This is a genomic window from Allorhizobium sp. DMC15, from assembly GCF_056314065.1.
On record NZ_JBQUZB010000007.1, the window covers coordinates 1 to 57,671 of the forward strand.

The window sequence follows — 57,671 nt, forward strand, 5'->3', positions numbered from 1 at the left end:
CGCGAGGATCCCAACGGAGACCATGCCCCACACCATCATCTTGCCGACGATGTCGGCAGACTTGGGGTCGTTTACTTCCACCAGGTAGGTGTTCTGATTACCGTCCTGCATGACACTTTAGCGATCACGGTCGTCCCGATTACGCTCCCTCTGTTCAACCTGTTCACGCTCCAACTCCTCGAGACGAGGAATGTGCTGTTGCGCGGGATCAGTCCGAGTGGTCTCGCCGCCCCGCTGGGCCGCTTCCCTGTCTCTGTTTACACTTTTCTGCTGCCTCTGAGTAGCGTCCACCGTCTCGGCGAGCTGGTGAGCCTCACGCTCCGCTTGCCCGATCGGACGTTCTTCTTCCAGATCCACCCTGAGATCGCGTTGGCGATCGTCGGCAGTATCCGCAGTTACCGACTGCTTGTTTGACTTATTTTCGTCCCCACGCTCTTCATTGCGTTCAATGGTCGCGATCTCCGCGCGCAGTTCCGGATCCTCGTTGGCAACATCCCGGAGATAGCCGTTTCCGGAAGCGGCGAGTTGAGCTGCATGATGTAGCGAGTCCTTAAGGCCCTTCTCATACTGCTCTCGGTTTTCGTCTCCGAGCTCGCCGGTTTCGATATCGGCGAGGCCGGAGCGATAGTGTTCCACATTTGCCATCGCATCGCGACCTACCTCAACGACAGCCTCTGCATGCTTGGCAACAGCTGCCTCCCACTGGTGGTTTGCATTCGTCTGCTCTTGCACCTCAGATGCCGTTCTTTCCGGCGCGCCACCACTTTCTTTGGAGACGTCGCCAGCAGCGTTTCGCCCATCCTGCTCATCAAGCCCACGCTCCTTCATTTCGAGCATCTGCCTGCGCAGATCGACGATCTCGCGAGCGAGGGAGGAAACTTCTTCGAAGCCTGACCGTTCCTCTGGACCAGCGCTGCGCTGAAGGTTGAACAGAGCCGTTTCAACCGTCTTTTCGTACGCTTCGAACTCTGGGCGTGTCTGCTCGCGCATGTCCTTTGCCTCCGACAACATGTCTCTGATTGCTACCATATTGGAGCGGTAATCACCGCCGAAATCTGCATGAATGACTGCACCAGCAGGCGATTGATCCCCTTGGGTAACGCCGCTTTCGAGATAGGAGCGATGCTGTGCGGCGTAGGCCGCAACCACTGTGTCGCCGGCGTTGACTGCAATCTTCTGCCAGGTCTCCTGAGCTTTTAGAATGTACTGGCGGCTCCTCTGGCTCGTCGCCACCACGCGCCGATCAGCACGCTTTGCGTCATATCGCGCCTGCGCCGGCTCGCTGGTGCCTACATGCTCGGTACGACCGTTATGTTTGACGGCGCGAACCTGATTACGCGTGAAGGCTGGCGGCGTAGCGAACTCGCGGCGATCGGTCATTTCCATATTGATGCCGTGGTCACGCGCCTTCTCGGCCATCACCTCCCGCCATTGCCGGAAAGTGGCCGGAGTCGTCTCGATCCGATCGCCCGATTCCGATCGCATCGTCACGATGGCATGGGCATGAACATGCGGCCGCTTGCCCCCCTCCCCTGCCTCTTTCGGATCGTTCTCCGGATCGTGCATCGCGAATACGTACCGATGGCCCGCAAACTGCTCAGCCAGGAAGTCGCGAACAGCTCCTTCAAACGCGACTGCATCCGTGCCGGCACGCGCCGACATGATCACGTGCATCACGTCACGGCTCTTGCGGCTGTGCAGCTCATCCCGCCATTCCTTTTGCACCAGGTCGCCCGCAGCCTTGTCATCGGCAATCGAGCGACCCTGATCGTCCCGAACGTCGTTATGCTGCGCGATCAGGTCTCGCAACTTGGCAGCGCCGTATTCCACGCCGTTGCCATAGCCTTTGAACGAGAAAGCCGCAGGGGCCTCCTTTGCAACGGCGCTGGCGTTAAAACGCTCCTGAACGATGTCGGCCGCCTTCGCGTCCGCCGTCAGTCGCTCGCCCTGCCCGCTGCGCAACACAACGTAGCCCTCAATCGTGAGCGATCCGTCATTCTGGGTTTCGACAGAGTAAGCATAGCGCCGATCACCAAAGCCACTGCTGAGAATGTCCCGCACCTGCTCATGCGGGTTCGAGCCGCCGGACAAGCTCACCTCGACGCTGAACGCGCCGATGTCGCGGCTCTCGGTCCTGTTCTGGAAAAGGTGATCCCAATCACCACGGAGACGCGCCAGCTCCTCACGGCCACGCAACGTCTCGCCGTTCTCATTTTCAACCTTCAGCTCCCCGCCTCTGGAAACATAGTTGAGCATCGAACCGACACGGGCGCCACCACCGTAGGACGCCAGTTTAACCACGGCTGGCTGGCTCCCTTTGGCAACGCTCGCAAGACGAACGTCCATCGATCGCGCAGCACCCGAACCGGCAGCCACCGACCTCGAAGGGGATGACGCGTTGAATGCCGAAGTCCTTCCGCCTCCCCTGGCTCCGGATCCGCCTTTTGACATTCCAACCTGGTGCTGGAGATTTTTCAGTCTCTTCTCAAGCTCTTCTTCTACGGCGCTCCCACGGCCGCCAAGCGTCATTTCGTGCAATAGCGCCGCGCGTCTCTGCTCCCACTCGCTTGTGAAAGTGCCAAAGAAGAACTCCACGGCCTACACCTCCCCTCGGCGCTCATGGCCGGCGCGGCGCGAAAGTGTCCGGAGCTCGCTCATGACTGCCGCCTGAATCCGTTGGACGTTGCCAAGATTGATGTCCAGCTCTGAGGGATGGACACCCTTTCCTGCATTCAGGGAGCGCGCGACCTGGTTCAAATTGATGCCGATCATCCGCATGTCTTCGAGCAGTGCGCCCATGATCAACCTGTCTTCCGCAGTCAGAATTGGGCGAACACCAGCACCCTCGAGGAGCAGCGAACGGAAAAAAGCAGACACACTCATACCGGCCGACTTGGCCGCATCTTCGATAGCCGAATGCTCAGCATCGCTGACGCGGACGTTGATGAGACGCCCCTTGCGTTGCTTGGCTGACGGTACTTCGATCGTGTCTTCACTCATCAATCAATCAAGCCTTTTCGGAGCCTAGCGACCCTCATCGTGGGCACGTCCCACGATCGCGACGCAAAATGTAAAACATTTTTGCGTATCCTGCCACTCTTAACCTAAAGCACTATTCCCCAATTTCAATCAACTTCCACCTCTTGACTGGCTCCGCTACGCTTCGCGTTATTTCCGTTGGAACGCTCACCAGGGTTCACCGCCAAAACCGCTTCTGAAGGCCTTTGTCTGTCCCTCGTACTCGAGGTGACAAGGGACGCTTCGCTCTTCGCCCTTGGCACCCTCCGTGCGAGCGCCAAGTGAGGCCTTACGCGGCTCCGGGGTTCACCACTCGAGAAGAGCACTCGACTAAACCACACGACTAACTCGTGTGGTTTAGTGACGGCATATTACCGTGTGTTCACACGGAGGTTTTGATCTTAACCTGCGTGCATTCACATGTTAGTTTCGCATCGATGTTATGATCTTAACGACGATATGGCTTTTCCGATTGAGCACTCGTTGGACTGCTAGGGGGCGGGGTGCACTGTTAGACTGGGAGTGGATCGTGAAATGGCAATCTGCATATCGCTGGTAAGCGGCAAGGGCGGCGCGGGGAAGACAACCGCCGTTATCCTGATCGCTGGGGAATATGCGCTTCATGGTAAGCAAGTGCTTTTGATTGATGCGGACGGACGACAAAACCTGAATGAGTGGTGGTCCCGCTCCGAGGCGAAAGACAACAGGCCAGACGGCATTGAGCTTCGCACGGCGGTAACCAACGCATCACTGCAGCATATTCTGGAGAACGAAACCGCCGGGTTTGACGTCGTGTTAATCGACTCACCCGGTCAAGACACAGTGCTACGAGACACGATCATCGCCGGCTCGCACATCGTTATGACGCCAATCCAACCAAATCAGGACGAGATCCTTGCGGCTGGCCAGGCCGCAATGGACGTAGCTGACGCCTGCGATCGGACCGGACGAAACATTCCTCACCTCAACTTCAGGACCCGGATCACTCTCCCCGGCCGTTCACTGGAAGCTTACCGCCTGATCCGCCCCTTCATCGCAAACCTGCAGCAGCAGGGATATGATTCACACCTCCTCGACACCGAGCTTTATGAGCGAAACCCGTATCGCGACATCAGACTTGGATATGGGACACTGCAAATGCTGGAGCTCAGCGACTCTGTCAAAAAGGCCCGGAGTGAGGTTATGGCCATGATGCAAGAAATTGAACGGTTCCTGCCAAACGAGCAAAAGAGGGCGCAAAATGGCTAAAGGGACTTCAAGTATATCTGATTTTCCCGTTGCACCGCGACGGTCGCGGGGGAATGTGCCCAATCCAATGTCGCAACCGGCCATAGACCATCAAGCAGAAAATGTGGTGCCCAGCGATCATCTGGACCAAGTCGCTTTAGGAGAAGCTCCCGCTAAGGTCCCTGACGTTCAGGTGCCACCAAGGTCGAGTTTGATCCTGCCATCACCGGAGGCTCGCCGGGAGAGAGCGACGAACAAATCGTTGGAGCGTGAGGCGTCCAGAATACGACTGCAGGAGCTGAAGCAGAACAAAGCGCGGGAGAGCAAACACTTCGTCAACTGCCCCCTTGATTACGACACCAAGAAGCGTCTGGAGCGAGCAGCCTCTGACAACGACTTGAAAATGACGGTAATCGTCAAGGCCGCGATCGACCAGTTCCTGAAGGATAATGGTTATTGATCCTCGACCTTCGATTCCTGGCCGGGATAGCGGTAGGCACACCCCTTGGATTTTTGATCAACCCTGAAGCGGCAGAGAAGGTCGGGATCGATATTCATGCCATAAAGAGAACTTTACCCAGTTTCGGCGCCGCTCCACCGGAGCCTTTCAAGCAAACAGACTGGCCAACGGACGATCGCGCCAAACGTGAGCTGTTCCGGTTTGCAATGTGGGACTTCGAGGCATACGGACCAAGGTCTGAGATCCGGATCACAAGATGCATCAGCATCGACCAGCTCTCCCTGGCATGCGAAATGCGCGTGAAGTTGAGTTGGGTCACGGAAGAGAGGACCCTCGAAGGCGTCTTTCAATCCAATGCCCACGGCTGGAATCTGATTGCTGCGAAAGCGGTGAACAGGAATACGCGCGGTCAATCTTAAGCCTGACGGACAACGCGCCTCTGGGTTGCGCATTTCGCATCCAAGAGATCCATGCCGACGTCATTCCCCCAATTTTGTGAGGGTTTTGTAACTGGTGCGAAGGATGACAGTGCCTTAATGGCACGATATGGTGCGTGATATCTGCGACAGGCGGATTTGGGGACTGAGGGAATGCCTACGGTGCGGAATCTATCCGACTATATCAAATCGAGGGAACTGGTTGAGACCACAGATCCAGATTTCCAGAGACCCCTGTACCGCAAGGAGGGATTCGACGGCATAGTCAGCTTCGGCGAGATTGACGCAAAACTTTCCGCATTCCTCTTGGACGAACGCGCGAAAACTGGTCTGACCCAGAGCGATTTCGCGACCCTGGCTGGTCTCGCTCGAGTGGTCTATAGCCGCTACGAACTGAATATTTCGCGACTGACCGTTTCGCGAATGATCCACCTTTCCGAGCTCCTCGGGTTCCTGCCGATGCAGATGATTCATGCCGCTGCACCTCATCTCTACGGTAAAAATCCTGAAGAGGCCGATGATCGGGTTGAACTCTTCAGACTCATTCATGACCTCCCGCACGACACCATACGCAGTTTGATCGGTATAGTTGGCCAACTGACGCCTAAGGATGTCCTTGAAGCTCGGCAGAAAGCGGAAGCGGAGGCCGAAGCACAAGCGGAGGCTGAACGCCAACGACTAGCTAGAAAAGCGGCGAGAGTCAGCAGGAAAGGCCGTCCCCCTGGCCGGCCACCAGGTCGTAAATCATCCAAGGTCAAAACCAAGACAGACGATTGAAGAACGGAAAACGACCGTCAAGTGATGGCCATTTAGGAACGCGCCATCCCTCTTCCCTGTGGGCTATTCGATCGAGGCCACGACCCGGTGCGTCGGCACTACCCCTCACCCCGTTTTCCGGTCGCTGGTCGCATTTGCACGCATCAGCGACATCAGCATTGGTCCCAGCCCGAACTCCCCTACCCTCGCTCGGCGCGTGAGATCGCGGAGATATCCACCTGCCGAGGTGATATGCCCTGCCCTCTCCAAGATTGCGGCCATAGCAACCGCGGCATTCTCAGGACCCATAACCTCGCAAGCCTCCTGGTAGGCCGACGGGCTGACGCCAAGCATTGATCGAACCACCACCGCGGCCGCCATCAGCTCGCGCCAATGGGAGATCGTGCCCCCGGGCCCGTAGTCCGAAATCTGCGGGCAGGCTTTCAGGACCATCGACAGCGGGAACGCCTTCATCTGTTCCGGCTTTGCCAACGGCTGAGCAACCGCTTTGGGTGCTACTTCCAGCTCGACGGCTCCGCCCTGCTCTTTTCCAGAGCTAGGTTCAAGTTCATAGATGGATTCGGGTTTTGAATTCTGTATGTGGCATCCGTTTTGGATAGCATTGCCATCCATATTTTGAGAATTCAGCTGATTTTCCAGAAGGTTGAGGATTTCGGTACGCAAAAGCTGCATCTCGTCGAGGATTACCTCCACCTGGTGACGGTCAGAATTGCGGGGAAGTCGGCTGACAATGCCGACATACATGTCTTCGATGGCTTCCCAGTCGCCGTCGGCCCCCTCCTCCATCGCTGCAGAAATCAGCTTGCGCACATCACGCCGGCAGATAGTCAGTGCCTCCTTGGCTCGCCTGAACTGCAGGCGTTCGGCAGCGACTTCCTGTGCCAGGATTGCAAGTTCTGCAGCACGAGCCAAAAGTGGAGAAAGATCGAACCCAAAGGCTTGCTCGATATCGCCACCCTTGTCCCGGTGAGCGTAGCGCTTGCCGTTCGGACTATCTTTGCGCTGGATGAGTCCCGCTTCGACCAGGGCAGCCAAATGGCGCCGCAAAGTCGTTCCAGTGATGCCGTGCGCTCTGACCGAGAGTTGGGCATTGGATGGGAAGACGACCAACCCATTCTCGCTGTTGAGTTCGTTCTCCGGATAGAACGTCAGCAGGGCGTCGAGTACAGTCAGTGCCCTGTCCTGGAGGCCGAGGCGTTCACGGGCCTCGCAGGCGTCGCGAAACACCTTCCATTTTTCGACCGGGCGGCTTGGTTTCCTCTCGGACGTCTGGAGCTGCCGCTTTACAAGAGCAAGCACAACCGGCCGCCGCCCAAAGGGCGTCGTTACATTTTCACTCTGCATCTTCCTTCACCTTTCTTCAGGCAAAAGAAATCCGCTCACCAAAACGATGCCAAAGACTCTTGACTGGGATTCATGGACATGCGATTCTCGATCTTGCTAGGAATTGAGAGAGGCTTCCATGACGGAAACGTTTTGGGGGCCTTTTTCTTTTGTCGCGGTCTCTCCTCTTGACCAATTAACGAGTGTCTCGATCACACCTCTTGGTGAGTGGGATCGGAACGATTGTTGTATTCGGTCAGAAGATCAGGCATTCGGTCCGCCAGCCAGCGCGCGAAAGCGCGTTCCTGCTTCGGGATTGAGACCGTAGTTCCAGCCGAATTACTCTTCATGCGGCCAAAAACTCGGTCACCCACGGCGAAGTCAACAATCTCTTCAGCTGGTTCCGTAGTCACTTTGTCGGCCGCAGAACTTGCAGCTCGTATCGCTTGGGCAATACGGCTGGAGCTGTCAGCGCCCCGAAACTCGACCGTATCGAGTATCTTGCGAACACGCGCTGCGCTGCTCGGATCTTTCAGCAACTCGGCAAATGCGGTCCATTTCGGTCGACCAACTCCTTTTGCTCTACCGATCGCAAGAATGATGTCTTCGGGAACCGCCTCCGTCACTCGAAAGAGATGCGATATTGCCGCTTCTGAAGCTCCCAAGATTGGGCACATGGCACGATGGGAAAGGCCAGCGCTCTTGAGCTGTACTGCCCACATTGCCTGCTCGATCCAGGTCAGGTTTTCCCGAACACCATTCTCAAGCGATTGCTCTTCAATCAATTGCCGATCGGAAAGCTCTCGAACATACGCTCGAATCTTTATCGTCTCCGGGCGATCCGCTTCTGCCATTATGGCCTTGATCGCCGCCCATCGACGGTAACCATAGGCAAGCTGGTAATGATCCGGTTTCGTCGGATGCGGCCGAACGAGAACCGGAATTTTTTGGCCCTCGCTTGCGATAGAAACTTTAAGCGCCTCGAGCTCTTTGGCCGCATCTTCGTCGTTGCCAAAGCGATCTCTATAGGGGGAGCGGTCGATACGGTCAGGATCGAGTGAAATGACACTATCTTCTGTGAGCTGTGTCAGTGCTCGACCCACATTGGAAATGACAGGTGAAGAGTGCCGCCGCGCCAGCGAGGGCTTGTCAGACGCGTCCGACACCACAGTAGTTTCTGTCCGACTTTCGGCGGCCGCCATTCGCTGAAGGATGCTTTTCTTCATGTGCTACGCCCCCAAACTTTGTGAACGAGGTCGAGGATTTCGGAGTTAACTCGATCAGCGCTCTCAATTGCGCGCTTCAACGCTTCACGACCGACCTCGCCCGACTCGAGCTCGTATAAGGTCTTCTTCGCTACCGCTGCACCGGCGATTGCCGTCGATTCGAGCGCCTCCGCAACGAGTACATCATCACCAAACAATCGGCGCATGACTCCAGACATGTACTTCTGAGGCCCGTCATTCGGGTTCACGCGGGTGAGCAGGAAACGGAAAAAGTCATGCTCAAATTTCGCTCCAAACTGCCCCAGCACCTCCGAGAGATCGGAGATCATGATCAGGAACTGATTGCACGATGCAACGTCGAGCATCGCCGGGTGAACGGTAATGATTAAGGATGTGGCTGCGTAAAGAGCGGCTAGCGTCGAGTACCCAAGGGATGGTGGGGTGTCGATGATAACGATATCGTATCGATCATCGACGCGGGCCAGGGCACTGCTTAACCGCTCGAAGAACAAACCCAAGTCATCTCTGGTTTTCGAGGTCAGATAGGACGGGGTATCAAACTCAAAATCCATTAGCTCCAGATTGCCAGGAACTAGATCGACACCTGGGAAATAGGTTGGCCTGATCACTTCAGCAAGCGGCCGTCTCTCATTGTCATATCGAATGGCTGCATAGGCTGTCTGGTTCTCGCCGAGATCGAACTCGGGCTGAATACCAAATAGCGCAGTCATTGATGCTTGCGGATCAAGATCCAGACACAGGACCCGATAACCCTGAAGCCCTAGAAAATGTGCGAGATGAATAGAAGTGGTTGTCTTGGAACTACCACCTTTAAAATTCGCCGTAGCAATTACCTGAAGCTTTTCCCCTTTGCGACGATGCGGAAGCAGCTCGCCAGCTTCGTCCGGGCGAAGTTCGGCCAAGAATGCCCTCAGTTCCTTGACCTGTTCTATCGTGTAGGTTCGCCTATTGTTTTCTGCACGCTCGGGCAATGGCCCCTTCCCTTCCAGCGTCAACTGGCGAAGAGTACTTTCCGGAACCTTGAGTAGCCTCACTAGGTCAAGGGTTGAGAATGTCCGGCCAAATGTTTTTTGCGCAGAGGGTGGATAGACAGCTTCACGCATATCGTTCAGCTCCGCAGAGAGTTTCGAGGTGTAAACCCCGATCTTCGACGCAGTGTCTCTGACGGCCTGAGAAGCTGGCTGCAACATTCAATCCTCTTGACGGTTCCGACCACTTTACGAGATCATTTCCGTCAGGGATGCCAGACTGACTCCGATTCTTCAAGGCGTTTTTCGTTAACAAGAAGTTAACGCATCAAGGATGCCCGACTTTACAGTTGTAAAGTTTTGGGTCGATGCGCATGAGACCCGGTCGGTATGCTGGGGCCTCTACCCTGTAGTAGAGCTGAACTGTCGGAGATAGTCAGCGACTGCCTGAGCCTTCGCGGCGGCAGTGATGACTGCACGTGAATCCTGCTTCAGCACCTTGAGCCAGCTTTCAACGTAAGTCGCGGTGTTGTCTCGCGGATCATGCTCGATGCCAAGATCGGCGCAGACGAACGCGGCTGAGATCTCGGCAACAAGCTCCTCCATGGCGTAGGCCTCACTGCCGAACCGCCCACTCAGGTCACGGCCCAAACGTGCCTTTGCACCACTCCAATGAGAAATTTCATGAAGAACCGTGCTGTAAAGGTGAACCTCGCTGAGGAACCGGCTTCGATCCGGCATCAGAATGTCATCAGGGCCAGGGCGATAGCAAGCCTGCTTGCCGCCGTAAGTGATCTTCGCGCCAGTGCGTTTTATGAAGGATTCGACGTGTTCGAGAACCGGAACCGGATCCTTTGGCACATCCTCGACCGGGCTCTTGAAGCGGTCAGATAGGTTGTCGATCTGCTCGACGTTGAAGACGGTGTAGCCCTTGAGATAGGGGATTGCACGATCGTCAGCCTCCTGCTCCTTCGGCGTGAAGGTGCCATACTTGACGACGAGGGTCCCTTGTTCGCCCTTGCGGACTTGAGCGCCAAGCTCTTGAGCCTGCCGGTAAGTCATCCACGTGTTTTCGTCGTAGCCTGCGAGTTGCCCGGAAAGCCACAGCATGACCACGTTGATGCCGCGATAGCTTTCGCCGGAGGCGCGCAGCGGCATAACCGACCTGCGACTGTTGCCGCGCCACGGCCGGATCCAAGGCTTGGTGCCGGCCTCGAGCTGCTGCATGATGGTGTCGGTGATCCGCTGGTAGGTGTCCTTTACGCTCTGCATTGCCGTCTCCTGTTCGTTGGTTGACGGCAAAGATTCGAAGATAGCGAAACGAGCCCATGCACCCGTAGGGCCGCAACGGAGTGTAGGACCGCGCAAGCGGTTGAATGGGTGAGGGGCTATCGTAGTTTGTCCGTCAAACCGTCCAACGGACAGGAGAGGGCCCTGAGCGTTGGCACCCCGGCCGACGACACGGGCCTCACTGCAGCGACATGGCCCAGATCAGCGCTCTCGGTCGTCGTGGTCGCGGTTTCGCTGGCGATCGGCAAGCTGCTGCGCTTCAATAGCCTTAAGCTCGGCATTGATGTGCTGCGACTGAGGCTCTTGGGCCTTTTGCTGACCTGGCTGCGAATGGGCATCTTGGACCTGTTCCGGCCGACCCAGAGTCTTGAAATCAGATCTTGCGGTGAACTTAACCTCCTCGTCGTCAGGAGGCATCCGCTCGGGAAGGTCAGCGCGGTCAACGGCCACAATCCCTCTGTCGGTCACGAGGCTCGCCACGCGATTGTCATGCCCGAGAACCTGCCCTTCAATCACTTCGCCCGGGCGGGCCGTGCGGATGTTGTGCTCGAACGGTTTCTCGCCAGCCTGCTCAAGATCTGACATGGCACTGCGGATCGCCTCGCGGCGGTTAGGCTCCATCGCATCCTGGATGAGGTGCTTCATCGCCGGACTGGACGGATCGTTCGTGGTCTCAATGGATGCCTCGATCATGCGAGGCTTGGTGATGACGGTAAGATCAATGTCATGACCGTAGGTGCGGCCCAATGAGACCACCAGCGCTTCGTTTGCCCTTCCGTTGCCTTCACGAAAGGCATGAACGTAGTTCAGCTCAGATAGGACGTGAGCGGCCTTCTCGGCGAATTGCTCAGGTGTGGTGGCTCGCAAGCCCTGAACGTCTTTGGTGGGCCGCAGTGCCTCGTTGAGCCCCATTTCGATCCGCGATCCGGGCAGGAAGGTCGTGTCACCCTTCGAAAGCCCCCCTACCGGCTCTACCCGCTGTCCATCGACGACAGGACTTTCGTTGCGCGTATGTCCTGCCCATTCATAGACATCTTGGAAGATGTAGCCGTGCAGAGCCTTCAGATGCGCTGCATCGTGATTACCGACTGGGCCTTTTCCCTCGGCCAGCTCCGTTTGCCTCAAAGCTGTGAATGCGTATTCGGCTTCACGCAGCGCAGATTGGCTCCTGATATCAAGCTTGTTCTTCAGAACATCCTTGAAATCCTTATCCTCTGACGTGTTGGGATAGGTGTAGGAGCCTTTGGCTTCATCATCGCGCGCCAAGCAAAACCTCATGCAAAAAGCCGCCTGAGATCACAGGCGGCCGCTACAAATCTCTAGGCGATGATCAAGCCCGCTTAAAGCGGGCCAGAAGCTCTTGGCGCATTTCGTCGGAAGTGATGTCTCCGGCAACGTAACGGCTGTTTGCTTCTTCCAAAACCGGATCGCCGGTGTAACCCTGCCGCATGTTGGCGGCACGAGCCTGATCGACGGCTTTCTTTCGGGCAGCAACAGCTTCCGGAGAGCGATCGGGGCGGGGGGCATGAACGTTCATTGGCAGAGCCTCCAGTTACTATTCAACGTAGCACAAAAGGAGCCAAATATCCAGCGAATGCGGGGTAGTCGGCTCTTTTATGGTGGGAGCCCGCTCAGAGATCGGGCCTCCCAGAGTGATCAATCGCGGGGTTCCCATTCAATGATGGCCTGCAGCGCCAGGTCATCTTGGCCGGGGTAGCGGCCCAAGTTGGCGTTGAAACCGAGGCGTTTGATGGAGAGCGTGTAGTACGGCTTCCCTTCTCCGCTGGTCTTTTTCCAGATGCCGCCAACTTCGATGTCGTGGCCGCGAGGCGACTTGGCATAGACGCGATGCGTCGGAGCCTTTTCGTTGGCGGAGTCGAACGGTGTGACCTTGATGTCCAGGTCCCGGTCGATGGTGGAGATGAGGCCGGTTCCCTTGGCGTTGTCGATGTCGTCTTTGTCGAACTGGATGAAGTTGGTCATGCTCATGTTAATCACTCCTCTATGGTGGTTGCGATGATCGTTCATAGGGCACGGGGATAAGCGGTGCGCACCGTAGGCCGGAGCGCAGCAAAGGAGGCTGGACGGGGACAAATTTTGCTTCGCGAGGAAGCCGAAGGCGGGGAAAATTTGGAGACGAACAGCTTTGCGCCAACCGCGTCGCCGTGCGAACGGGCATCAAGAGCAACCACTTTGGAGGTGTGGGGCCTGAGCGCTTGCAGCAATACGTCACCTCGACAAATGAGACATCGGCACAGGTCAAGGGCGCGATCGTGCGGAATGCAACCGAACCGACACCCCGGAACAAGTGGCTGGGGTAACCGAGAGTTCCGCAAAACGTGAGATCTCGCCATCTGTTGATCACAGAGTGCCGCCAGTCGTTCAGTTGCCGGAATGGCTGCGGCGATAGGAGGAGGGCGGTTCAACCTCGGCTCCCCACAAGCCTTGGCGAGCTGTCGGGCTCGATTCTCGGCGCGGCGGTACTTGCTCAGGTCGATTGGGTGGGATCTCGGTAGCTAGCGCAACAAGAGGGTGGCTTGGCCCGCCTTCACCATCTCGAGGCCAATATCCGAGTTCTCTACGAAGCACTGGCTGACAAGGCGTTTATACTGGTCTCGATCGACTTCAATGCAGCGGACATGCTTGCCATCGATCATGCGGGCGAGGAAGCGACGTGCCTTAATCCCGCAATTCCATATCACACCGTTTTTGGAGCCGGTCTGGTCCCGCTCACAGGCGTCAATGGCCGCGATACGGATCCTCTGTTGACGAATGCTGAAGGTGTCACCGTCGATCGCTCGCGCTCGGCCTGAATAGTCGGCCGCTGCAGAAGACGGGGTGAACAGAAGCGCGGCCAGCGCGGCTCCAACCAAGCGATTTTCTATCACGAGTGTGCCTCCATTGAGTTGCGGGCTGCCAGCCCAAATACCGAGCGGTTTAGATGAAGCTCTCCCCTCGCGGCACGGTCTGTCATGGCTCGCAAATAGCCGCCCGGCGAGCTGATTTCGGCGCGCGTGTATTTCTCAAAGGTGAGAGCGATCGCAACGGCGGCCGCCTGGTGGCCCATTCGGTCCACGGCGCGCTGGCGCGCATCCTCGGACACGCCGGCGATGCGGCAAAGTTTGGGAACGATCCGGCCCAGGTCCGCCCAACTGCGCGGGGCTTGGTAGCCATATTCGGCAAGGCTTGGCGTAGCCCGCCACACATCCTCCAGCGCCACAAGTGAAGGCCGCACTTGCAATTGCTTATTGCTTTGGCGCGAACGGCTGCCCAGGCTTTTCTCAAAAGCCCTTTTGTTGGCGGAGCCAGCTCCTCGTGAACCGACTTGTTCGGCATTAGCCGAACGCCGTTCATCATTACGAGGTCCAAAAGGTTTCGGGGTTGTAATCTGTATGTGCATGTCGTTCTCGACATCCGTGCATGTCATATTTGTATCTATGTCGGACCCTTGGGGTGACCGATTCACGTTGCGCAGGCGGTCTGCAAGCCACTCCAAAAGCATTGTTGCCTTCCGGAGGACGTGGCCCGATGCGTGCCTGGCTGATCCAATGAAGGCTGCGACCCTTTCAACACGGGACGTGATCCGTCTCCGAATGGCTGCCCCTTGATCGATTGAAGACACGAGAGCATACCTTGCAGCACGCAGAGCGTCCCGGAAGCGACGAGCCGCCTGGTCCCGGACTCGTATCTCTTCCCGCTTCTGGCGTACAATTTGATCAAGCTCTCGGTGCCGGGCAATCAGGACACGCAGATCAATGCCGCAGGCGTCGGCAATATCTCCTTCGCCATCGCGGATCGGATAACGCTTGAAATTCGCACTGTCCTGCATGGTGACAAGGCCGAGGTCGTACAATCGGGAGAGGATCCGGCTTACGCGCCCAGGTGACTTGTTGATGTCATACCCCAGCTGTCGGTTCGACTTGTAGACAATCGGGCGCCCACCTTTGTCAAAGGCATCGGACTTGGCGGTCGTTATGATAGCCTCGAGCAACGCATATTCTGAGGTCGTGATCATTCCGATCGTCATCAGATTCTTAGCGAGCACCGCAAGCTGGCCACGCGTCACCGCTCCGATTTCCGTTGACTGCGCCAGTCGCCGAAATTCGGATCGCTCCTTCGTCATTCTGCGACCAGTCGGTCGCTTGTATTGTGTGGGTTCCCCCATCGTCCGTCTCCTGTCAGAGGCCAGACAAAGCTCCGCCGTTCACCGAAAAGGTGTTTTGATTATTGACATCGGAGGGGAGGTCTGCGAGAATGATGGTGCTTTTATATTTTCGAACTGCAGACCGCTTCCGGATTTTTCGGGAGCGGTTTTTCTTTTCTAGGCCGGGTGCTATCTCCAAAAACTGTTAGAATGTGTGAGTCGGAATCGGTTGTGGTTCCGCTCATTGCGATTTGTAGCCTGAGATACCAATTTGATGCAAGTTGTCACATTTCCGCGCCGCTGCGTCGGTTCAGGTGGCATTTAAAAAGCGCCATTATTCCAATATTTTAGAGCAGTACTCTGCGTCGCACCTCGCTTCACGTTCAAGACTGGAACGTTTCCAGACGATGACATACCCCCGTTATTGTTGGATAAACTCAACGGGTGGGGAGGAGAGTTTGAGAGGAGGGGGCGCGGGCCTCCTCTCAAAAAGCGGCCTGATCTGCCGTCCCCCGTACGTTTCTGCCTCCCAGGCACCTGCGAAAGCGCCCGCATTGGCTCGATGCCAAGGCGGGCGCTAAGGTGCGATCTTGAAGCAAGCTCAGCCGCGCTGAGTAGCACCCTCAAGGTAGGTCAGCGGTAGATCGAACGCCTTCAGCGCTGTATCGAGGGCTTATTGCACATCATCCTAATCAACATGCTCCGGATCGCTTAAGGTAGGCGTTGATTAGCTGGCAGCAGCTTTTGGCGGCAAGGGTCGGATCAGAGGCGGAATCAAGCATGGCTTACCCTCTGTAAAAAGGGGAACCGGTCACGCTGGAGGACGTGACCGGGGACAAACAGCGGCTGGTTATTCCGCTGCCATCGGGAACGAGTGCTCGTCCTTTTCCTCTGAGGTTTCAGTCTCACCCTCTGCGTTGGGGTCTGACGCGATCCGAACGTGAGGCGGAAGCCAACCGCCGTCCTTAATGGACTTGGCGGCATACTCCGCAGCCTCGCCCTTCTTCATGTTGCCGACACCAGCGGCGAAATCCTCGCCGCGCACCTCGGCAACAACGGCTTGGATGGTTGGTCTGTTGACGTGGCTGAAATAGCTTTCCGCCGTGGTCTCGAACCAATCCCGCATATCGACATTCAATGCGCGGCCCATCTGGTCGGCATGTGCCAGCGCATGGCTCCGACTGCTGAACTTCTTCTCAACTGCATTGACGGAATGGGCGGCGGCATAGGCCAGAAGCTGCAACAACTCGCTCTGCGATTGATCCATCAGCCATTCCCAAAGGTCAGCAGGATCGCCGGGAAGCCGGTCCCCGTAGTTTTCCTCAAGGCTTCCCCACGCCTCAAGGGCCTTGTTCTCGGCGGGACGCTTCATCGAACCGTCGAGCACTTCATGAGTGACAGAGATTTCAAGCGCGCTCTGGTGGCCGGGAATGCCCCATGCCGTGCGGTATTGCACTTTGAGCAACATCGCGTGGACAACCGCCACAAGCGCAATGTCGGGATTGTTCGCCAACTCGACACGAAGCGCCGCCGTCTTCTGAGCGGTCAGGTCCTCGATCAAAGCCGCTGAATGGGTCAGCGCCGTAGATTTCGAAGCGCCGTCAGCTTCCTCGGTCGCCCCGCCTTGCTTCCCTTCTGTGGCCTCTGCCTTCTTCTTGTCCTCGTCGCGGACAAGGCCTCTCAGCACCGACAACTTGCCCCAATGGTCGATTGTGACGATTGCCCCTGCCATTGCGAGGTCTTCGCTCCGATAGGCTTCTTCGCGCTTCTGCAGGACGGCGATTTCCTGCTCGACGGCGGACAACGCGGCCTCTGCACCTTCATGCTCCTGATCCGCGTCAATCTGCGCCGCCAGTTCGTCATAACGCTCAGTCAGTGCTTCAAGCTTGGCTTGATCCTCGTCGCTGAGGTCCACGCGCTGCGGGTAAACCCGGGCCATCTGATAGATATTATCCGGCTGCTGAGTGCACCACTCGACCCATTTCCAGCCTTCGGCCTTCACGGCTTCCGCCTCGACCTCCAACTTCTCGGCAACCAGCTTTTCCAGCAAGCCGCTATCGCATGCGAACCCGCCTCCCTGCTCGACAAACAGGTCGCGACGCACAGGACCGCCAGCCGCTTCATAGGCTTCTAAACCTCCGATCAGCGCCAACCGTTTGTCGCTTGCGGGGACTTCTTCTGCTGCGAGACGGCGCTTGATTGTGTTGGCGCTGCGATCCCATGAGGGGAGAACATTCCAAACCTCTTCCTGTCGAGCGTGATCGTCGGTGATGGTGAAGGCGGCAAGCTGCTCGAAGGTCATATCCTCGGCGCGGAACGCCGCGAACAGGACAGGGGAAACCTTCGCCAGCGCAAGACGGCGGTTGACGATGATTTCGGTTGTCCCGAACCGGGCGGCGATGTCTTTGATGGACTTGCCCTCATCGAACAACGCCTTGAATGCCTCGAACTGGTCGGCGGGGTGCATGGCCTCGCGCATCATGTTCTCGGTCAGGCTTAACTCCGTTGCGTCACCCGCATCCCGGACAATGACGTTCACGGCGTAGTCGGCCCCGATCTCGCCCCGTTCGGCGAGAAGATTGAGGGCTGCGAGGCGGCGACCGCCGGCCGTCACGAGGTATCGGCCCTTGGGAGCTTTGCGCACCACAAGGTTTTGAATAACGCCATTGGCGAGAATGGACGCCGACAGGCTCTCGATGCTCTCCTTGGTGTAGGTCTTGCGGACGTTCTTGGGGTCTGCGTTCAGCTTGTTCAGTGCTACCGCGATGATGTCGCTCATGGTTCCTTGCTCCAGTTTTTCCCGTTTCCCTTAGGAGCAAGCCCCGCTAGTGGGCGAAGCCTCTGCCTTCGTTCTCGAAGGATGTGCCCCCACATCCGGCGGAACGAAGGGGGAGGGCGCAGCCCGCTCCCGTTAGGACGCCGATCGGGTCATGGGGCGGGAGGAAGGAAAAACGGAAGGTTTGCCGGCCTGACGGCGAAAGCCGTTTTTCCTGACGAGCGACAGCGCTTGCGCGCTTGCCCATTGGCGCGATCGGCGACCTATCGTAAGAGCGGTACAGGGCAAGGTAGATGGGCGGTCGATCCTGGCCGCTCCTTTGGGATGCGAACCGGCGATGCCGGTTCTCCGCCTTCTTATCCGAGTTATAACACGATGGATCTGCCCGCTGCGCTCCGAGTGATGAGCGCTCCGCTCCTCGGGCAGCTCTCCATTCCAACCTGATTCAACGTATCGATAGCGGCAGCAGCATCCCGCTCGGATCGATCGGCGCCAGTCCGAGATCCGAGGAAGACAATGAAGAACATCGGAGCTTTCAGCATAGCGCCGCCCCTCCTTCAGGGGCGGGAAAGCGGGAATTCTCGACACGGTTTTGACGGATAAAGGGAAGCCGCAGGAGGCTTAGCATAGCGCCGCGAAGCGGAAGCCGGGACCGACTTACCCCGCCAAAACCGTTCCCTGCAACTACAGTCTACGCGTTGCATTCATGATGGAGTGGGCAATCTGGAACAGCTGCTCAACGGTAACGGCCAAGTCAGCTGAGGCTTGCTGCATCTCTGCAGCTTATTCCTTGAGCCACAAAGTTGCGAAGCAATTCGCTTACGGCAATGCGCTAACTGACAAGACTCATCAAAATCCACTCATCGCCTATACCTATCTGCCCCCAATCCCCCGATCGCTCACCTACGAATACCTGGCACCCTTTCATCAGAGTATCCCGGATTGCAAACGAAGTGCCGGGCCCACAACGAACCCTCGTGTCATCAGCGGCAACGATCCTCCTGTCGACCGGTTCGACGTAACGGGAATAGACCCAATGCTGCTTTGAGTTAGAAACTTTCAGCCATCTGTTCGTCTCGCCGAAAATTCGCACAATGCTACCAACTTGCAGTGGAGCCTGATCTGGCGCCAGTGAAGCGGCGGCAGTTGCATCGATGCGAACGTTAAGTGGATCGGGAGAGCGAACGCGTCCATACCGCTGGGGTTCGACCGTAATCGAATTCCCCATGGCGGCCTGAACCAACGGCAGAAAATTTGATTGGCAAGCTGCAACTGTGTTTCCGCCGAAAAAAGCCGAGCCAGGACAGCTTTTGGTTATACCTGCACCATCGGTGCGAGCTCCCGTGTTGAGATCAAACCAATGGTGATAAACAACGTTGTTTGTAGTCACCGGATTAAGATTAAAGCGCGTCGCTAGCGCGCCCGTTACCTGTACAATCGCATCACTCTGAACGGCAGACATGACATCTTTTCCAGCATCGAAGTTCCCCACATTCTCGATGCATATCGAACCTGCGTTATTTCCGTAAATACACGCTGGCGCAGTGTTCATCGGTCGACCTGTCACAATCATTCCGTCCGGAAAAATCGAAAAATGCTGACCAATATCGGACCACCCATTTCTGCCTACATGGTGCTCTTTCATGCTCTTTTGCATTTCGAAATGATTAGAGCCCGAGAAACTAGCGTAATTAGGACTCCATGTATGATGTTCCTGAATTCTGGTAATCATACGCGTAACTGACGTTACTGAAATCCAAGATTTGAACTCGGCGATGGATAATTTATCAAAACCATATTTTGCATTCATTGGACCATCCCCAACAATCCGACAAATTCACCACATGAACAACATCGCTTTCTTATCATATTGTTCAAAAAATAATATTCAAAAGTTTATAACAAAAAAACTAATACTCCAGAACAATACTAAGATCTAAAATATCGCAATCGTATTCTAAAAACCTATAATCGCCGCCAACTTAGATGCAGCTAGAACATGGCGCGAGCCTTAGCCGTCATGAGTTCGTTAGAGTCAGCACCCCACGCCGCTTGATAACAATTCCTAACAGTGCTCAACCACGCCTTGCCTTCGGTCATCCCGATTCCTCCGTTCGCTAGGTATTCCTCCCGCGTTGTCCCCTGTATTCTGGCATACCGGCGGGCTTCAGCCACGTCATCCCACGTGGCTCCCAGTGCGGCTGACAGTTGGTACTCGCTCAGCGGCGATGTGGGCCAGGAGGGGCTCCAACCAACCAGCCGGACAGTCACCCCGTCATAGAAGGTGTATGCCGTATATATTGGGGTCATATTTTCCCAGTGGACGCCCCTTACAACAAACTGAAAACCTGATTGCTTCTGGCAATGGGTGACTAGTTGTTGGGCTTTTTCCCTGGAGTAGCTGCCCAGTACCGAAACTATTGCCGTGTAAACCCATCTGGCAATCTGCTCCGGCTCCGGGTCCAGCAACGCTACGGCACCCGTCTTCTTGGTACCATCGGGGTCGATCTTTGAGTAACGGAAATGGCGAACCGGGTAGCTTTCCCATCCATCTATGGAAATTGGTCCCAGGTCTGTACTGTGGAGATCGTACCCATTCTTATCCCTGACAAAACTTATGAGATCACTTAGATTGCTCATGGAGGGCCCGATCGACACAGTATTGTTTATCATCTTACGGCATGTATAATGTAGCTCGCAGAGGATGAATTTTCGATCTGCAATTATGCATTTACATATCTAATATGTAAACAGTAGCTGGCGTCGAGGATTAATAAATTTTCACGATATTTCAATAGCAAAATTTGGCAGGCGTAGTGGAAGGGGGCTTCTGTGGCAACTATCTGTCGTAAACGTTTGATGCTTGCTATAAGGCCAATGAGGCCTTGGCTTACGATATCTGAGATCGTCTTATTCTGTTCTGACTTTTTGGCGCAGAATGGGTTGCGATCATACGCTGAAAGCTGTCGCGTTTGGTTAGCCGGCCTTTCGACGATCCTATGGATTTTGTCGTCTCTCTCAGCAAATGCGCTTGACCGCACCTGCGCGCCAAACAAAATCACTGGCAAAACCACCCCTGGACGTCTTGAGATCACTGAGTTTGCTATTACTCAGCGTCCCATTGACTGCCCGGATGCTGACAAGCATCTCGGACTGTCGATACCTGCCAGTCCTAACCAGCCAATCTATTTCTGGCTCAGGCTCGAGGGTGATAAGTCTTTTTTAGACGGACTAAGGCGCGATCAGGCATTTACAGCTGCGCTTCACCGAAAGGACGACTTCGTCGAGCAGGACTCCGATCTGGTACTGGATAGACGTTGGATTATCAAAAGTTCGGCACAGGGGGAGGCGCTAGCAAACGGGGGCCACTTCGACTGGAGACTATATGCCGCTGCTGTCACATATCTAGTGCCGGGCACCTATGCCTTGAAGTTGAAGTTTGGCGGGATCGACATCTGCCTCAATAGCGGTAACTGTGACATTACCTTTGAAGTGGTCAGAAAATGAGCAGCGGCGACGAAGATCAGGGCGAGAAAAAGAATCTGTCGACCGATCCGGCCAACCCTGTTCAGTCTGGCACCCAACACGCGAACAGCGATAACGGCCTCCCTGATCAGTCCGCCAATGCCGTCCGAACCCATGAAGCGGATAATAGCGGGGATGACAGTTCGAAAATGGCCGATCCCACCAATTCGGATGACGTTGAGGGAAAGGAAAAGCCAGAAACGACGACGAATCAGGAAGAGGGGAGTTCTTTGTCCGGTGACAAAGATCACGTTGAAACGAAAGCTGACTCTGAATCAGCCACTCTAGGTGACAGTTCGCATCAAAATCAGACTGGCGCACCGGCGAATGAAACGCAAACTGAACAGGGCAATCCTCAAAACGACAATGGCCACGAACGAGCCCCGTCGGAGGGAATCAGCACCACAGACGAAGCGAACCTGTTTCAAGATAGGGAACTTAGCGCGCCAAAGCAGGGTGCTGCAAAACACGAACACATTATGTTGGTTCGAGAGGCTGAGGACTGCCAGATACTGGTATCCTACCTTGCCCGGCAGAAAGAACCCAATCTAGTCGGGAACGGCGATCGTGCTGAGTTTATTGAAGTTCCGCGACAAGTTCTATCGGGCACATATTCTGTGGCCGACGTGGTGCTACTTCACAGCATCACGCGCGAACTCCACGCCGCCGCCTACCCCGCTACCGCGCAATCTATTCGAGACAGTCGGTTTGCAAAACAATTGGGAATACTGGAGGAAGCACGCGGGAAAGGAGATTACCAGTACCCAGTGATCGTCATTTTTGGTTTTGCAGCATTTCTCCTGACCTTTCTCTTCGGGCTGTACGTCAGTTTCACCGACGCCGTTGTTGGGGATTATCGAAAGGCGGTGGTCGAATATCAGGACATTACTCAAAATCAGTTCAAAGGAACTCGACTAGAGTATCTATTGCAATCTAAGGCAGGCGAGTCTCCTTCGCTTGTGTCCGAAGCTCTCGCCCCAGAAGACGGTAAGGACAATATGTCTGAGGACTTCGAAACCAGGGTGCTCAAGGCACCGGGTGAAATAACCGATGCAAACGTCGTGAAAAGAACCGCACTCGCCCAGATTTCGCAGGAATTGGCCGTTCGAAAAACGCTACTCCGTTTTGCCACATTCAATTATGTACCAGCAGACGCGATATCAGGGGGCGTAGGCGGCGGAGCATCGCTGATGGATGAGAGCGCTCTGCACTTTCAGACCTACGTAAACAAGGTCATCACGGCCTTCGCTCTGCCCATCAGCGCCTCGATTGTTGGTGCTTTTGTTTTCATCCTGCGCGACCGGACTAGGCGTCAGGACAGTGTGTCCCTAGTATCACACCAGACTGCGGGTTACTGGCCGCGTATTATGGTTGCGATAATCGCCGGGATAATCATCGGGTGGTTTTCCGGAAGAGATTCTAGTGGCGTCCTGGCGACGCTTACGCCCGCGGCGGCGGCTTTTGTCGTTGGTTACTCCCTAGAGATATTCTTCAATCTCTTGGACTCGATCAAAACGGCGCTGGGCGTGAAAGACGCATAACAGTCTGGATTCCTCTCCCTTCGCAACCGCTCAACTCGACTATTCTCCGTTGTCCGCTTCTTTCGCTCTCCTTCTTGCCAACTAACTTGTTTAACGAGCCGCTACGGTCGTTCGCCCATCTGCTCACCAGCTATGGTCACTTTCACAGGTGCATTTGCCCTGCGACAGAAACCGCTTCAAGCTCCATCCGGCTCCCAAGATGTAGGGTGGCCGCCCAAGAGAGTAGTGCCCGCAATTCAGCCGCAGCACGCTCACTCTGGCTCCGACATTCTCCAGCCGTCCTAGCAGCCGTTCGGACAGGCCCGGCAGAACAACCGTATCCCTCGATGCCAGGATGACATGAAGTTCGAGACTTGGCCGCGCCAGCCTGTCAGCATGGTTCTCGAGATTTAGTGGTGCCCACGCTCTTTGCAGCTGGGCAAGCGAAAGATGCGGCTCGAGGCTTGCCCGAATCGATCTGGTTGCGCGACCGGTCCAAACCATTTCGGCAAGACTTCCTGCCGCGAGGAAGAGCGACGCCCGAGAAACGGCGGGCTCATGTGCCGCGACCAGTCCAGCTATCCAGGAACCAAGGCTCATCCCGAGAACGGAAACATCCCGATACCCCTCGCGCGTCAGCCAACGAATGAGCTTGCGCCCATCCCATACAGCCTGTCTGACGGCTTGCATCGTGCGGCCGAGATTGGCGCTGAGCATGTAATCCGCATAGAGCGAGCCGGGCCGCTTGCGCTCCAAGTGGTAGGGCATGGCGATCTCGATGACCGTGATGCCTTGCCAGGATAGGAACCCGGCAATCTGCCGGTTCCGACTGGTCGCGTTCCAGTGATGGAAGATCACCACCGCCTGATCGCGTTTTCCGCTTTCGGTGATCCTGGCCCACACGATGTTGTTTTCGGCAACATCGGTTGCAACGTCTGAAGGGAATTTCAGCCAGCCATCCCGCAGCTCGAAGCTATGATCGCTTTCATCAGCCGGCTCAAAAAAGTCCGGATCAGCGGCGGCCGTTTCCCCGAGAACGCAAAACTCCTCCACCGTTTCAGCCGCCCACATGCCGGGGAATGCACGATCCGCGTCCAGAATGAGGTCTGTAACCGTCTTGGCCTCTTCGCCGCGTTGGGCTCGGCCCTCGTCCCAACGATCCAGCCATTTATGAAACATGGCTGTCGCCTCCTATCTGACGGGTGCGCCAAACTGGCACGAACGCCGGATCGAAAAGACCATAGGTCGCGATCAGCCCTGCAACGAGCAGCAAGACCGAGAAACCATCGAATGCGTCGATCAATATGTATGACACGAACAACAGACCGATCACCGCGGACATCTTCCACAGTTGCGCCCGGATGCGCAGATCGTCACCCAAGCGGAGTGCCCCATACAGAAAGACGCTGCAGGTCGAAAGCACGACGAGCAGGCTGCTATAGTGGGTGGGCATGATGTAATCGAAGCTTCGATCTCCATCGTCGTAATTTGCCAGCGCAGCCCACACGTCGCGAACCAGCCATGTGACAAAATCAGGGCCTTGTGAAGCAAGATAGGCGCTCTGTGCCTTCATGCAGATGGCGGCAAGGACGACGAGGACGGAGCATCTGAAGACCCCCCGCATGATCCGCAAACCGATTTCACTGACATCCGGCCCGTGACCCTGCTCGCCCCGAAGCGTGGTTTCGCGTTTGAGCCTCCATAAATCATGGAGGATTGTGTGCAGCAGGATCAGGCCGGCAAAGAGAAGATAAAAGCTGACGGACATGTAAAGGTAGGCAAGGGCGGTAAACACGATTGCCGCCGGCGTCGACAGGATATCGGGTCTGGTGATCCCGATCGTTCCCCAGCTTGGGGCAAAATCCTGCGCTTGCTCAAGCAGCGGGATGAGCTGCACGCCGATCCATTGCACCACACCTGCGAACAGAACGCAGATGACGAACACTGCCCAATAGGTGTGAGAGTTGGCCTGCAGATTTCGCGCCCAGGCTTCGCCGCTTTTCAGGCGATCAACCTCTGCCAAGAGCCGGAGACGGCCATCATGCTTCCAGAAAACCAGAAGCTCGATGACGATGGTAAAGAACAGCGGCAACAGCACCATGAACAGGAAGGTCCAGTTCGGAGCCCAGAGAAAGCCAACCTGCTTTTCGATGCCGTCTTCCCGCATGTAGGTGATGCTGTGGATGCCGAGGATGTAGGACAAGAACCCCAAGGCAGAAGAGCCGGCAAATATCGAAGCCGGCAAGTTCAGATCCGAGCGTTCAGCAAAAATCGCTTCCGTCTTGATTGCCAGACCCGATCGCTGCGACGGCATTGGTTGGAGGTCGACGGATAGCAGTGGCGTCACCTGCACCGAGTTATCACCTGAATCTGGTGGTGGCATGTCGGGCACGCGAAGGGCAGCGACATTGCCGGCTTTCTTGTGCTCGCGTCGCTTGGCCGCCAGGCGCGCTTGGGCTGCAGTGAGCTCTTTCAGCCACTCATTCGTTGCCTCACGATCGTCGCAACCAAAGATGCGGGCAAGCCAACGAATGTTGGCCGGGCTGATGCCTTTGTCGTTCTCCTGAAACCAGAGCTGGACGGTGCGAAGATCCACTCCGACACGGTTTGCGTCGATCTTTGAGATCGCCTCCGCCAGCAGCTCCGGGGTCCACGGGCCTTGGGGAAAACCGTCTTCACCCAACAGGCGTCCTGCACCCGCAGCAGCCATTTTCTTGAACAGTTCCTTGAAATCGCTTGCATCAGCAGGGGGCGGAACAAAAATCTTACCGTTTTTTTCCAATGACTTACAGCCCAAGATTTCGTCTTGTTTCGTATCCTATCGTGCGTTGTGGACGATTTGATGGTCTGAGACGATCCCCAATGCAACTAGATCGGTGAGGCATCCGCCATGCTACTGTCGTCATCCAGTTCGCGTTCGTCCCCCGAAACAGTTGCGGCTCGATGCAACAAACAGGCACGGGCATTACCGACGCCCAGGAAAGCGGGAACGGAGATCGTAGCCAGTGCGACAAGAGAAGGACCCTCGCTTCGTGAGCTGATCGATCAGCATGCAGCCGCGGTTCAACGGGGGAAAAAGGCGAAAGCGCGTCGCATGGCAATCCTCAATTATCAGCCGAAAGACGACGGAGAAGCGAAGCTGAAGTTGACCTATCTTGCGGCCTATCTGATCGCGACGAGAGGCACGCTCACGGCTCAGGAAATGCAGTCGGTCTCTAACACCACCAGAAACGGGTCAACCGTTTGACGTCCAAATCCTTGCCCCTTCGTCTGCGGTAGCAATCGGGCGGGAGGGGAGCCGAGGGGAGGGGCATGGGCTCCCTTCGGGCGAACCGCAGCCAGCTCGATGCTGCCAGGTTCGCAACGGCCAAAACGGTGAGGGGGCCGGTACTTCCAAACCAGCCCCGCAACAAAGCGTCCGACCATTGGCAGCGTACCAATCCTAAGCGCTCGCCAAGGCTTGGCGGCGTCGGCGTTCCCGCTTCTTTTGTCATGGCGATGATGGCGTTCTGAGATAGCCCCTCGATCTCATAGCCAAAACGGCGCGCGCTCTCGATGATTGATTCAAGGCTTGGGTGCTGCTCAAGAAGCGTCCCGAACCACAGCGCGTATTCGTCGGTTTCCTCATCGGGGAAAGCCTGCAGAAAGAAGGTGCGCAACGGCGGATCATAGCCGATTACCGCATTCTCGTCGGTCTCTCCGTCGGTCTTCACGGTCACGGTGTAGCGGCTCAATGGTGTCCCTCCTGATGTCGGGCCGTATCGAAATGCGGCCAAGGTCCTATTTGAACAGCGGCATTGACCGCTTGTTGGTCAGGCTGGCGCGCTCGGTCTCAAAGCGGTAGCCGTCCCAATCTTTCCATGCTTCCCAACCTGTTGCGGTGGCGCGTCCATACCAGACGCGCACCCTGACCTTATCGTTTCCAAGGTTCTCGACAACCTGAGCCGTGTGGCTCCCCCCTAACCCGGAGGGCGTGTCGAACACCTCAACGCTTCTGCGCTGGCCTTTGCTTTTCATCGCTTCGCCTCCTACAGCCGGAAATGCGGAACTAAGCCCTGATTGGCTCGGTGGCTTGCCAGCGCGTAGGCGCAAGCCTGCGCCAGCAGGTCGGGGTTTGCGGTCATGCCCGCTTTCGCTCGTCCCTTGATGTCGGCTTTCAAGTCTTCGTCAGTGGTCCCAACGTGCATGGTTCCGACAATCCAGCGCAGTTGCGCATAGGGGATCTCATCGACACGCCGAACAGGCAGGGCCGAAATCAGGCCCTTGCGCTGGCTGGCCGCCTCTCCGGCTTCACTCGCTTCCTCCTTGGTCGGGAAATAGGCTTTCACAAGCTGGCGGCGCTGCGCGTCGGCAGCACTCATAAAAGCCTCTGAGTTGTCTTCTTGGGTGTAAAGGCTCCAGTCGGCGGCACTGCCGCCGAACATGGCGTCGCCTCGGCCGGAAAACTCCATGACTGTAAAAATCTGCTCATTCATGTGGGGATCCTCTGTTTTCCCGGGCTGATCAAGCGGCGCTGTCGGCGCTGATCGATTTCAAGACTAGACTTGCCGCATAGCGTCCGGCCTCGTTCAAGTTGCGCTGCCAAGCCCCCTGCGACGGGGACCAGCGGAACCCGTGAGATTTCAGGGTGCGCCGCGTCTGTTCGTCCGGCTTGCCGGGAAACAGCAACTGAATGCGGGCCATGTCGGTATTTTCCTTGACCGTGATGGCTCCTGCCTCCGTCTCGACGTCCTCGGCGCGGTCGCCGCGCTTCTTCATCGCAGCAAGCGAAGCGAGGCGGGTTTGCATGCGGCGCAGTTCGGCGCGGGTGTTGGTGGTGGAAAAGCCGCGTCGGTTCTGCCATGGGGCAAGGGTAACGCCATGCGATGCCCTCTCCTCGTCCATGCTGGTTTCTGCCACCACACGGGCCAGAATGTCGGCTTCGCTCGCCTGATCCTTCTCCATTCGGCGAATGATGACATTCGCCCGTTTCATCCGGTCGATGGACACTGCCAGGTCTTCGATCCGCGAGGCGATGCGCTGCATGGCGGCCGGATCGCCTGAGCGGATCGGCTCGTCATCGGCCCCATTGGGAAACGCCTTGCGTTTCACCGCCTTTTTCGCAGTCGCGATATGAGCCGAGATGTCAGCACGGCGGGCGTCTGATACACGCATCCGCTTTTCGTTGCGGGCGACGGGAAAGCGGGCAGGACCGGTGATGAACCAGTTCATGCAACGGCCTTCCGCTGCCCAATACTTGGCGGTGATCTCGACATGACGGCGGGCAAACGCCTCTAGTTCAGCGTCCGGCAGGGGCAGTTTTGCTTGCTCCCACAGCTCCACCATGTAGGCAGCAAAGCCGTTGAGGCGCTCTGCCAGCCCCTCCAGTTCGGACAGGGTGCGCCGCTCCGGAAAATGCGTGAGGGCATGGAAGCTATATTCGATGTCCTTCGCCGCGATGGTCGCGGCAAAGGTTCCGGCGAGAATGGACAGGGTGCGGTCCTCGACAACAGCGATGATCATCGGACCACCCCCGCCATAACAGTTGGGTGGATGCGGGTGATGCGGGTCTGGAACCCTATCAAAGCGCCGCCTAGAATAACCCCATGGGAAGAATGCTCGTCCGCCTTGGTAAAGACCGGATCAAGAACGGGCTTGCAGACGTTCAGGCGGGCTGCTGCTTCTTCAATACTGATCTGCGGCGACAGGACATGCGAGCCGTCCAGACTGGCAAGAACGATCTTTCCGGCCAATGGCTGCGGGTAGCCGTCAAAGACAGTGAAGGCGGTCAAGCCATCGCGCAAACCCTCCTCATCGACGATAAGAACGTGGTTCGTGTCGAATGGCACCACCTCGACAAGCTGGCATCCAATCAGCCCGTAGGTCTGAGAGAACGCGCTCGGTGCTGCGACCTCTGCGGCTTGAATGTTCCCGGCTTCCGGGTCCAGCAGGTAAACGGTTGCGGTTGTGGTCATAGTTCTCACCCTTTCTCCATTCCGCGAAGCGGTCTTCTCATGCCCATCGTGGGCAGGAGCCCCGCTCCTGTTCCCGAGTTCGCGCGGAGCAGCGGGGGAGAGGGTGGCAAGGGGATAAAAACGGAGGGGGTTCGCCCGCCCGAGGCAAAGCCGAAGGGGCGTCGCGTCACCGGCGCTCCTGCACGAAAGCGCTGCCCCAAGGCTGCGCAAAGGAAGGACGGGGAAACCGTTTTTTCCCCTTGTGAGGGAGAGGGGGCAGCGCTCCTCTTTCCCTCATCAAAGAGACAGACAGGACGCCTCCGGCGTCACTGTTTCATCCTGGCCGAGACCCGGCAAACCGTGCTGATGCTGATGACTGTGAAGAGCAGTAGGGGAGGGGAAAGGCCGCCCCGATACGAGGCAGGGCGGCCTCCGTAGGCACATGACAGAAAAGGGCTAGAGATCTGCCACGACCTGACCTGATAAGCGGGCAATATGGGTCGATTGCGGAAAGCTGTAAATGTTCCGAACCGATTTTTGCCCAAGATGCATGTGATTGAAGGCGAAGCCGCAGCGCAACCGATCGTAACCCGGATGGGCGGAGACAGCGGCTGCTGGCTCCGTGCCGAAGGCATAGAGCGGGGTCGCCAAGCGATGCGCCAAAGCAGCCATTCAGGGTAGACTTTCGAGGCACCATCTTTAATTGTCCCGGAGGAACAACGATGAAATTCCAGTGTGGTTGGTGGCAATGGCAGGTTTCGGACTCGAGCAGTGGGTGAGCGATCTCGGACTTGAACGCGTTGACGACCCAAGCAGAGATCATTCGATCTATCGCAAACGGCTCGACGGAAAGATCATCGACCTCAAGGAACTGGATCTGCTTGTCGCGCAAAGGCTCCGTCACCTGCGAACCGACCGACAAATTGCGCAAGCCAAAGTCGCGACCCTCCTGGGCGTAAAGGAGGCAACCTACGCCCGCTATGAAAACGCCTCATCCTTGATGACCGTCGGACGCCTGCTCCACGTGTTCGAGGTCCTCGATATCACTCCGGAAGAGTTCTTCGATCCTTTCATCAAAGAACGGCCCCCTCAATCCGAAGGCAACTCACAGGTAGCAGAGAGAAACAAGCTGATGGAAGAAACGGTCGGCCACCTGCAGAAGCTCGACGAAACGGCCTTGAAGATGGTGCATGACCTTGTGCTTGCCATGGAGCCCCGGACGATCGGAAGGCAGAAAAGGAATGGCGCGGCGAAAGCCGCGCCATGACACTCAGCGGGTTAGGTTTGGTTTCCGCCGCGCGCCGGCCGCCTTCGGCGAACAGCCGGCGCTTATGCGGCGTCATTCTGGCCCTTCTGGCGGAGCCGCTCGTATCGGATCGATCGGCGCCAGTCCGAGATCCGAGAAGAACAATGAAGAACATCGGAGCTTTCAGCATAGATGGGCTAATCGGCTTCGTGCCCCATCCCATCCGTAGGGAGTAAGGGGCTGCACCACACTGCCGATGTTACAGTCGCTTGTCGGAAAACAGGCACAACCATCATGCAGAGGAGCGCAGCCATGAAACACTATGTCGGCCTCGATGTCTCGGTCAAAGAAACGAGCGTCTGTATCGTCGATGAAAGCGGGAACCATACCGCGAACGGAAGGTAGGATCTCATCCGCAGGACCACGTAGCAATCCTGAGCGATCCAGCATTCAACATCGAGAGGGTAGGCGTTGAGGCTGGCCCATTGTCCCAATGGTTGTTTGAAGGCTTGGCAAACGCGGGCTTACCCGTCTTGTGTATCGAGACGCGCCATACCAAGGCATTTCTGGACGCCCTGCAGCAGAACAAAAGCGACAGGAACGATGCACGCGGCATCGCCCACGTGATGCGGGTCGGCCTGTTCAAGGACGTGCGTGTCGGCCTTGCCGATAGCCTAATGGCGCGTGCAAGGGCGTTCAGTTCAGCATTCACCAAAGCCCCATCTGAGCATCAAGCTCGTTCCATTGCCATGACCTTCAGTGTCTCTTCGCGGATGTCTGCGAATATCTCACGCTTGTATGCGGTGAAGGCCGGATCGGTGACAATGTCGAAAGATCGCGGCCGCCCCAAATCGATGGCAATGTCCTTCTTGACCCGGCCCGGACGGCTAGCGAGCACGATCACCCTATCAGCAAGGAAGATCGCTTCATCCACATCGTGCGTGACGAACAGCACCGTCACCTTATGGTCTTCCCAGACTTTTAACAGCAATTCCTGAATCATGCCGCGGGTCTGGGCATCGAGCGCGCCGAACGGCTCGTCCATCAGCAGGATCGACGGCTTGTAGACGAGCGCACGTGCGATCGCCACTCGTTGCCGCATGCCGCCAGAAAGCTGCCTTGGATAGGCGTTCTCGAAGCCGGACAGGCCGACAGCCTGTATGAAGTGTGCCACTAGTTCGGTTTTCTCGGCTTTCGCCATGGTGCTCTTTTCCAGGGCGAAGCGGATGTTTGTCTGCACAGTCATCCACTCGAAAAGGCTGTAGGACTGAAAAACGAAACCGCGGTTGCGTCCTGGCCCGGTGACTGGAACACCGTCGATCCTGATCTCTCCGGAAGTCGGCTCATCGAGCCCGCCGACCAGAGCGAGGAGTGTGGACTTTCCGCACCCCGACGTGCCGACAATTGAGACGAACTCGTTCTCACGTATATTGATGTCCATGCGCTCGATTGCCACCAGCGGCATTGCATTCACCCGGAAGGTCTTGCCGACGCCATCAATGGCGACTTTCGGTTTGATGGGGGTCTGGTTCACTGGTCGTTCACCTTGTTTGGCTGTTCCAGCGGAACAGCGATTGGCCACTTTTCTTGAACACAAAGTCCGTCAGCAGCCCCAGAAGTCCAATGAACAGCGTGCCAAACAAAATCGTATCTGTTGCCAGGTAGCGTTGCGCGTCCATGATGCGCCGTCCCAGCCCTTCGTCGGCGGCCACCAATTCAGCGACAACCAAGTAGGTCCAGGTCCAGCCGATGGTTATTCGGAACGTGTCCCATATGCCAGGCAAGGCTGCCGGCAGGATGATGCGGCGAAGGATCTCGCTGTTGCTGAACCCCAGCGTTTGGCCGGCGCGGATTAGGTTCATGTCGATGTTCTTGACATTGTCCATGATCATCAGCGACTGCTGAAAGAAGGTGCCGAGGAAAAGAATTAGAATTTTCTGCGCATCACCGATTCCGGTCCAGAGGATCGACAGCGGAATCAGCGCCACAACAGGCATGTAGCGCATCGTCGAAATTAGAGGTTCAAACGAACCCTCTATAATGCGATAGTTGCCCATCAGGATGCCGATCGGCACAGCGACCATCGTCGCAGCCAACCAGCCGACAGCGATCCGGTAAATGCTGATAGATCCGTCGGCAACGAGAACGCCTTCCGAAAGTTGACGCCATCCTTCCATCACAACGGCCTGGGGGCTCGGGAGAAAGAGCGGGCGCACGAAACCAAGTTCGGTAACCAGCCACCAGGAAAACAATAGCAAAGCCGGAATCGCGAAGCCTGCCGCCGAAAAGATGCTGCTCGGTATCTCTTGCCTTAGCCTGAGCAGATCCCGCTTCGGCTTGTGCCGGGAACGGATGGCTTCAGGTTGGTGCTCGTGACTGCTCATTGGAACCCCCATCGCATCAGGCTTGCGGCACTCTTTGCCAAAGCCGCCAATTTATGCCTATTTCGCAACTGCGTTGAGATCGTCGAGCGCCAATATATCACTAGCGGCAGGAATTTTCTCGATCTTATCAGGCGCGGTCGCCCGCATGATCTCGCCGATCTCATGAATAGTCGCCTGGAAATCGCGTTTGAGAATTTCCTTGTTCTCGGCCACGTTGTAGAGGCGAACTCCCTTGAATGCCGGTTCGAACTCTTTCATCGGGCTGCCGACGGCCTTCGCAATGAGTGCGCCGCCTTCCGCCGGATTCGCTCGGATGAAGTTGATGGCGTCGTCCCAGGAGCGAATGAGGCCCTGCACTTCTTTCGGATGTGCTTTGATCCATACGGATGAGCCGCTGAGCAGGTCGCTGATCAGCCCGGGCTTTTTTGCAGCCGTAAAGATCACCATATAGTCGTTGTCCTGAGCTAGCGCAGTGGAGATGTAGGGCTCGTAGGTGACCGCCGCATCGACGTGGCCGGCGATCAAGGCTAACCCCGCCTCTGAGGCGCCCATCGGCACGTGATCGATATCGGCGATGGTCATGCCGTTTTGTTTTAGCGCATAGTTGATCAGAAGGTCGCTGGTGGAGCCGCTTTCGAAGGCCACCTTCTTGCCCTTCAGGTCGGCGATCGAGCGGATGCCCTTTGCGGCCAGGACCGCATCCGCCTCGAAGGACACGTCCATCACCAGGAAGCCTTTCTGATCGACACCCCGGTTGAAGTTGGCGATCATCCCGTTGGTGGCGCTGGCGATGACGTCAAGATTGCCGCTGGCGAGCGCGGCTGTCATGTCCTGGTCCCAGTTGAACGTGGTCAACACCACGTCGATGCCATTTTTCTCGAAAAAGCCCTTTTCCTTAGCGACCCAAAGCGGGCCATAACCCAGCCAGGGCTGCAGTCCGAGCTTGACGGTATCGGCGCAGGCAGCGTTAGCTGTTGCCGATACCAACGCGGCTATTAGCACAAGTCTCTTTAGCATTGTGGTTCTCCTCATGAGGTTGATTTTCCCGATTCCCGAGTCGTTCTCGCCGTGTGTGGAGCCGAGAGGCGATTGAGCAGATTGAGCGTAATTTTCCCCACGTCGTTCATGCCGTTGGCGGCTGGCAGCGCGCCGCACCAGCCGACCGAACTTGCCGAGAAGACAAAGCCGCCTGCGGCAAGGTTGCGTAAGGTCATTTCCGCGCGGGGACGGCTCACACGTTCAGGATCTCCGCCCTCGTACCAGCGTCTTGGATGGTGAACGAAGCTGTCGGGGAAGTCCGTCGCACATGCGATGATGATTGTGTCCCTAGAGGTGCCGAGGGCCGGACTTGTAGCATCCACTTCGTAGCCGGCAGCCGCACCCAGCACGATGCCAGGCGACCCGAAGGTCCAATTATCAACACCCTCGAACAACCAGGCGCATCCTGCCTGATAACTTTCGTCCGTGCGCGTGGAAGGGCGTGCGCCATCGAAGCCCATCAGGGAGATTGCCGCACCGATCAGCGAGAATTCGCCACGGCCGCGGGATCGGAGATAGCCTCCCGGCTGGTTGGTAATTGAAAGCGACTGCTCGGCGATCGGACTGTCCCCTGTGCGCCTGGCCTCCAGCGGTAAACGGCGCAGTTCCATCAGATCATCCTTGGAGGCGACAACGCCAGCAAAACCTTTGTCACCAAGATAGGCGATGCTGCCACCTTCGGTCACGAACTGCCGCAGTGCCTGCTCGATCCCAATCGACGTGTATTCAGGATGACTCCCGGTCACGATCGCTCGATAGCCGTGCAGTCCATCGATGCCGCCTTCATGCAAATGATCCGTAAGGCCATCGAAAACGAACCCATTTTCATGGCAGAATCTGAGGAAGTGCAGATCGACTGGGAGGTTGTGCGGGCAGCCGCAGAGCGGATAGGCAAAGTCGTCCTTCGGCTTTTTGTAGGAGCAGATCGACACGCCACTAAGATTGGAATGGTAGTCGTAAAGCGAATTAAGGTTGTTGGCGATTGCGAAGCGATGCCCGCGATCGTCGCATTTCCATTGATAGAGGTGGTTAGCAAGACATTCGTCAGCATAGGCAAGATAGGTAGCGGTTGGCACGAGATACAACAGCAAAGACAAAGCCCGTGAAGAGTTGACGAAGAACACCACACGTTCATAGCCAACCTCCCATTCAACTTGGAATGCGTAGACGCCTGAGTGAGAGTTTTCAGGAACCGTCACTCGATGGGATGGAGGCCACTGAAGTAGGCCGATCTCGTCATCATGGCAATGGATGGCATCGTAGTGCGTTGCCGCTAGCCTAGGATCAAAGCTCGAACCATTTCGGCGGGCCGAAGTTATGCAGATGGCCGGCTGATTCACCACGTCGAGACGCAACGGATCGGCCCCGCCTGACGACAGGATCGGCTCCCTCGGCAAGAGTGTAGGGAAATCCCAAGCAAGGAGGCCCTCAGACGTGTCAGGCCGGATCGCTGCAAATTTCGCATTGAGGTTCGGCTCGTTTCGGGATGCGCACGCGCCGAGATGGATGGCGTGGCTTTGTAGGCGCCACGGGTAGTTGCCGAGACACCGATCAAGTTCATACGGTACGAGTAAGTCGTGGGAATTGATGCACAAACATAACTCGCCGCGTCGATGATCGAGTTCGACAGTCAGCCACACTCCAAGCGGCGCTTTTTCTTCGGCAAGCAGAACGTCGTCGCCGATGTCTAGGACAAATGCCCCGTCGCGCAGACACAACCTCAGAGAGCCGGCTTCCAGAACGGTCCGCGACCCCGGATTGCCAGTGAGGAACAATTCGAAACGAATAGCGTGGACAGATCGCTTGGCGAGTTCGTCGGCCGGCACGCGCAGGAATGAACCCTGATCGAACTGCCTATGCTCGGCTGTTTCAAATATCGCTTCGATCGGCCAAGCCGGAAATTCGGTAACCGGCCTAGCTAGCCGGGAAATCCGCGTGTTCTTTATTGGCAGATCGCAAGACAGACTGAGGTTGATCTGTTGGCCCGCCTTGGCACTCCAAGGGACAGTGTAGCCCACCGCGTTTATCGCGCCATGATCCACTGCGCGTTTCATTGCCCGCTCCCGATGAATTTAGGCGTGAGAGGGCGGCCCGCGCAGTATCGATCCGATCGTGGCAAAACGCTCTTCATATATATCGCTCTGCTGATACGCCTCACTCTGCTGCAGACTACTTTCAAACAGAGGAATGCCGGGGTATATACCCCCTTTGGGGTAGATTCTGTGTTATGTATGTCGTAGGCAGACTGTCTTGCGATGCGAAATACCCGGCGAGGCTCGAAGGAATCGTACGACCCGCGGCGAGTTCGCGTGCAAGATCCGTCACCGTCTGCTCACGTACCGCATAATCCGCAATCGCTGCTGCCGGGATGTCGGGTTGATCGCGGCGTTCGTCACACTGAATATACCGTATTTTGGATGCACCATTCACGGATCTCGGCTAATATGTTTTGGACGGAGTCGGTTCTGGCTATCGCGATGAAGGATGCGACACGGCTTTCGGCACTGTCCGCGACAGCAAACAGGTAGCTCATCATGCCCTCGCCCATCCTGGCCTTCAGGCAATTGGTAAGATGAGACGGCCAAAGGAAGCTGCCATTGCTGCGGTACATTCCGTCAGCATGGAATAGCTCGTGTTCCTGATAGCGCTCGACAACAACGTTAAGTGAGATCGACTTTTGGGAGAGGATGGGTCGACAAGAATTTTCGCCCCCGAGGTCGTCGCAAACATTTTCGAGGGCGCCTTCGACACAGCGTCGCCCGTGCGGCTTCAGGAAGCCGGACCCGGTCGAAATGCCTGCATTCGTAAAGAAGATGTTTACGTGACCATATCGGCGGGTCACCTCGTCGATAGCCCTGCGTAGTACATGGCGATCGGCAACGCAGGGGCGCGCAAATAGCTAGCCAGGTTGTCCAGCAAATTCTCGGTTTATGTCGACAGTGGCGACATCTGCTCCATTGTCGACCATTGCCTCTGCATAGGCTCCACCGATTCCGGTCAACGCGAATCAACGCGATCTTCTCACAAACGTCGAAAAAGAGGTCAGCTTTCAGGGCACAGACTTTAACGTCGCCAATTCAATCACCCCAGTGGCAGTGCAGTCCGGCGCGGAACGCGACACAGAACTATTTGGCAACTCCAACTCCAGCCGAACAGCGACTATCCCATTTGGGACCATAGGAGGCGCTCCCGTTAGGATTTATGGTTGGACCCAGTTGAAAGTCTCCGACCATAGACAGGCCCATATTCATGTTTGAAACGCTCAGCTTCCGGGATGAACAGGCGATAGCAGAGGCCATCGCGCCGAGAGCGCAGAAGGTAGCGCCCAATCTGGAGGAAGACGTGAGGCGAGCGTATGCGTGCGTTGAAGAGACCGGAGAGCAGGCGATCCTAGACTACACGAGGAAGTATGATTTCGCAGAGTTCGGTTCCGAAAGCATTTTCATAGCCCCCGCCGAAGTCGATCAAGCCGTTGCCAAGTTGAGCCCAAAACTGTTATTGGCTATAGAGAAGTCGGTCCATAGCATAGCTGCGGTCAACAAGCGGATCATGAAATCCCTTGACGATTGGAGTGTAACGCTGGCCGAAGGGCACACCGTCGGCGAAATGGTAACCCCGCTGGAGACCTGCTTTGTCTGGGTGCCGGCGCGCAAGGCAGCCTTGATTTCTACCGCCCTGATGCTGTGTGTGGCGGCGGCTGAAGCCGGCGTCCGCCGCATCATATTAGGGACTCCGCCGACGGCCGACGGAACCCCCAATCTCAACACGATCGCAGCCGGGAGGATCGCCGGCGCAACGGATTTCGTCTGCGGTAACGGCCTTGCGCTCATCGCAGCGGCCGCCACGGGCAATTGGCGGTTTTCAAGGGTCAACGCCATTCTGGGACCTGGACCCCAGGCCGTCGCGCTGGCAATGCTTCAAGGTGCGAAATACGGCGTCGCGACGCAGCCAGGCATCGGCCCTTCCGATTCGCTCACCATCTTCGAAGGCCCTCTCGACGATGAAAAAGCATCGTTGCTCGCGCGTAATTTCCTGACCGAAATCGAGCATGGCCCAGACTCTTACGCATATGCCTTGACGACCAACGAGCAGGCCGCCGAGAAGCTCTCGCGGGCAATCGACGACAGGCTCGCCTGCATCCCGAAATATGCTGATCACTATGGCGCTCTCGCCAAGCGAAGGCAGGCCGCCATTATTGTCTTGCGGGGGGAGGAAGACATCATTCGGTTCACGAACGAGTTTGCGCCGGAGCACCTTTCCTTATTCATGGAGCCCACTTCGAGCGGCCGATACATCCATAGGATCAAGACGGCTGGAGAGATACTCGAAGGCCATTTCACACCGTTCGTAGCCGCGAACTACTGCATCGGTGTGACGGCTGTGCTGCCGACCAACGGATTTGCGCGCTCTTATTCAGGCATCACAGCCAGGAACTTTGTGCGCTTTACGTCTTTCGCGAAACTGGAGCGATCGGCGCTTCAAGGATTATATCCTACGATCGAGGCAATTGGCGAAGCCGAATGTTTGCCCAACCATGTGGCAGCAGCGAGGATCGACTAAACGCCATGGCAGGTCAAACTTATGTGATGGAAAAGGGCTAAAAGGTTCGCGAGCTCGTTGGGTCGACCAACTTCGTAGACCGAAATACCTAGATTGGTCGGATAAGGTACAACGGGCCGGTCAGCACCGTAAACAAGTGGCATTCAACTTTCGCGGAAATAGTCCTGCACATTTCGGGCTGAGGCTCTGTCGTTGCCGGCAAGTGAGTTAAGCATTGCTTCGTCGTTGACCGCGAACTGACGATATTTTCGATCTGCCTGCCGGCTTCCGACAAGGCCGACTTGACGATGGATGACTTATGCAAGGAGGTAACATGAACGACACCGCAATCTCGCCACTGCGCCATCTGTATTTTTTCGACGATCTTTCCTATCACCTTAAGAGAATAGCAGCCGAACAGAACATCGACGAGAGAAAGACAGAAAAGGTCCTTTCTGACGTGTGGGACCTCATATTGGAGGCGATGAAGTGCCTCGATCACAGAAAGGTAGACTTTAACCTGTTCAACTGGGATCACGCCTGCGCCCAATTGGCAGACGAATTGAACACCGACAGGAAATTCTACGATATCATTGTGTCGCAAGGCTGCAACGGAGAATATGCCCTTGCCAATCTGAACGCCACCTATATCCGTAGTTTCAATGAGGATCTGTCCGCACATTGCGTGAACGTCCGTCTCGCGCACATCTTGGACGATCCGACCGACCCCTTCTATTCTTCTTTCAAGATTGGATGCAGCCGCGGCGCGCCACTCGACGATCAAATCGCCGTGGCGACTGATCTCGCCCGGGAAATCGCGAAGGTACGGAATTCTTCGGTCCGAATCGCAGTCTTCGACGACTGTATCCAGACCGGCGAAGGGACAAAATATGTCGCCGAGAAGATTCGGCAGCAACTCGGCAACGACATCGGCTACAGCTTGGATCTGATCGGCTTCATCGGATGTGAAGCGGTGATGCGGCGTTTCCGTGCCTCTGGCTATGATACCCACATCGGCGTTTTGCTCAGGGGGAAAGCCTACCCCGAGGCCTGGGCCTGGGACGTCTATTTCCTGAAGGATCAAATCATCACGAGCGCCGTGCGTTTCGCCGACGGCACCTCTGTACCTTACATGGCTGGCGGATGGTACGACAAGATTTTCGCTGGGAATCCAGCAAGAGCGACCGAGGTTTTCCACCAGATCCACGAGGTGCTTTCCGGATCGGGATTCCAGCAGCATCTCGAAGCCATGTAGGCCATCCGAATACAAGGCGGCAGGCCCCTCGTCTCATTTCCACGCACCAGGAAGACCAGAACCCAATGTCAGTACTCGATCCACTAGCGAAACGTTACACCGACGACGTCAGAATCGTTAGCGCTTCCGGCGCATGGCTCATCGATCAAAAGGGACGGAGTTGGCTAGACATGGTCCTCGGCTCATGTTGCCAGGTCCACGGTCATTGCCATCCCTATATTACGGAGAAAATCGTCGCATCGGTGCGGACGATGACCAATGTCGGGGATCGAGTCACCGCCGACCTCGACCCCCTCGCCAACCGTATTCTACGGCACACGCAAAAGGAGTGCCTGCGTTTTGTCAGTTCGGGCTCGGAAGCAGTGCAAGTCGCCTTGCGTGCCGCACGGGCATCATACCGAGACAAACGTTCCAAGCTCATCAGGTTCACTGGCCACTATCACGGTTGGCTTGACCATCAGATCACGAAATTCACGCCCGAGCGGTATTCCAAGTTTGGCATCGACCTCAACATCCTCGATGATACAATCCAGGTCGAGTGGAACAACCCAGAAGCCCTTGAAAGAGCGTTCCGGACGTTCGGCGAACAGGCCTATGCCGCAATCTGCGAACCCACGCTTTGCCATTCCGGCACTATTCCTGCAATGGATGGCTTCCTGGGGAAGCTACGGGAACTTTGCGATAGATATGGCGTTCGACTGATCTTCGATGAGTGCATCACCGGCTTCAGGCTGGGCTTGGGCGGCGCACAGGCCCATTACGGCGTGACCGCTGACGCTTCCTGCTATTCCAAGACGCTCAGTGCCGGAATTCCGCTCGGGATCGCATGTCTTTCAGGGCCATGTGCCGAAGAATTCGAGCACGAGCGGGCTTATCAGGCCGCAACGTTCGACGGAAATGCAGTAGCGGTGGGAGCCGCAACAGCCGTCCTCGACCTTCTGGAACAAGGCGAATTCTACGAAACGACGAAATTAACCGCCGCCGTGATCCAGTCGGGCATGTCGCAAATTTTGGCAAAGCATGGCGTGGCCCACTGCTTCCAGGGCCATTCCCAAGTCTTCCAGATATTCATTACGGAACAGCGATCGATTCGGTCGTGGGAGGAATTCGCCGAATACGTGGACATCGAACGGTATGTCCAGTTCGTCGACGCCCTTAACGACAACCTCGTCTATGCCTATCGCGGCGACCTTCAGCCCGAGCCCAAACGGAGGTGGTATTCCCAGTTTTTCCTCTCGAGCGCCCACGGACCGGCCGAGGTGGACTTCTTCCTGAGCGCCGTGGAGAAGGCCGCAGATCATGCTTGGTGCTAACGTCGAGACCGTCGCGCAAGGTATCGCCCGCTGGGCGAGCGAACAGAACATTCGGCATATATTCGGCGTCTCTGGGGGCCGGATACTTCCGCTCATCAATGCGTGCTCGCGGATGCCGGAATTGGATTTCATCCATACCAAGCACGAATGTGGAGCAGCGTTCATGGCCGATGCGACGGTCAGGTTCGGAAAGCGCAAGCTAGGCATCTGCGCGACGACATCCGGACCCGGTGCCACCAATCTGATCACCGGTGTCGCCGCCTCTTACGCCGATTCTATCCCCGTGCTGGTCATCACTGGGCAGGCGGAAACCGGCGAATTGGGCAAGGGCGGCATTCAAGAAGGAAGTGGCGTTGCGCGCTCGCCCGACATACGCTCCATGTTTAGTCCGATTACCAAGGCAAGCTACCGGCTCGAGTCCGCGGGACAAATCGGCGCGTCGCTATCAGAGCTGCTGGACATCGCGACGTCGGGGCGACCGGGACCCGTTCATCTGGATTTGCCTTTCGACCTTATGGACCGGGCCGGGGCTCTAGGCCCCAGGCAAGAAGATGAGATTACGCCGCAGCCTGCGCCAGTCGACCAGAAAACGATCGATGAGTTCGTCTCGCGATTCAAAAATTCGCGGCGCCCTGCGATTGTCGTCGGCCAAGGCATTCGATCCGTGCCATTGGAGCTTTTGCGGGGCTTGGCCGATTCCGGAATAGCGATCACCACGACGCTCGGCGCGAAGGGTGCGTTGGCGGAAAGCCATCCGAGCGCACTCGGAATGATGGGGTGCTATGGCCAGGAAGTCAGTGCAAGATATCTGATCGAGTGCGCCGATTGCATCGCCCTCATCGGGACGTCCCTCCAATATCTGTCAACGACCGGCTGGCACCCCCGTTTTGATGCAGCCGATGTCGTGCATGTGGATCTCGATCCGATCGAATTGGAAAAAGCACGACCTTCATTGCGGACCAGGCTGAGGGCCGATGGTGTCCGAATGCTGACGGAACTGTTTAAAGTAGTCAAAGCCAGTGGCCTGCAATGGGATGAAACCCCGAAGATTGTCGGCGAATTGCGGGAGGAATTCGGATATTTTCCAGCGCATTACAACAGAGGCGCCGGCGCGCGTGCGGGATATCTACATCCCGAGAAGATATTTTCTTCTATTTCGCGGCTGGCCGCTAACTTCCCTCTAGTAGCGGATTCGGGAGAGAATGCCTATTGGATGATGTTGTGTTGCCGAAGCGAAAGCCCTACCTTCTTCGCCAATTGTTTCTGGGGTGCCATGGGCTACGCGATACCGGCGGCCACAGCGATGGCATTAGATCAAGGGCGGCGAGCTATCGCGATTGTCGGTGATGGCGGCCTGCTCATGACAGGTACCGAGCTCCATACCGCTGTTGCCAATGCCGCGCCGCTCACTGTGTTCGTGCTCAACAACCAGAGCTACGGCACCCAGTACCATTGGCAGCGCGATCACTTCGACAAGAAGCCATACGCGACGAGCATCGACAATTTTCAGGTCGGCGCTTTCGCTATGTCGATGGGAGCCCAATACAATCGGATCAACGATGAGGCCTCGCTACTTTCGTACCTTTCCGACTTGGAAGACCAGGCCGGAACTCACGTTGTCGAGCTATCTGTCGATCCTGAGATTAAACCGACCCAAAACTCGTTCTCAAGATTGAAGAAGTAAGCAGAGAGAAAGGCGTCAATTCAATGACTCAGAACAATGCAGCGCAATGGGACGAATTTATTGGACGATTGTCGAGCGACTTCGACTGGGACAGGCCCGATGCTCCAATGATGAAACGGCTCGAGGCCCTGCTGAAAGGATTGACTGATCCCCAGGCCATGGTCGCGAACGAACTCAGCCGGATCATCGGCGATCCCGCACGGTTGGCGACATATCTGCCACATATCGAATATCCCCGCCCGGGCTGGGACAAGTTCATTTTGTGGATGGACCCATCTGACCGCTTTCGCGTGAGGCTTCACCGGTTCAAGCCAAGCGCCCAAGTAGAAGAAGGCGACAATACGATACACGATCACCGCTGGCCGTTCTGCAGCCTGATCCTGAAAGGATCCTATCGAGAGACGACTTACAAGATAGTTCGCATTGACGAAGCCAGACGCACGGCGGTTATCGAGCCTGCAACGGAAAAGGAAGTCCCTGCCGGGTCCGTCAACTGGTCACTGCCGGGCGTGCCTCACCTTACTGCCAATGAAAATGAATGTTTTTCCCTCTTTGTACGCGGCCGGTCGCTCATCAAATTTAGCCGTGTCTTCGACATTGAAGCTCAAACCTTTCGCCCCGAGTTTGGGCTGACTGACGAAATCTGCCAAGTCATGAATGGAATGGCTGCGCGAATCGTCGAAACTGAATCGGACGGCGTCGGCGTGCGGAGATGACAGCTGCGATGGAGGTAGCCTCGACCTGGAGCCCGAAGGCTTCGATCCTTGGTATAATCGATTGGAGTAACACCGGTCGGCTGCCAGCGAATGCCGGGCGGCCAGACGCTGTGTCCGCCGCCGAGGAATACGCTGTAGCATCGCGTGGTTGGCCGCCTAGTGCAGCGAATGCTAGAGGAGCAGCAGATCGGCGGTTACGGACTTGTGCTCGGCAGGCTGGCGGACCGCAGCTTGCGGTTGAACGCCTCGATGAAGCCGTTATCAGTCGGTTTGCCCGGGCGTGAGAAGTCCAGGGTGACGTTGTTGGCATAGGCCCACAAGTCGAGATCACGGGAGATGAACTCACTGCCATTGTCCACTCTGATCGTCTTCGGATAGCCGGTCTTCCGGCAGATGCTTTCCAGGGTCTGGACGACATCCTCGCCGCGATAGGTGAAGCGAGCGTCGGCGGCCGGGCAGTAACGCGAGTGCGTGTCAACCACGGTCAGGATGCGCAGCTTTTTGCCAGTTGCGAGCTAGTCGTGGACAAAGTCCATTGCCCAAACATCGCTCGGTCCGACAGCCTCCTGGCGATCGTCTCTGAGCTTGCCTTAACCCGACGCTTGGGATGCTTATTGCGCAGTTGAAGCCCTAACTCGCTGTAAATCCTGCGTGTCTTATCCATGTTGATCTTCCAACCATCGTAAGCGGTGTCCTGAGCCCACCTCGTCGACACGATATAAATCTGCAATCGCTATTTCCTGCCCCTGCGACAAGGCGTTTGCTGCGTCCTTTGACGTGCCCCCAATAAATTGAGCCATTCGGAACTGGAATTTTCCATTTATCATCCCTGCGGGGAGAAAGGAGAGTTCCGATGAAGGCATCGAAGTTTAGCGAGGCGCAGGTTGCGTTCGCTCTGAAGCAGGCGCAGGACGGCACACCGGATCGTGTCCCGGCGAATGGTGTAGCTTCGGCAATCGCCGTGCCTTCCGGACAGAGCCGGGAATTGGTCAGCTTGCGGCTGGCAGGCTGATGAGCGGATCATCGCTCATTGCTGCTATGGTCTCAAGCGTCATGTAGCGGGATCGCTGGACGGCCCATTCGTCGTTCTGCTCCAAGAGCAAGGCACCGACCAGTCTGACGATAGCGTCGTCGTTGGGGAAGATGCCGACGACCTCGGTGCGTCGCTTAATCTCGCCGTTGAGGCGTTCGATTGGATTTGTAACCGGTGTAAGACCAGCGGTGGCGATGTCCTGCTGCAGTTCTGAGAATTGCGGCGTATGCTGTGAGCATCCGGGACAGATGCACCGGGAGCACGACGGTGCGGGCAGGCCGATACATTAGATGAGCTGTGAGCTCGTGTTAGTAGCTGGCCGCCTCTGCGACTCGCCCGGTTGCGCCGCGAGCGCGAATCCGTAGTTGTCGTGTCGCCCGCAGCTCCCGTTGTTCAAACGACAGGAGATGCTTATGTGACGGGTAATCGGAATCGATATCCACCGAACGTTTGGCGAGGTGGTTTTCTGGGAAGACGGCCGGCTCCGGCATGGTGGCCGCGTCGACATGACACGAACGGCTCTTGAGGGGTTCGGCAAGTCACTTACGTCGGCAGACGATGTTATCATCGAGGCGACGGGAAACTGCATGGCTGTCTCCCGCGTCCTTTCGCCGTTCGTGCGACGGGTCGTGATTGCTAATCCCTTGCAGGTGAAGGCGATCGCACAGGCGCATGTAAAGACCGACAAGATCGATGCTGGCACACTGGCCAATCTCTATGCTGCTGGATATCTGCCGGAAATCTGGACACCAGACGCCGCCACTGAATGCATGAGGAGGCTGGTGGCCCGTCGCTATCAGGTTGTGCGACATCGAACGCGGATTAAGAATGAGGTCCATTCTATCTTGAATGCTCACCTGATTCCAAAGTGCCCCCATGCCGACCTGTTCAACGGGCGCGGGCGGGAATGGCTTAAACACCAGCCTCTGCCTGAAGATGAGCAGATGGCGGTCCAGCGGCATGTACGCGAACTCGACAGGCTCGGTGAAGATCTTGCGCTGCTCGATCGGCAAATCGCCGAAGGTACGATGGATGATCCCGCGGTCAAACGGCTGCTCACGATCACAGGCGTCGACCTCACCGTGGCGACAGGATTGATGGCCGCCTTAGGCAATATCGACCGCTTTGAAAGCCCGCAGAAGCTGGTCAGCTACTTCGGCCTCAATCCGCGAGTTCGCCAGTCTGGACTTGGCGCTGCCCACCATGGGCGCATCAGCAAGATTGGTCGTAGTCATGCGCGGGCCATGCTGGTGGAGGCAGCATGGGCCGCAGCAAAAGCGCCAGGGCCGCTGCACGCCTTCTTCGTCCGGATCAGAGCCAAACGCAGCCATCAGGTCGCAGCCGTCGCAGTGGCACGAAAGCTCGCGGTTCTGGTCTGGCATATGTTGACCAAGCAGGCGGACTATCTCTGGGCTCGCCCGAGTCTCGTTACACACAAGCTTCGGGCACTGGAATTACTGGCCGGGAAACCACAGAAGAAGGGCAACAAGCCTGGCCCTGCCTATGCCTATAACGTCAAGAAGCTCAGCGACCAGGAGATGCGCGTCGCTGAGCAAGCGCAAAAGAGCTATGAACGCTTCGTCGAGACGTGGCGTCCGCGCCCGCCTGATGAAAAGGCGCGCGGACGCCTCAATCCGGCAAGGCTCGAGTGAGGTGGCCTGACGGTGCCTTCAGCCGATGCACCGCACTTCACCACGAGGTCATCCGCGCAGGAGAAAAATACCATATTTTTGAGCAAAACTCTTGTCGATCTGATCCGTTGAATGAAGCTTAGCTCAGTGCTGCCTCGGAAAGGTCATGTAGGCGAGCACGTCCTGCTCGGCACTATCCTTCAGCGTGGCGAGTTTCGGCACCTTGGGCCTGATCTGGTCGGCGACGTTACGCCATTGGGTACTTGCCGCCTCCGGGGTTTCCTGGGCAAAGGCAGTGGCGATGAAGGCCGAGACGACACGCCTTCCGCTCTTTCCGGCATGGGCCAGCGCGTTACGCATGAAGTGAACCCTGCACCTCTGCCAGGTGGCGGAGAGCACCTTCGACACGGCTGCCTCGATTCCTTCATGTGCATCGGAGACGACGAGCTTGACGCCGCGCAGGCCTCTTCTGGTCAGCTCGCGTAGGAACTCGGTCCAGATCGCTTCTGCCTCGGATGTGCCGATTTCCATGCCGAGCACCTCGCGTCGGCCGTCGGTGTTGACGCCCACGGCGATGATGACCGCGACCGAGACGATGCGCCCGCCGCGACGAACCTTCAGATAGGTGGCATCTATCCAGAGGTATGGCCACTCGCCCTCGATAGGACGGTAGGAAGGCTTTGACCTTTTCATCGATCTCTTCGCAGAGCCGCGATACATGGCTTTTGGAGTTGCCGTTCATGGCCATGGCCTTGACGAGATCATCGACGGATCGGGTCGAAACGCCTTGGATGTAAGCCTCCTGAATGACCGCAGTCAGAGCCTTCTCGGCCATTCGGCGCGGTTCTAGGAAACTCGGGAAGTAGCTGCCTGTGCGAAGCTTGGGGATGCGCAGTTCGACGGTTCCTGCTCGTGTCTCCCAGTCTGGATCGCGGTAGCCGTTGCGCTGGGCAAGTCGGAAGCTGTTCTTCTCGCCGTAGCCCGCGCCGGTCTTCGCACTCACTTCCAGCGCCATCAGCTTCTCGGCGGCAAAGCCGATCATCTCACGCAACAAATCGGTGTCGGCGCTCTTCTCAACGAGTGAGCGCAGGTTCATCATGTCGTCGGTCATCGGTGGTGTCTCAGGTTGGCTCTAAGCAACCCGACCCTACCGGAAAACACTGGTGACCACCGCTACGCCGCCCGCTCCCTACAGCACATTGGAGGGCGCGCTCGCGAGCGGCTTCGCTATCACCCAGCTACACCACTCGCCGGGACACGATCGCACACCGGTCGGCGAGGTCTGGCGAAGGCGGTCATTTCCGATGCAACGTTCTACAATTGGCGCAAGAAGTATGCAGGCCTGATGCCTCCGAGATGAAGCGGTTACTCCAGCTTGAGGAGGAGAATGCCAAGCTGAAGCGGATCGTCGCCGACCTGTCGCTGGACAAGGCCATGCTTCAGGATGTGCTGTCAAAAAAGCTCTGAAGCCTGCCCGCAAGCGTTCGCTTGTCGACAAGGTCCGGTCCGACTGGAAGGTATCCACCCGCCGGGCCTGTGCGGTGCTGAAGATCGACCGGTCGCTCTATGTCTACAAGTCGAAACGCGGCGAGCAGGCTGAACTGAAGCTGAGGATCAGAGACATTTGCCAGATACGGGTTCGGTATGGATATCGGCGCGTGCATGTCCTGCTCAAATGGGATGGATGGTCAGTCAATCCGAAGCGAATCTATCGCCTTTACAAGGAGATGAACCTTCAACTGCGCAACAAGGTACCAAAGCGGCGCGTAAAGGCAAAGCTGCGGTCAGACCGGACCGCTGCGACCCGTTCAACCATGTCTGGGCCATGGATTTCGTGCATGACCAGTGGCTACCGGCCGCAAGATCAGGGTACTGACGGTCGTTGATACCTTCTCCCGCTTCTCGCCGGTGGTTGAGGCACGGTTCAGCTACAAAGGGGAAGACGTCGTCCAGACCCTGGAACGGACATGCCGCTAGGTTGGCTACCCCGCCGTCATTCGTGTCGACAACGGAAGTGAATTCATCTCTCGCGACCTGGATATGTGGGCCTATCACAAGGGTGTGGTGCTCGACTTTTCCCGGCCTGGCAAGCCGACCGACAACAGCTTTATCGAGAGTTTTAACGGCAAGTTCAGGGCGGAGTGCCTGAACGCCCATTGGTTCATGAACCTTGACGACGCACGGGTAAAAAGGGAGGATTGGCGCGAAGACTATAACGAGTTCCGGCCACACAGCGCCATTGGCAACAAGGTGCCGATTTCGCTCATGAACGGCTCATCGGCACCACCGCCGACTTGAGCCATAACCCCGAAAGATTCCAGCTCACGCTGGCCCAAAATCGGGGTGCACTTCAAGAAACCGCCGGAGCGAACTCAAAACTGGATGAAACTTGGGGGCAAGGTCACCCGCGTATTGACCACGGACAGAAGCAGGATCCTGGTGACGAGAATTTGTTGCTGAGGGACTTGACGAACAAATGCCCATCACAAGCACTACAATGCTCTTCACCCGCACAATGCTCTGAGGTATCTCTCGCCGCGTGAGTCCTGAACGTGAAATCTCACCCGAGAATGTCTGGTATTTACGGGCAATTACATGATCCGCTCGCGCACCTTTTCGAACTTCAAAAGGTTAACGAGGCGTAAAGGCTGGGTGTATACCGGCTCAACGCGTCGTAACACCAGCTTTGCGACATCAAGCTCCTTTCTACTCTAACCTTAGACAAAGTGCAGCTAGATAGCCACGCTCGGACTCCCACGGCATCGCAGGTGCTGAAACCGCGATCAGCAGATGGAGGTCCTCGTTCCGCTGCTCCTCGCCTAACAGATACTGCAAGTTCAGAGTTCTCGTTGTCGGGTCGTATTGGCTGCTCAACATTGAGTTGCGCGCGGCTTCCGACCCACACATGTACTCAACTTCCGGAGTATATAGATTGTCCCATTCTAGGCATTCGCCGTTAAGCTCAAAGTATGCTCGATATTCGATATGTATTTCAGCGCCGGCGTTGAATGCTATTGTCAACGTAAGGCCATCGCGGCGTAGATCAATCGTCTGTTTGTCAAGCTGGATGTGTCCAGAGAGCATCACTCCGATTTCGCTTTCAGATGTGATTTCACTCAGCACAAACCTCCTGATTTCCCCGTCGCGCAAAGTCATCCTTGGTACCCCGAGGCTTGATGTGACTTCGCTCGTCGGGATAAGCATGGTGACATCGCGCAATGCGTTCCGCCTGAACGGAACCCAAAATCCACCTGCTACCAGATGCAGCATCCAATCGCGGCCGATAGCAGTTGATTTGATCTCGCCAAATGCGCTCTGGTGCAACTCCAAGAGCCGCGTTTCGCCCAGCACGTCTCTGGCATTCTGGGCAAACCATAGCAGTGCGTCCTGCAAACCCTGACGTCTAATGAGAGCTAGAAATTCGCCTGGGGAAAAGGTGGCATCGTTAAGTGCATCAATAACCTCGCAGAGATCCGAGAGCCGTTGCGGGGGATGATCCTTAAGATACCATGCAGCCTGCGTGACAAAGTCTCGATGACTCGCCGCTAGCGTGATGGCGGCCGCTGCGGTGCGAGAGGGTACAAAAAAGCGAACGCCGTCCGCCTCCACTGCAGTGCCGTTAGCGATCAATTCAATGATCGGCAAACCACGCTCATAGGCACGGTGACCGTTGGCCGTGTAGTTTCTTATGTCTGTGACAAGATGCGTGTTGTGCGGAAGAACCTCCCAGGCCGGGTAGTAGCGATGTAGATCTACATCGACACCTTCAAAGACAACGTTTACAAACTCATGCAAGGGCAATCGCTGACGCCGGTGAGGGATTCCGGCAGAATTTAGGCGATCTAATAGAATGCCTGGCCGGGATACAGCTATATCCAAGTCACCGGTGCTGCGGATGGCCAACTCCGACGGCGCATAGTAGTAGTGATTTTTGAAGATGACCACGTCCATATCGTAGCAGAATTCATGAATGAACTTTGCTAGTTTTTCCTGTAACAGTCGAAAGTGAGCCACATGCTCACGGTGCGCGTTCTCCGCCAGTCCGCGGACCACCTGCAGATTTGGGCTACCGGCACGATCTATGGCAACTAGGAGCCGCCCAAGCACCCGATGAGCGCTCAAAAAGGCAATGGATTGCAGAGGGTTAGCAGTCAGATATTCCGGGACACTGGGATTAATGCCCGCCGCAAAGGTCAAGAGACTTACTGCCGAGGCAGCATCGGGGATGACTTCATACTCTTCGGCGCTCAATGCTATCTCCATTTGTTCAGCGAAGACTGCGCTCTCTGACAAGAGCAATTGATCAGTCGGGAAATGTCGGCCAGGTCATGAGTAAAGTGCTCTCAGAGGACTTTACAACCCCGCTAACTATAATGCTGCCACTCAACTTAGGTGATACCTCTTTGAGGGTATGAACTGATGGGGTGGATGCCCCCTCCAGCCGTCATCGGAGTATGATGCCTGCCCAGCGCCATGGTGGCGCTCACGGAGGAAAGGCAGATGACACAGGTGCATATCCTTGCGATCGACCTCGCGAAGCGGAGCTTCCAAGTCTGTGGAACGGATCGCGGCGGGGTGTGTGGATGCCCCCGGTTTGGCAAGAAGATTTTTTGACGGTAGTCCGCAAACGAGGAATTCTATCGGTCGTGTGTCTGGCCTCTCGATGTGGCCTGATTAGCCACGGGCCGGGATGCAGTTCGAAGAACAGGGACCACATCGGTTCAGAGAGCTTTGTGCTCGAGCGCCGGGACTGGTTTACCCCATTCTGAACATTGAAGTCCTTTCCGCATCGTTCCGTCAGTCGATCTTCTCACCGGGGCTTTTGGCCCCAGGCATCACCGCATTGCCTTTCGAGGAAGGCAGCGGATTACGCCATTCTGTAATTCTGCTCCCTGGTCATCATTGCCCATATGATGCGCGCCATCTTGTTGGCGAGCGCGATAGCCGCCACCATCCGAGGCTTTCGGCCCAGAATTACTTCAAGCCAGTTATCCGGTAACACGCCCTTGCGCACGATCCAGCGGATCAGGCTCATGGCTCCGACGATGAGTAGCTTTCGGATATCGGTGGAGTGCACCCCGTTTCACCGGACATGTCGGCTAGTTTGATTTAGCCCTGATGAACTGCCGAGGGGAAGCCATCTTGAGCGCGGAATGGGGATGGATTTCGTTGTAGTCCTCGATCCATCCGTCGATGATCCGGAGCGCTGTTTCTGCGTCCGGTAGTGCTGCGATGCGGATATAGTCCCGCTTCAGGGTTTTGACGAAGGCTTCCGATATGCCGTTCGACTGCGGACTGGCCACCGGCGTGAAGCAGGGCGTCAGATTGAGCGCCTGGGCAAATAGCCTGGTGTCCCTCGCGGTGTAAGCCGAACCGTTGTCAGAGAGATGCTCGATGGCTTGCGGGGCTCTGGTTGCGCGGAAGCGTTTCTCGACCGCCTCCAGCATCATGTCGCGCACGTCAGAGCCGGAGATGCCCGCGTTGGCGACCGCCGTCCAGGCGATGATCTCGCGATCGAAGGCGTCGATGATGAAGGCGAGACGAATGACCTCGCCATTCCAGCAGGTGAACTCCAGACCATCCGAGCACCAGCGCAGGTTCGAGCGCATGACCATCACCTTGCCGTCGTGGAGGCGGCCCTTGCGAACGGCCGTATGCTTCTCCAGCAGCAGGGCGTGGTTGCCCATGATGCGATGAACCCGTTTGGCATTGACGACAGGCTTATCGGCGGCTCGCCTTTCCCGATTGAGGAGCGCGGCGATCCGCCGATAGCCATAGGTTGGCCTTTGATCTACCAGCCTGCGGATGATGGGCAAAAGCTCTGCATCCTCGGCCTTGTGATAGGAGCCGCGCGGCTTCGATCTGCCTTTCAGGCGCTCGATCAGATTGGAACGGGAAACGCCGAGCGTATCGGCGACGGCCTTCATCGGGAACCGTCCTTCGGCAACAAGATCGGCCGCGATATCCGTTTTTTTGAGTCTGCTTTGGACAAGGCTTCCCGGAGGATTTCGACCTCCATTGTCTTGCGGCCGAGCATGCGCTCCAGCTCGCGGACACGATCCTCCAGCTTCTTCACTTCCGAATTGCCGACAACCGGCTCGTCAGAATCCACGGCTGCAGCACCTCCCTCACTCAAGAGCCTGCGCCACCGATAAAGCAGATTGGGCGCAACGCCATGGCGGCGAGCGGCCGAAGACACCGTCTCGCCTGGTTCGAAACTCTGCTCGATGATTGTCAGCTTCTGCTCGGTTGTCCACCGCCTGCGGCGAACATCACCCGTCAGCAATTCAACGTGTCGATACTCGTTAGACATAAGCCTGTCCTCAAGCCTGTGCTTGAGCCTTTCTGCTTATGCCGACTGTCCGGTCGAAATGGGGGGCAGTTCAATCGGTCTGTCCCATCTTGCTGACACCACCCAGTCGGGTCTTGCCTCCCGTGGAATGCTGCCTGGGCACAAGGCCGAGCCAAGCAGCAAAGTTCCGGCCGCTCTTGGCGTTACGTGGAATGGTGCGGGTGGCTGCGTGATCTTCTCACACTCGCGGCAGGTAAACGAGCGCCTTTGCACTGGCGGCTTCCGCCTTTGCGGTCGCTGCTTCCGCTTCGGCTGCGACCCTTCGAGCGCGTTCCTGGGCCAGCAGTGCAAGCGCGCTGGCAAGGTCGTCCGGAAGCTCTTCGGTCGCATTGCTCATGACAGGATGGAATCCTATTCGACCCTGTCATTCCAGTGTTTTTGCTTATCCGGCCGACGTCGGCCGCCAGGTCTTTTGCGGCATCCGCCAGTCGATACCTTCCAGTAGATAACCGAGCTGCGCGGGCGTGATCACCACCGTGCCATCGACCGCTGGTGGCCAGATGAAGCGGCCACGCTCCAGCTTCTTCGTGAATAGACAGGCTCCTTGGCCATCATGCCAGATCACCTTGATCAGGCCACCACCGCGGCCGCGGAATACGAACAGGTGCCTACACATCGGGTCACGCTTCAGCGCCTCCTGCACCATCAACGACAGACCGGGGAAGCCCTTGCGCATATCGGTATAGCCCGTCGCCAGCCAGACCTTCGCACCACTCGGAACCGGGATCATCGCAGACCCAATACGCAAGCGAGAATCCGGCCGAGGGCGCCCGTCTCGATGTCGCTGTCCACGTGGACGCGTCTACCTCGACCAAGTTCGATCATTACATCGCTACGCTTTCGACGAGGATGGGATGTGGTGGGCGGTTCCGGTTGAGCGGGAGAGACTGTCGAAGCGGCCTCGGACACGATCACCGGCACCAAAGTCGCCACTTCCGACCTTGGCTCCTCTATCCGGCAAAGCTCCTTTCGCCAGCGAAAGAGCTGACTGACATGAATGCCGGCTGCGCGGGCAATCTTAGAGATCACCGCATCAGGCTCAAAGCAGGCGGCGACAAGCCCCTCTTTCTCTTCGCGTGACCAACGACGGCGGCGCTCCACAGACGTGATGACTTCGATCGGATGCTTCGTCATAGGACTGTCCCTAGTGTTATCACTAGGATTTCCGATGTTCAGCGCCACCTCACAAGGCGGCCTTCACCGTGGGCTTACCATTGAGATCGACAACAACAGCGTCGAGCGGACCATCCGGCCGATAGCTCTCAATCGCACGAGCGCACTCTTCGCAGGGCACGACGCTGGGGCAGAGAACTGGGCGATCATCGCCTCGCTGATTGAGACGTGCAAATTGAATGCCGTCGATCCGCTTGCCTATATGACCAGCACTCTCACTGCCATCGTCTCCGGCCACAAGCAGAACCGGATCGAGGAACTTCTGCCGTGGAATTTTCGGCCTCAAGTGGGATAGCTCGACCGCATCATTGCGATTGACCAACCTCCTACCAAGACACAAGACGACCTTTCTTACGGCGTGGGATTGGGTGGCAGGCAAGCGACACTCGCGCCATTGCGAGATCGAAACCTGAAGGCCTTTTCCACCCGGTGGATTTCAATCCTTGGCGCTTTGTCTTTCTCCAGGATTACGACGCCAGGGCCATTGTCACTCCCTGAGCACGCTCTTCGAAAGAGCTTTCATCACAGGGACATGAATAAACAAGTAGCGACCAAGGTCGATGCAATTTGGTTCGCCCGTAGTCGTCGGGTTTCCATTGGCATCACACCTTTCCGTATAGGAGAAGTTGCTCGCCGCCGCTGATAGGCGGCTGAGGGCCGCGCTTGAACTGTAGGTTTCCCAAAAGAAGAACAGGATGAAAGCGACACATCCAAAGAAGACGCCGAGTCTGAAAAGACCACGAGCTAGGCTAGGGCCGGTGTCGTCATCCTGCAATTTGATGGTCCTCTCCCAACGCTGCAAGGGACCGCAATCGGCACGTAACTGCTTTGCCATGTTGGCCGTAGATGCTCAACACCGATCAAGCATTTGCTTTCAACGTGGGAGTGAAACACCGCTTACAATATGAGTGACGAAGAGCAGAAACTGCGTGTGCGGCTTGTGGGGCGTGGTGGGCGGCGCCGCTATGAGTCCAGCATCAAAGGCCCGGCTTGTAGCGGCCTGCCTTGAGCCTGGGGTTTCCATATCAGGCCTGGCGCTTGCCCATGGGGTCAACGCGAACGTTCTCCGCAAGTGGGTCAAAGATGCCAGGGAATCCCGGTTGCCGACGGTATCATCACGATCGGCGTTTATCCCGGTCATAGCCGCAGACTGTGGCCGGCCCGATGAGACCCGCTCGCTGGATGTGGAGGTCGCACGAGGTGAAAGCCAACCGGCATCACTGGGGCGGACAGCAGGACCTTGTGGTTCTTCCAAGATCAGGGCGTTGCTACCGAACGGCGTGAAGCTTTCGCTGGAATATGTGGGATGTGGATGCGTTGACGGCAATCATCGGAGCGCTTTGCCATGTTCAGACTAGGCGTTGATCTCAAGGTCTACCTGCATCGCGAGCCCATCGACTTCCGCGCCGGCATCAACAGCCTTGCTGGGGCCGACCAGCTCGGACCCCATCTCAACATCGTCATTCTGAGGGACAGCCACCAATCTGGCTACATTCTCGGAAGCGTCGGCCCATCACGGCATCTAGCGCGCTCTTAGCTGCTCATACACCGGCTGTGCAAGCGCAAACAGCTCCGCCTGGGATGAAATTGCACATTTTCTGTAGAGCTGCTTCCTAAATACCTTTACTGTTAGCGGGCTTATCGAAAGATTGAGACTAATAGATTCGCTCGAATGACCCCTCAGAATCAACAATGCAACTTGAGCTTGCCTGGGACTAAGAGCAATCCCACATCTTTCACGCATAGCGATGAGAAAGCTGTCAGGGCTCGCGCCGTCGCCATGTTCGAGCGGCGGCGCTGAACTCACAACCAGATGGGTCTGAATGAGTTTCAACAACAATGCACAGTGCGACTGGAGGAACTCCAATTCTTCTGGTGAAAATTTTGTCGATGACCGTCCGTCCTTACCAATTGATATTGTTAAGGTCTTGTCTTCGTCGAATGATTGTACAAAAGTCATCTCGTCCGAAATTCCGATATTTCCATAGTAATCTTTGAAATAATCCGTTTTATAGAAATATTTCGGCGCAATATCAAGAAGCCTAAACACACCATTGCCTCTCTTTTCTAGATGATGGTGGAAAACTGGATCCTCTACATAGTATCTCTGTAGGTATAAATTTTCAAAATTTTTGAAGACATTTTCCCCTTTAAAATCCCTGTATAATACTCGCGGTGTCGCGTCGCTACGAAATAAAATCACAATCACATTATCGAACGGTACGGACGCCCGCAGAGAATTAAGAAGAACTCTATAGAAATTCGAACCTCCTAATGACGTTACTGCGTGTCCGATTGTACTGAAAAAGTCCATAGTAGCTCCTCTCCGCCATAGAACAATTTCGACACCCGTCGACCCCAGCTACGGCGACGTTATTTGTCCCACCAAGTTCGACGGGCCTGTCCTCCAACACAAGGTTCGGGTCTTTCATCACTCTGCCAGTTCAGATTGCAAACGTGTCATGCTGCGGCGGGAACATGATCTATCCACCTGCCCCCTGGTAGCGCAGGATAGATCTGCGCCAATACAACCTTGTGAGAACGACGAGCACGGGTCCCACCATAAGTGAAATCGGCGCTGCCCAGACCCCTAGGATCGGCACCTCTTTGCCCAAGATGACTGCGACGGGTACGAAACTGAGATACCCCATGGGAATTATCGTTAGTAGAGTGAAAACTATAGTCGTCGGGAAGATGTTGAGCGGATAGCGCATCAGCTCCCAGAAACCGAAGAAGATCGGATAGAGGTAGCGGGCACGAACCGCGTGCAGTGCCGTTGCCCCAATAATTGTTACCAGTGCGGCGACGATCAACGTCGCGCTCGCCAGACTGGCGAGCAGGAACAGGATTGCCCAAAAATCGAAACTAGTGGGCAACTGCACCATTGACCAAATCATCAGGACCGCGGCGAGCACGATATGGCCGCTGTATCCGACGATATTGAAACCTTCAAATACCACATACAGCCACGGAGAAACAGGCTTGACCATGATCGAGTCGAACTCACCTCGGGCAATGAGGTTTTCGAGATCCCGCATTTGTACAAAGCTCACCGAAGCGCCGAGGGCATAGTTGAGCAGGTGGAAACTGAGCAGAAGAGCAAGTTCGTCCCAAGCCCACCCTCCGAGGCTGCCAAACCGTTCCAACAGCACCCAGAGAGCCGAGAAGCTCGCACTGTATGCAACGAACTGAGCGATGCGGTCGAGAAAGAAAGCGACACGGTATTCCATCTGCGTTTTGATGCGCATGAGCGAGAGGCTCGCCGCAATGCGCAGGTGATATCCCAGACGCATTCCTAGCCCCCCTGTATAGCGACGCTACGAGTGGCGAACCGCCACAACACGATTACTGCCGCCGAAAGCAGCAGGGCCCAGCCGCAGCCGCCGAGTAACAGAATGAATGCTTCGAACTCGGTCTGCTTCCCCAAGTAGACGGCGGCCGGGTAGTAACTGATCCACGCGAAGGGCATGATGCTCAGTACGTTTCCCAGCCATTGCGGAAAAAACCAAAGTGGCACAACCGTGCCTGCGCAAAACATCAGGATGCCCTGCAGGAACCATTCGAGCGCAAATGTCGTCAGGACCCAAAACGAGACAAGACCACAGAACACGGAGAGTAGGAACAATATCATGAACGCAACAACGCAGAAGCCAACGAACATGATTGCATGAACACCACTGGCAGGGGCTGAAAGACCGTGAACGAGGGTGGTTGCCACCACGACCGGCAGCACGATGGCAACGATACGGAAGAGGGCATTACCGCACTCAATACCTAACAGATAGAGCGGGTAGTGCACCGGCTTGAGCAGGAAGACTGCAATGTCTCCGGTCTTTACCGCGTCACCGACGACGGTGATCAGCTGCGAATAATCGAACGCTATCAGCAGCGCGGCAGCCACCATCGTGTACGTGACCATCTCATTGAGAGTAGTGCCCGAGGAAGCGCCTGTGCCAACTAGTGACACCCAGATCGCAATACGCGCGAACACTTGGACAAGATAGCCAAAGACGCTCGTCCAAGCCTGGCGGCGGTAGGCTAGCTGGGCTTGGAAGGCGGTGCTAACGAAGACAGTAAAGGCGCCCCCTTTCATCGGCCGGCACACCTTGTGTAATAGCTGCGGATAACTTCCTCAATGTTTGGAACCTGCATAGCAACATCGCGCAATTCGCGGTAGCTTCCCAGCTCAGCAAAAATATCGACTAGCGAGACGTCTTCCCGTTTAACGAGAAAATGCTTGCGCACCCCTTCGTCCGAGATCAGCAGACAAGACGATAAGGTCACGGGACCTGGATCGGTATGAAACTCAAGAATAAGACGTCGAGCCGCACCTAGCTCCGAACGCAAGCGTTGCAACGAACCATCAAAAAGCTGCCTGCCATGGTCCACCATAATAATGCGGGGGCAGATCTGCTCGACATCCTGCAGATCATGAGTGGTAAGAATGATAGTCACCCCATGTTGGCGGTTGACAGTCGCGAGAAAGCGACGCACCGCATCCTTCGCGACGACGTCCAGACCAATGGTAGGTTCATCGAGAAAAAGAATCTTGGGATCATGTAAAAGCGCCATGACAATCTCGGCACGCATTCTCTGCCCCAGGCTGAGCTGACGTACAGGTCGATTGATGTACGATCCCAACTCCAGCAAGCCGCTGAGCTC

48 protein-coding genes and 10 pseudogenes (1 of these 58 running past the window's edge) are annotated in these 57,671 nt (G+C 56.5%); 19 read left to right on the forward strand and 39 right to left on the reverse strand.

Annotated elements, in window-relative coordinates:
• Positions 1-117: 117 nt before the first annotated feature.
• Both ACT53S_RS22095 and ACT53S_RS22100 read right to left on the reverse strand, forming a co-directional pair.
• The gene (locus ACT53S_RS22095) at positions 118-2,595 is read right to left on the reverse strand and encodes a relaxase/mobilization nuclease domain-containing protein (protein ID WP_476068604.1); all 2,478 of its coding nucleotides are present in this window, start codon (positions 2,593-2,595) and stop codon (positions 118-120) included.
• 3 nt (positions 2,596-2,598) lie between these two features.
• Complete coding sequence (locus ACT53S_RS22100; protein ID WP_476068605.1) at positions 2,599-3,000, reverse strand: DUF6290 family protein; 402 nt, start codon at positions 2,998-3,000, stop codon at positions 2,599-2,601.
• A 552-nt stretch (positions 3,001-3,552) separates the two neighbouring features.
• Between ACT53S_RS22100 and ACT53S_RS22105 the strand changes: the two genes are divergently transcribed.
• The 4 genes from ACT53S_RS22105 to ACT53S_RS22120 all read left to right on the forward strand — a co-directional run bounded on the left by ACT53S_RS22105 (position 3,553) and on the right by ACT53S_RS22120 (position 5,919).
• On the forward strand, positions 3,553-4,266 hold the full coding sequence (locus ACT53S_RS22105) for a ParA family protein (RefSeq protein ID WP_476068606.1): 714 nt from the start codon (positions 3,553-3,555) through the stop codon (positions 4,264-4,266).
• Positions 4,259-4,705 (forward strand): hypothetical protein, encoded by a 447-nt coding sequence (locus ACT53S_RS22110; RefSeq protein WP_476068607.1) that lies wholly within the window; start codon positions 4,259-4,261, stop codon positions 4,703-4,705. The genes ACT53S_RS22105 and ACT53S_RS22110 overlap by 8 nt, the downstream gene beginning before the upstream one ends.
• On the forward strand, positions 4,702-5,124 hold the full coding sequence (locus ACT53S_RS22115; RefSeq protein WP_476068608.1) for a hypothetical protein: 423 nt from the start codon (positions 4,702-4,704) through the stop codon (positions 5,122-5,124). The genes ACT53S_RS22110 and ACT53S_RS22115 overlap by 4 nt, the downstream gene beginning before the upstream one ends.
• 171 nt (positions 5,125-5,295) lie before the next feature.
• Complete coding sequence (locus ACT53S_RS22120) at positions 5,296-5,919, forward strand: helix-turn-helix domain-containing protein (protein WP_476068609.1); 624 nt, start codon at positions 5,296-5,298, stop codon at positions 5,917-5,919.
• Positions 5,920-6,024: 105 nt separating this feature from the next.
• Here ACT53S_RS22120 and repC (ACT53S_RS22125) read toward each other — a convergent pair whose 3' ends face one another.
• The 12 genes from repC (ACT53S_RS22125) to ACT53S_RS22180 form a co-directional block, all read right to left on the reverse strand.
• Positions 6,025-7,263: a plasmid replication protein RepC gene (repC, locus tag ACT53S_RS22125; RefSeq protein ID WP_476068610.1), complete on the reverse strand. Its 1,239-nt coding sequence runs from the start codon at positions 7,261-7,263 to the stop codon at positions 6,025-6,027.
• Between the two features lie 191 nt (positions 7,264-7,454).
• Positions 7,455-8,468 carry a plasmid partitioning protein RepB gene (repB, locus tag ACT53S_RS22130; protein ID WP_476068611.1) on the reverse strand — a complete coding sequence of 338 codons (1,014 nt, stop codon included), beginning with the start codon at positions 8,466-8,468 and terminating at the stop codon, positions 7,455-7,457.
• The gene (gene repA / locus ACT53S_RS22135) at positions 8,465-9,679 is read right to left on the reverse strand and encodes a plasmid partitioning protein RepA (RefSeq protein WP_476068612.1); all 1,215 of its coding nucleotides are present in this window, start codon (positions 9,677-9,679) and stop codon (positions 8,465-8,467) included. The genes repB and repA overlap by 4 nt, the downstream gene beginning before the upstream one ends.
• Positions 9,680-9,859: 180 nt before the next feature.
• The gene (locus ACT53S_RS22140; RefSeq protein WP_476068613.1) at positions 9,860-10,729 is read right to left on the reverse strand and encodes an ArdC family protein; all 870 of its coding nucleotides are present in this window, start codon (positions 10,727-10,729) and stop codon (positions 9,860-9,862) included.
• 219 nt (positions 10,730-10,948) lie between these two features.
• A complete protein-coding gene (locus ACT53S_RS22145) occupies positions 10,949-12,013 on the reverse strand; it encodes a Fic/DOC family protein (RefSeq protein ID WP_476068614.1) in 1,065 nt (354 codons plus the stop codon).
• A 64-nt stretch (positions 12,014-12,077) separates the two neighbouring features.
• Complete coding sequence (locus ACT53S_RS22150) at positions 12,078-12,284, reverse strand: antitoxin VbhA family protein (RefSeq protein ID WP_113460381.1); 207 nt, start codon at positions 12,282-12,284, stop codon at positions 12,078-12,080.
• A gap of 119 nt (positions 12,285-12,403) precedes the next feature.
• Positions 12,404-12,736, reverse strand: coding sequence for a DUF736 family protein (locus tag ACT53S_RS22155; RefSeq protein WP_149740632.1), 333 nt, complete (start codon positions 12,734-12,736; stop codon positions 12,404-12,406).
• A gap of 527 nt (positions 12,737-13,263) precedes the next feature.
• The gene (locus ACT53S_RS22160) at positions 13,264-13,635 is read right to left on the reverse strand and encodes a thermonuclease family protein (protein WP_476068615.1); all 372 of its coding nucleotides are present in this window, start codon (positions 13,633-13,635) and stop codon (positions 13,264-13,266) included.
• Positions 13,632-14,912, reverse strand: coding sequence for a plasmid replication protein RepC (gene repC, locus ACT53S_RS22165; protein ID WP_476068616.1), 1,281 nt, complete (start codon positions 14,910-14,912; stop codon positions 13,632-13,634). Before repC (ACT53S_RS22165) ends, ACT53S_RS22160 begins: the two co-directional genes overlap by 4 nt.
• Before the next feature lie 829 nt (positions 14,913-15,741).
• Complete coding sequence (locus ACT53S_RS22170; RefSeq protein WP_476068617.1) at positions 15,742-17,670, reverse strand: ParB/RepB/Spo0J family partition protein; 1,929 nt, start codon at positions 17,668-17,670, stop codon at positions 15,742-15,744.
• An 829-nt stretch (positions 17,671-18,499) separates the two neighbouring features.
• Positions 18,500-19,477 (reverse strand): N-acetylmuramoyl-L-alanine amidase, encoded by a 978-nt coding sequence (locus ACT53S_RS22175; RefSeq protein WP_476068618.1) that lies wholly within the window; start codon positions 19,475-19,477, stop codon positions 18,500-18,502.
• 182 nt (positions 19,478-19,659) lie between these two features.
• Positions 19,660-20,307 (reverse strand): hypothetical protein, encoded by a 648-nt coding sequence (locus tag ACT53S_RS22180; protein ID WP_476068619.1) that lies wholly within the window; start codon positions 20,305-20,307, stop codon positions 19,660-19,662.
• Positions 20,308-20,673: 366 nt separating this feature from the next.
• On the opposite strand from ACT53S_RS22180, the gene ACT53S_RS22185 reads away from it, so the two are divergent.
• Complete coding sequence (locus ACT53S_RS22185; RefSeq protein ID WP_476068620.1) at positions 20,674-21,174, forward strand: hypothetical protein; 501 nt, start codon at positions 20,674-20,676, stop codon at positions 21,172-21,174.
• Entirely contained in the window at positions 21,171-22,733 is a 1,563-nt protein-coding gene (locus ACT53S_RS22190; protein WP_476068621.1) for a hypothetical protein, read from the forward strand. The genes ACT53S_RS22185 and ACT53S_RS22190 overlap by 4 nt, the downstream gene beginning before the upstream one ends.
• 123 nt (positions 22,734-22,856) lie before the next feature.
• Here ACT53S_RS22190 and ACT53S_RS22195 read toward each other — a convergent pair whose 3' ends face one another.
• From ACT53S_RS22195 to ACT53S_RS22225, 7 genes are all read right to left on the reverse strand, one after another.
• Positions 22,857-23,891, reverse strand: coding sequence for an alpha/beta fold hydrolase (locus ACT53S_RS22195; RefSeq protein WP_476068622.1), 1,035 nt, complete (start codon positions 23,889-23,891; stop codon positions 22,857-22,859).
• Positions 23,881-25,494: an RcgA family putative transporter gene (locus tag ACT53S_RS22200; RefSeq protein ID WP_476068755.1), complete on the reverse strand. Its 1,614-nt coding sequence runs from the start codon at positions 25,492-25,494 to the stop codon at positions 23,881-23,883. Before ACT53S_RS22200 ends, ACT53S_RS22195 begins: the two co-directional genes overlap by 11 nt.
• Before the next feature lie 433 nt (positions 25,495-25,927).
• Positions 25,928-26,446 carry a hypothetical protein gene (locus ACT53S_RS22205; RefSeq protein ID WP_476068623.1) on the reverse strand — a complete coding sequence of 173 codons (519 nt, stop codon included), beginning with the start codon at positions 26,444-26,446 and terminating at the stop codon, positions 25,928-25,930.
• Positions 26,447-26,492: 46 nt separating this feature from the next.
• Complete coding sequence (locus ACT53S_RS22210) at positions 26,493-26,729, reverse strand: hypothetical protein (protein WP_476068624.1); 237 nt, start codon at positions 26,727-26,729, stop codon at positions 26,493-26,495.
• Positions 26,730-26,740: 11 nt separating this feature from the next.
• Positions 26,741-27,187, reverse strand: coding sequence for a hypothetical protein (locus tag ACT53S_RS22215; RefSeq protein WP_476068625.1), 447 nt, complete (start codon positions 27,185-27,187; stop codon positions 26,741-26,743).
• 28 nt (positions 27,188-27,215) lie between these two features.
• Positions 27,216-28,214, reverse strand: a complete 999-nt coding sequence (locus tag ACT53S_RS22220; protein ID WP_476068626.1) for a hypothetical protein — start codon at positions 28,212-28,214, stop codon at positions 27,216-27,218.
• A complete protein-coding gene (locus ACT53S_RS22225) occupies positions 28,211-28,666 on the reverse strand; it encodes a DUF3846 domain-containing protein (RefSeq protein ID WP_476068627.1) in 456 nt (151 codons plus the stop codon). Before ACT53S_RS22225 ends, ACT53S_RS22220 begins: the two co-directional genes overlap by 4 nt.
• 712 nt (positions 28,667-29,378) lie before the next feature.
• Here ACT53S_RS22225 and ACT53S_RS22230 point away from each other — a divergent pair.
• A complete protein-coding gene (locus ACT53S_RS22230) occupies positions 29,379-29,912 on the forward strand; it encodes a helix-turn-helix domain-containing protein (RefSeq protein ID WP_476068628.1) in 534 nt (177 codons plus the stop codon).
• Between the two features lie 291 nt (positions 29,913-30,203).
• Positions 30,204-30,580: pseudogene (locus ACT53S_RS22235) on the forward strand (IS110 family transposase); the annotation flags it as partial.
• Between the two features lie 41 nt (positions 30,581-30,621).
• Here ACT53S_RS22235 and ACT53S_RS22240 read toward each other — a convergent pair.
• The 4 genes and pseudogenes from ACT53S_RS22240 to ACT53S_RS22255 all read right to left on the reverse strand — a co-directional run.
• Positions 30,622-31,299 (reverse strand): annotated as a pseudogene (locus tag ACT53S_RS22240) (ABC transporter ATP-binding protein); the annotation flags it as partial.
• 133 nt (positions 31,300-31,432) lie between these two features.
• The gene (locus ACT53S_RS22245) at positions 31,433-32,275 is read right to left on the reverse strand and encodes an ABC transporter permease (RefSeq protein ID WP_476068629.1); all 843 of its coding nucleotides are present in this window, start codon (positions 32,273-32,275) and stop codon (positions 31,433-31,435) included.
• A 57-nt stretch (positions 32,276-32,332) separates the two neighbouring features.
• Positions 32,333-33,292, reverse strand: a complete 960-nt coding sequence (locus ACT53S_RS22250) for an ABC transporter substrate-binding protein (protein WP_476068630.1) — start codon at positions 33,290-33,292, stop codon at positions 32,333-32,335.
• Between the two features lie 11 nt (positions 33,293-33,303).
• On the reverse strand, positions 33,304-35,367 hold the full coding sequence (locus tag ACT53S_RS22255; protein WP_476068631.1) for a N,N-dimethylformamidase beta subunit family domain-containing protein: 2,064 nt from the start codon (positions 35,365-35,367) through the stop codon (positions 33,304-33,306).
• 1,195 nt (positions 35,368-36,562) lie between these two features.
• On the opposite strand from ACT53S_RS22255, the gene hisD reads away from it, so the two are divergent.
• The 5 genes from hisD (at position 36,563) to ACT53S_RS22280 (ending at position 42,820) form a co-directional block, all read left to right on the forward strand.
• The gene (gene hisD / locus ACT53S_RS22260) at positions 36,563-37,873 is read left to right on the forward strand and encodes a histidinol dehydrogenase (RefSeq protein WP_476068632.1); all 1,311 of its coding nucleotides are present in this window, start codon (positions 36,563-36,565) and stop codon (positions 37,871-37,873) included.
• 313 nt (positions 37,874-38,186) lie between these two features.
• The gene (locus tag ACT53S_RS22265) at positions 38,187-39,107 is read left to right on the forward strand and encodes a hypothetical protein (protein ID WP_476068633.1); all 921 of its coding nucleotides are present in this window, start codon (positions 38,187-38,189) and stop codon (positions 39,105-39,107) included.
• Positions 39,108-39,172: 65 nt separating this feature from the next.
• Entirely contained in the window at positions 39,173-40,420 is a 1,248-nt protein-coding gene (locus ACT53S_RS22270; protein WP_476068634.1) for an aminotransferase class III-fold pyridoxal phosphate-dependent enzyme, read from the forward strand.
• Positions 40,407-42,104 (forward strand): thiamine pyrophosphate-binding protein, encoded by a 1,698-nt coding sequence (locus ACT53S_RS22275; protein ID WP_476068635.1) that lies wholly within the window; start codon positions 40,407-40,409, stop codon positions 42,102-42,104. The genes ACT53S_RS22270 and ACT53S_RS22275 overlap by 14 nt, the downstream gene beginning before the upstream one ends.
• A 23-nt stretch (positions 42,105-42,127) precedes the next feature.
• Entirely contained in the window at positions 42,128-42,820 is a 693-nt protein-coding gene (locus ACT53S_RS22280) for a hypothetical protein (protein WP_476068636.1), read from the forward strand.
• 212 nt (positions 42,821-43,032) lie between these two features.
• On the opposite strand, the pseudogene ACT53S_RS22285 reads toward ACT53S_RS22280, so the two are convergent.
• Positions 43,033-43,478: pseudogene (locus tag ACT53S_RS22285) on the reverse strand (DDE-type integrase/transposase/recombinase); the annotation flags it as partial.
• Positions 43,479-43,673: 195 nt separating this feature from the next.
• Here ACT53S_RS22285 and ACT53S_RS22290 point away from each other — a divergent pair.
• On the forward strand, positions 43,674-43,832 hold the full coding sequence (locus ACT53S_RS22290) for a hypothetical protein (protein ID WP_476068637.1): 159 nt from the start codon (positions 43,674-43,676) through the stop codon (positions 43,830-43,832).
• On the opposite strand, the pseudogene ACT53S_RS22295 reads toward ACT53S_RS22290, so the two are convergent.
• Positions 43,810-44,022, reverse strand: a pseudogene (locus ACT53S_RS22295) (transposase); the annotation flags it as partial. The gene ACT53S_RS22290 and the pseudogene ACT53S_RS22295 sit on opposite strands and share 23 nt — an antisense overlap.
• Positions 44,023-44,284: 262 nt before the next feature.
• Here ACT53S_RS22295 and ACT53S_RS22300 point away from each other — a divergent pair.
• Positions 44,285-45,505, forward strand: coding sequence for an IS110 family RNA-guided transposase (locus ACT53S_RS22300; protein ID WP_476068757.1), 1,221 nt, complete (start codon positions 44,285-44,287; stop codon positions 45,503-45,505).
• A 126-nt stretch (positions 45,506-45,631) separates the two neighbouring features.
• On the opposite strand, the pseudogene ACT53S_RS22305 reads toward ACT53S_RS22300, so the two are convergent.
• Positions 45,632-46,595: pseudogene (locus tag ACT53S_RS22305) on the reverse strand (IS256 family transposase); the annotation flags it as partial.
• A 118-nt stretch (positions 46,596-46,713) separates the two neighbouring features.
• On the opposite strand from ACT53S_RS22305, the pseudogene ACT53S_RS22310 reads away from it, so the two are divergent.
• Positions 46,714-47,782: pseudogene (locus ACT53S_RS22310) on the forward strand (IS3 family transposase).
• 408 nt (positions 47,783-48,190) lie between these two features.
• Here ACT53S_RS22310 and ACT53S_RS22315 read toward each other — a convergent pair.
• From ACT53S_RS22315 to tnpA (ACT53S_RS22345), 7 genes and pseudogenes are all read right to left on the reverse strand, one after another.
• A complete protein-coding gene (locus ACT53S_RS22315) occupies positions 48,191-49,735 on the reverse strand; it encodes a hypothetical protein (RefSeq protein WP_476068638.1) in 1,545 nt (514 codons plus the stop codon).
• Positions 49,736-50,351: 616 nt separating this feature from the next.
• Positions 50,352-50,552, reverse strand: a pseudogene (locus tag ACT53S_RS22320) (IS110 family transposase); the annotation flags it as partial.
• Between the two features lie 31 nt (positions 50,553-50,583).
• Positions 50,584-51,797 (reverse strand): IS3 family transposase gene (locus tag ACT53S_RS22325; RefSeq protein ID WP_476068639.1). Its coding sequence is split into 2 segments (ribosomal slippage): positions 50,584-51,461 and positions 51,461-51,797, totalling 1,215 coding nucleotides; the frame shifts between segments, so codons are not numbered across the junction.
• 76 nt (positions 51,798-51,873) lie between these two features.
• A pseudogene (locus ACT53S_RS22330) lies at positions 51,874-51,975 on the reverse strand (transposase); the annotation flags it as partial.
• A gap of 39 nt (positions 51,976-52,014) precedes the next feature.
• Positions 52,015-52,173 (reverse strand): hypothetical protein, encoded by a 159-nt coding sequence (locus ACT53S_RS22335; protein WP_476068640.1) that lies wholly within the window; start codon positions 52,171-52,173, stop codon positions 52,015-52,017.
• A gap of 45 nt (positions 52,174-52,218) precedes the next feature.
• A complete protein-coding gene (gene tnpB, locus ACT53S_RS22340) occupies positions 52,219-52,584 on the reverse strand; it encodes an IS66 family insertion sequence element accessory protein TnpB (protein WP_476068641.1) in 366 nt (121 codons plus the stop codon).
• Entirely contained in the window at positions 52,563-52,970 is a 408-nt protein-coding gene (gene tnpA / locus ACT53S_RS22345; protein WP_476068642.1) for an IS66-like element accessory protein TnpA, read from the reverse strand. Before tnpA (ACT53S_RS22345) ends, tnpB begins: the two co-directional genes overlap by 22 nt.
• A 79-nt stretch (positions 52,971-53,049) precedes the next feature.
• On the opposite strand from tnpA (ACT53S_RS22345), the pseudogene ACT53S_RS22350 reads away from it, so the two are divergent.
• From ACT53S_RS22350 to ACT53S_RS22360, 3 genes and pseudogenes are all read left to right on the forward strand, one after another.
• Positions 53,050-53,304, forward strand: a pseudogene (locus ACT53S_RS22350) (transposase domain-containing protein); the annotation flags it as partial.
• A 609-nt stretch (positions 53,305-53,913) separates the two neighbouring features.
• Positions 53,914-54,374 (forward strand): annotated as a pseudogene (tnpA, locus tag ACT53S_RS22355) (IS66-like element accessory protein TnpA).
• Positions 54,355-54,546 carry a hypothetical protein gene (locus ACT53S_RS22360; RefSeq protein ID WP_476068643.1) on the forward strand — a complete coding sequence of 64 codons (192 nt, stop codon included), beginning with the start codon at positions 54,355-54,357 and terminating at the stop codon, positions 54,544-54,546. Before tnpA (ACT53S_RS22355) ends, ACT53S_RS22360 begins: the two are co-directional and overlap by 20 nt.
• Here the strand turns inward: ACT53S_RS22360 and ACT53S_RS22365 are convergent.
• The 4 genes from ACT53S_RS22365 to ACT53S_RS22380 form a co-directional block, all read right to left on the reverse strand.
• Positions 54,532-55,323, reverse strand: coding sequence for a helix-turn-helix domain-containing protein (locus tag ACT53S_RS22365; RefSeq protein ID WP_476068644.1), 792 nt, complete (start codon positions 55,321-55,323; stop codon positions 54,532-54,534). The genes ACT53S_RS22360 and ACT53S_RS22365 overlap by 15 nt on opposite strands.
• A gap of 169 nt (positions 55,324-55,492) precedes the next feature.
• Complete coding sequence (locus ACT53S_RS22370) at positions 55,493-56,302, reverse strand: ABC transporter permease (RefSeq protein ID WP_476068645.1); 810 nt, start codon at positions 56,300-56,302, stop codon at positions 55,493-55,495.
• A gap of 2 nt (positions 56,303-56,304) precedes the next feature.
• Positions 56,305-57,102 carry an ABC transporter permease gene (locus ACT53S_RS22375; protein ID WP_476068646.1) on the reverse strand — a complete coding sequence of 266 codons (798 nt, stop codon included), beginning with the start codon at positions 57,100-57,102 and terminating at the stop codon, positions 56,305-56,307.
• On the reverse strand, positions 57,099-57,671 hold the 3' portion of the coding sequence (locus ACT53S_RS22380; protein WP_476068647.1) for an ABC transporter ATP-binding protein. 417 nt of this gene lie beyond the right edge of the window; 573 of the gene's 990 nt are visible here — the last part of the coding sequence; its start codon lies beyond the right edge, outside the window — the gene reads right to left on this strand; it ends in the stop codon at positions 57,099-57,101. The genes ACT53S_RS22375 and ACT53S_RS22380 overlap by 4 nt, the downstream gene beginning before the upstream one ends.

Bases quoted from the DNA above. Each gene is read 5' to 3' on its own strand.
- ACT53S_RS22100 (WP_476068605.1), bottom strand. From the start codon at position 3,000: ATGAGTGAAGACACGATCGAAGTACCGTCAGCCAAGCAACGCAAGGGG.
- ACT53S_RS22105 (WP_476068606.1), top strand. From the start codon at position 3,553: ATGGCAATCTGCATATCGCTGGTAAGCGGCAAGGGCGGCGCGGGGAAG.
- ACT53S_RS22110 (WP_476068607.1), top strand. From the start codon at position 4,259: ATGGCTAAAGGGACTTCAAGTATATCTGATTTTCCCGTTGCACCGCGA.
- ACT53S_RS22120 (WP_476068609.1), top strand. From the start codon at position 5,296: ATGCCTACGGTGCGGAATCTATCCGACTATATCAAATCGAGGGAACTG.
- repC (WP_476068610.1), bottom strand. From the start codon at position 7,263: ATGCAGAGTGAAAATGTAACGACGCCCTTTGGGCGGCGGCCGGTTGTG.
- repB (WP_476068611.1), bottom strand. From the start codon at position 8,468: ATGAAGAAAAGCATCCTTCAGCGAATGGCGGCCGCCGAAAGTCGGACA.
- repA (WP_476068612.1), bottom strand. From the start codon at position 9,679: ATGTTGCAGCCAGCTTCTCAGGCCGTCAGAGACACTGCGTCGAAGATC.
- ACT53S_RS22140 (WP_476068613.1), bottom strand. From the start codon at position 10,729: ATGCAGAGCGTAAAGGACACCTACCAGCGGATCACCGACACCATCATG.
- ACT53S_RS22150 (WP_113460381.1), bottom strand. From the start codon at position 12,284: ATGAACGTTCATGCCCCCCGCCCCGATCGCTCTCCGGAAGCTGTTGCT.
- ACT53S_RS22155 (WP_149740632.1), bottom strand. From the start codon at position 12,736: ATGAGCATGACCAACTTCATCCAGTTCGACAAAGACGACATCGACAAC.
- repC (WP_476068616.1), bottom strand. From the start codon at position 14,912: ATGGGGGAACCCACACAATACAAGCGACCGACTGGTCGCAGAATGACG.
- ACT53S_RS22170 (WP_476068617.1), bottom strand. From the start codon at position 17,670: ATGAGCGACATCATCGCGGTAGCACTGAACAAGCTGAACGCAGACCCC.
- ACT53S_RS22175 (WP_476068618.1), bottom strand. From the start codon at position 19,477: ATGAATGCAAAATATGGTTTTGATAAATTATCCATCGCCGAGTTCAAA.
- ACT53S_RS22180 (WP_476068619.1), bottom strand. From the start codon at position 20,307: ATGAGCAATCTAAGTGATCTCATAAGTTTTGTCAGGGATAAGAATGGG.
- ACT53S_RS22190 (WP_476068621.1), top strand. From the start codon at position 21,171: ATGAGCAGCGGCGACGAAGATCAGGGCGAGAAAAAGAATCTGTCGACC.
- ACT53S_RS22195 (WP_476068622.1), bottom strand. From the start codon at position 23,891: ATGTTTCATAAATGGCTGGATCGTTGGGACGAGGGCCGAGCCCAACGC.
- ACT53S_RS22210 (WP_476068624.1), bottom strand. From the start codon at position 26,729: ATGAAAAGCAAAGGCCAGCGCAGAAGCGTTGAGGTGTTCGACACGCCC.
- ACT53S_RS22215 (WP_476068625.1), bottom strand. From the start codon at position 27,187: ATGAATGAGCAGATTTTTACAGTCATGGAGTTTTCCGGCCGAGGCGAC.
- ACT53S_RS22220 (WP_476068626.1), bottom strand. From the start codon at position 28,214: ATGATCATCGCTGTTGTCGAGGACCGCACCCTGTCCATTCTCGCCGGA.
- ACT53S_RS22225 (WP_476068627.1), bottom strand. From the start codon at position 28,666: ATGACCACAACCGCAACCGTTTACCTGCTGGACCCGGAAGCCGGGAAC.
- ACT53S_RS22245 (WP_476068629.1), bottom strand. From the start codon at position 32,275: ATGAGCAGTCACGAGCACCAACCTGAAGCCATCCGTTCCCGGCACAAG.
- ACT53S_RS22250 (WP_476068630.1), bottom strand. From the start codon at position 33,292: ATGCTAAAGAGACTTGTGCTAATAGCCGCGTTGGTATCGGCAACAGCT.
- ACT53S_RS22255 (WP_476068631.1), bottom strand. From the start codon at position 35,367: ATGAAACGCGCAGTGGATCATGGCGCGATAAACGCGGTGGGCTACACT.
- hisD (WP_476068632.1), top strand. From the start codon at position 36,563: ATGTTTGAAACGCTCAGCTTCCGGGATGAACAGGCGATAGCAGAGGCC.
- ACT53S_RS22265 (WP_476068633.1), top strand. From the start codon at position 38,187: ATGAACGACACCGCAATCTCGCCACTGCGCCATCTGTATTTTTTCGAC.
- ACT53S_RS22270 (WP_476068634.1), top strand. From the start codon at position 39,173: ATGTCAGTACTCGATCCACTAGCGAAACGTTACACCGACGACGTCAGA.
- ACT53S_RS22275 (WP_476068635.1), top strand. From the start codon at position 40,407: ATGCTTGGTGCTAACGTCGAGACCGTCGCGCAAGGTATCGCCCGCTGG.
- ACT53S_RS22280 (WP_476068636.1), top strand. From the start codon at position 42,128: ATGACTCAGAACAATGCAGCGCAATGGGACGAATTTATTGGACGATTG.
- ACT53S_RS22290 (WP_476068637.1), top strand. From the start codon at position 43,674: ATGAAGGCATCGAAGTTTAGCGAGGCGCAGGTTGCGTTCGCTCTGAAG.
- ACT53S_RS22335 (WP_476068640.1), bottom strand. From the start codon at position 52,173: ATGAGCAATGCGACCGAAGAGCTTCCGGACGACCTTGCCAGCGCGCTT.
- tnpA (WP_476068642.1), bottom strand. From the start codon at position 52,970: ATGACGAAGCATCCGATCGAAGTCATCACGTCTGTGGAGCGCCGCCGT.
- ACT53S_RS22360 (WP_476068643.1), top strand. From the start codon at position 54,355: ATGTTCAGACTAGGCGTTGATCTCAAGGTCTACCTGCATCGCGAGCCC.
- ACT53S_RS22365 (WP_476068644.1), bottom strand. From the start codon at position 55,323: ATGGACTTTTTCAGTACAATCGGACACGCAGTAACGTCATTAGGAGGT.
- ACT53S_RS22370 (WP_476068645.1), bottom strand. From the start codon at position 56,302: ATGCGTCTGGGATATCACCTGCGCATTGCGGCGAGCCTCTCGCTCATG.
- ACT53S_RS22375 (WP_476068646.1), bottom strand. From the start codon at position 57,102: ATGAAAGGGGGCGCCTTTACTGTCTTCGTTAGCACCGCCTTCCAAGCC.